This window comes from Sphingopyxis sp. NFH-91 (genome assembly GCF_021401285.1).
Taxonomy (GTDB): Bacteria; Pseudomonadota; Alphaproteobacteria; order Sphingomonadales; family Sphingomonadaceae; genus Sphingopyxis; species Sphingopyxis terrae_A.
Window position 1 is genome coordinate 55,679 of record NZ_JACBGA010000008.1, and the last position, 56,973, is coordinate 112,651.

A 56,973-nucleotide genomic window follows, 5' to 3' on the forward strand; every position below is an offset into this window, starting at 1 on the left:
CGCTCGCTGCCGCCGGTGCGGCGTTCCGCGCGTGGCGCGACGTGCCCGCCCCACGCCGCGGCGAACTGGTGCGGTTGTTCGGCGAAGAACTGCGCGCCGCCAAGGATGATCTTGCGACGCTTGTGACGATCGAAGCCGGCAAGATTCGGTCCGAAGGCGCGGGCGAGGTGCAGGAGATGATAGACATCTGCGACTTTGCTGTCGGCCTGTCGCGCCAGCTTCACGGCCTCACCATCGCGACCGAGCGACCCGGGCACAGGATGATGGAGATATGGCACCCGCTGGGCGTCGTGGGCGTCATCTCCGCCTTCAATTTTCCGGTCGCCGTCTGGGCATGGAATGCCGCGCTAGCGCTCGTCTGCGGCAACAGTGTGGTTTGGAAGCCTTCCGAAAAGACGCCGCTTACCGCCTTGGCGACGCAGGCGATTTTCGAGCGCGCCTTGCGGCGGTTCGGCGATGCGCCCGCAGGATTGTCGCAGGTTCTGATCGGCGGGCGCGAGACGGGCGAGGCGCTTGTCGACGATGCCCGCGTCGCGCTCGTCTCGGCGACGGGATCGACGCGCATGGGCCGCGCGGTGGCGCCGCGCCTCGCGCAGCGGTTCGCGCGCGCGATCCTCGAACTCGGCGGCAATAACGGCGTGATCGTCGCCCCCTCGGCCGACCTCGATCTCGCGCTGCGCGGGGTCGCGTTCGGCGCGATGGGCACCGCAGGGCAGCGCTGCACGACGACGCGGCGGCTGTTCGTCCAGGACAGCATCCATGACGGCTTCGTCGCCAGGTTGAAGGCGGCCTATGCCAGCGTCGGCGTCGGCAATCCGCTGGAGAGTACGGTGCTGGTTGGCCCGCTCATCGACCGCGCTGCCTATGAGGCGATGCAGGCAGCGCTGGCGGCGGCAAAGGCCGCGGGCGGCGTCGTGCATAGCGGCGAGCGGGTCGGCGAAGGCGCGAGCTATTATGTTCGCCCCGCACTCGTTGAAATGCCCGGGCAGGTCGGCCCGGTGCTGGAGGAGACGTTCGCGCCGATCCTCTACGTCATGCGCTACGACGATCTCGACACCGCGATCCGTCTGCACAATGATGTGGCGGCGGGACTGTCATCGGCGATCTTCACCACCGACCTGCGCGAAGCCGAGCGCTTCCTGGCCGCGAGCGATTGCGGCATCGCCAACGTCAATCTCGGCACATCGGGCGCCGAGATCGGCGGAGCGTTCGGCGGCGAGAAGGAAACCGGCGGCGGACGCGAGAGCGGGTCGGATGCGTGGCGCCAATATATGCGCCGCGCGACGAACACGGTAAACTATTCCGACGCGCTGCCGCTGGCGCAGGGGGTCAGTTTCGATCTGGGTTAGCAATCCTCGCCATTGCGAGCGAAGCGAAGCAATCTCCAGCTGTCGGCTAGCGCAAGGTCGATAGCTGGGGATTGCCGCGTCGCCTTCGGGTCCTCGCAACGACAAGTTTCGTCAGCCTGCCCGCCATCCGAAGCCTTCGTCGAGCGCCACTATCTGGCCCGCTGCACCGACCGGTTCGGCCTTGCCGTCGGTCAGAAATGCCAACATCGCCGCATCCTCCACATCGACATGTGCGAGCGTGCGCTCTCCTGCCGGAGTCCGTGCCACCACCACGCCCGCCCTTGGCGCACCGTCACGGCCATAAAAGATCGTGTAGCTCTCGATCGTCGCCGGCCCCGCATAATCTTCGACCAGATCGGGCACCGGTCCGCGCTTGGCCTCGGCTTCGGCCTGATAGTCGAAATCCTGCGGGAAGCTGGCGGCGGCGATCGGCTCCTTGCCCAGCACGATGCAATGATTGTCGGTGGCGAAGCCGCCATTGGCGAAGAGGAAGCCGTAGCGGCCTTCGCGGCGGAGTTTTTCAACCATCGAGACGATTGCGTGGCTCATATAATTGGCGATCGGGCCGCCGCCGAAGGTCAGCCCGCCGAACACCGTCGCGGGGCAGTCGACCGGCCAGTCGAGCGTGCGGCGTGCCATCTTCGGCACGCAGGGGAAGCAGCTGTAGAGCTCGACGAAATCGAAATCCTGCGCGGTCATGCCATTGAGCGCGAGCGTGCGGTTGATCGAGGTTTCCATGCTGACGCTGCCGTTATAGCGATCGCGGCGGAGGATGCTCGGCGGCTCCTTCGCCGCGGCGCCCATACCCACGTAAATCAGCCGATCTTCGGGTATGCCGCGCCGCCGCGCTTCGGCCAGGCTGGCGACGAGGAAGCCCGCACCCTGATTGACCGACGAATTGGCGACCATCAGCTTGGAGTAAGGAAAGGCGATCGGCCGGTTGCGCTCGTCGACGCGCAGGATGTCGGCAGGCGTTGCGGGCTTGCGGATCCAGGCGCCTTCGTTTTCCGCCGCAACCTCCGAAAAGCGCGACCAGATTTCGGCGCTTTCATCCTGTGCTTCGGCGAGGCTCTGGCCCCAGGCGGCGCGCGTCGCATTTTCATAGAGCGGATAGACGTCGACCGGCGCGGCGAGGCCGTGCTTCTGCGCATAATCAGGCTCGCGCCGCGTCGCGACCTTGCGGATCGCGTTATAGCTCTTGTCCTCGCCGCTCGCGGCCTTGGCGGCGCGGCCCGCGGCGGTGCGCAGCGCTTCGGCGCCGACGATGGCCGCGAGCTTCACCTCGCCTGCGCCGATGCGGTTCGCCGCTTCGTTGAGCAGGCGTACCGGCGTGTCGCCGTGCGGCGCCGCCGACTGGTAATTGATCGCCGGGCTGGCGCCGATGGCGGCGGCCAGCGGTTCGGGCAGCTTGCCAAGGCTGTGAAAGCTGATCTGGTCGACGATCGCGAGGCTGTCGATCTCTGCGAGCGGCACGCCGGCGTCTTCGGCGGCGACCCGCAGCGCCGCGACCATAAGCCCGAGCGAGTCGAGCCCTTCGTCGGGGTCGGCGGGGCGGTCGTTGACCTGGCCGACGCCGATGATGACGGGAATGCGCTCGGGATCGGTCATGGTCATGTCAGCGCGCTTTCCATTCGGGCTTGCGCTTTTCGGCAAAGGCGCGCGGGCCTTCGCGCGCGTCTTCGCTGCGCATCAAGGCGCTGCGTTCCAGGGTGTTGTGCTCCCAATAGGGCGCGTCGGCGGCGATGCGGCCGTCCTGGATGCCAAGTGCGACGCGCTTCGATGCCTGCACCGATAGCGGCGCGTTGGCGGCAATCTTGTCGGCGAGCGCAAGCGCGGTCGGCATCAGCTCGGCGAGCGGGACGACATGGTTGACGAGGCCGAATTGCGCCGCGCGCGCGGCGGGGATCGGGTCGCCGGTCAGCATATGCTCCATCGCCAGCTTGCGCGGCATCTGCTGCGCAAGGCGGAAGGCACCGCCCGCAGCGGCGAACAGCCCGACCTTGACTTCGGGCAGGCCGAATTGGGCGTGCTCGGCAGCGACGATGATGTCGCTCATCAGCGCGATCTCGCAGCCGCCGCCGAAAGCGAAGCCGTTGACCGCGGCAATGATCGGCTTCGAGATCGGGTGCGACACCATGCCCGCGAAGCCCCATGCAAGCTGATCGGGGTCCGACGGCGCGAGGCTCTCGCCGCGCGACAGGGCGACGAGGTCGGCGCCGGCGCAAAAGCTCTTGTCGCCCGCGCCGGTGATGACGACGGCGCGGATTTCGGGGTCGTTCTCGGCGGTTTCGAGCGCGGTGCCGATGCCGACGTGGACCGCGGCGTTGACCGCGTTGCGCACCTCGGGGCGGTTGATCGTGACGATCAGCACATGGCCGCGGCGTTCGGTAAGAATGGTGGTGTCGGTCATCGCGAATCTCTCCCTTTCGGACGAGTATCGCGGGAGGTTGACGTTTACGTCAACTGGAAAGCTGAGCCAAATAACGGTGTGCTCCCGCGAAGGCGGGAGCCCATCTCCGGAAGGTGCCATTTTGAGCCGGCGGGAGATGGATCCCCGCCTTCGCGGGGACACACGACTGTTTTGGGTTTTGTAGGGGTCAGATCGACTGCCCGGTCTTGGCCCAGTCGGCCAGGAAGCCTTCGATGCCCTTTTCGGTCAGGACATGCTTGAACAATCCCCTGATGACCGACGGCGGCGCGGTCATCACATCGGCGCCGATCTTGGCGGCTTCGAGGACATGGATGCCGTGGCGCACGCTCGCGACCAGGATTTCGGTCTCGAACGCATAATTGTCGTAGATCAGCCGGATGTCGGCGATCAACTGCATGCCGTCGAAACCATTGTCGTCGTGGCGACCGACGAAGGGCGAAACGAAGGTCGCGCCCGCCTTTGCCGCGAGCAGCGCCTGCGTCGCCGAGAAGCAGAGCGTGACATTGACCATCGTGCCGTCGCCGGTCAGCGCCTTGCAGGTCTTGAGCCCGTCGATCGTCAGCGGCACCTTGATGCAGACATTGTCGGCGATCTTGCGGAGGATCTCGGCCTCCTTCATCATCGTTTCATGGTCGAGCGCGACGACTTCCGCCGAGACCGGGCCATCGACGAGTGCGCAGATTTCCTTCGTCACTTCCTTGAAGTCTCGGCCCGACTTGGCGATCAGCGACGGGTTGGTGGTGACGCCATCGAGCAATCCCGTTGCGGCCAGTTCCTTGATGTCGGCGATTTCGGCAGTGTCGGCGAAGAATTTCATGGCGCGGAGCTTTCCTGTGCGAAGGTGATTCGGGTTTGAAGCTGCCGTAAAGGGGTTTGATCGTCATTGCGAGCGAAGCGAAGCAATCTCCAGCCATCGCCTTGCGCAAAGTCGAGAGCGGGAGATTGCCGCGTCGCTACGCTCCTCGCAATGACCGAGAGGAAAGCGCTGGCGTTCCATCTTTGTTCCGATTATGCGAGCCGCATGGCCAAAGCTAAGCGTCAATATGTCTGCCAGAATTGCGGGTCGGTCTCGTACCGGTGGCAGGGGCAATGCGCCGATTGCGGCGAGTGGAATACCCTGGTCGAAGAGGCGAGCGAAACCGTCTTTTCAGCCAAGCACGACCTGTCGAAAGGCGGCCGTTCGCTGGCGCTCGAGACGCTGGGCGAGCATAGCCCGATGCCGGAGCGGATGCTGTGCGGCATCGCCGAATTCGACCGGGCGCTCGGCGGCGGCTTCGTCGCCGGATCGGCTACGCTGATCGGCGGCGATCCGGGGATCGGCAAGTCGACCTTGTTGTTGCAAGCGGCCGGGCGGCTCGCGAAGGCGGGCAAGTCGGTCGTCTATATCAGCGGCGAGGAAGCGGCGGGTCAGGTGCGGCTGCGCGCGCAGCGGCTGGGGCTCGGCGATGCGCCGGTCGCGCTGGCGAGCGCGACGTCGGTGCGCGACATATTGGCGACGCTCGACAGCCGCGACGCCGATTTCGTCGTCATCGATTCGATCCAGACGATGCACAGCGACCTCATCGACAGCGCGCCGGGAACGGTGAGTCAGGTCCGCGCGAGCGCGCAGGAACTGATCCGCTATGCCAAGGACGGCGGCGCGGCGATCGTCCTCGTCGGGCATGTCACCAAGGATGGCACGATCGCAGGTCCGCGCGTGCTGGAACATATGGTCGATACGGTGCTGGCGTTCGAGGGCGAGCGCAGCCACCAATATCGCATCCTGCGCGCGGTGAAGAACCGCTTTGGCGGCACCGACGAAATCGGCGTCTTCGCGATGGGCGAGGAGGGGCTGGGCGAGGTCAGCAACCCGTCGAGCCTGTTCCTGACCGACCGCAGCCGCGACGTGCCGGGATCGGTCGTCTTCCCCGCGCTGGAGGGGACGCGCCCGGTGCTGGTGGAGGTGCAGGCGCTGACCGTGCGGCTGGCGAGCGGCGCGACGCCGCGGCGCGCCGTCGTCGGCTGGGACAGCGGGCGCCTGGCTATGGTGCTGGCGGTGCTCGAGGCGCGCTGCGGGCTTCAGATGGGCGGCGCCGAGGTCTATCTCAACATCGCGGGCGGCTATCGTCTGACCGATCCCGCCGCCGATCTGGCGGTCGCTGCAGCGCTGATTTCGGCGTTCAGCGAGCGGCCGGTTCCCGCCGATGCAATCGTCTTCGGCGAATTGTCGCTGTCGGGCGAAATTCGCCCTGTCGCGCATGACGCGCTGCGCCTGCGCGAAGCCGCGAAACTCGGTTTTTCAACGGGCTGGGGGCCGAAGGGGATGAAAGCGGTGAACGGTATCGGCGTTACCGGCTTCACGCGGCTCGGCGAACTCGTTGACCTGATGCTCGGGCGCGACTAGCGACCGGCAGATGGGAAGTCTGACGGCTCTGGATATCATCGTGCTGACGCTGGTCGGTGGCGGCGCAGTGCTCGGTTTTTCGCGCGGGCTGGTGCAGGAGGTGACGACGCTGCTCGCCTGGGTGCTGGCGATCGCGGCGGTGCGCTTCTTTCATCCGGCAGTGACCGAGTTCGTGTCGCGTTGGGTTGGGACGGCGGGTGGTGCGGCGATGCTCGCCTTCGTTCTTCTCTTCGGTATCGTCTTCGGCCTCGCCAAATGGGGTTCGCGGGCGATGGGGCAGCGCAGCCGCGCCTCGATCGTCGGCGGTATCGACCGTGGGCTCGGCGCGGGTTTCGGGGCGGTGAAGGGCCTGTTGATCGCCGCGATCGGCTTCATGCTCGTCACGCTTCTCTATGACATCGGCTATGGCAATGCGCAGCGTCCCGAATGGATGGAACAGAGCCGCACCTATCCCGCACTCAACGCGACGAGCGCCGCGCTGAGCAAGGTGATCGCCGAGCGGCGGGCCGAAGCGCGCGCCGCCGAAAGCACGACCGCGAAGCAGGATGCGCCCGACGCGGCTGCGAAATGAGCGCGCCGCTGTATAACCGCGACATATTGGCGCTGGCAGTCGCCAATGCCGATTACCCGCCGCTGCCCGAGGCGCGCCATCATATCTCGGCGCGCGCGCCGCTATGCGGCAGCGCGATCATTCTCGACCTCGACGCTGACGAGAGCGGACGGGTGACGAAGGTCGGCCTGCACGTCGAAGCCTGCGCGCTGGGGCAGGCGTCGGCGGCGCTGGTCGCACGCCACGCGCCCGGCCGCGCGCTCGGGGATATTCGCGCCGCGCGCGACGCTATCGCCGCCTGGTTCGCGGGCGAGGGCGCGATGCCCGACTGGCCCGGCTTCGATCTGCTCGCGCCGGCGCGCGACTATCCGGCGCGGCAGGGCGCTATACTGCTGCCTTTCGATGCCGCCATCGCCGCGCTTGAGGACGATGAGGTGATGGCATGACTTTTCTCGTCGCGGCAACGGCGCCCGCCGTCACCGAGGTGGCGGCGCGCACCCCGACCGATACGCTGTTGTTCGAAGGCGCGGTGCTGCTGGGCGTTGCTACGTTGTTCGTGTTGATCTTCCGCCGTTTGGGGCTCGGCGCGGTGCTCGGCTATCTGATCGCCGGCGCGCTCGTCGGGCCGCACGGTCTGGGCCTCGTTGGCGGTGGCGAATCGAAGCTGCAAATCGCCGAGATCGGCATCGCCTTCCTCTTGTTTCTCGTCGGCCTCGAACTGCATCCGCGTCGGCTTTGGCAGCTGCGCCGCGCCATTTTCGGGCTCGGGCTGGCGCAGGTTGTCGTCACCGGGCTGCTCCTGACCGGGCTGATCTTCGTGACGCTGGGCTTCAGCCCTGCAGCGGCGCTCGCGCTTGGCCTGCCGCTCGCGCTGTCGTCGACGGCGCAGGTGCTGCCGAGCCTCAAAAGCTCAGGCCGGATCAACTCGCCCTTCGGCGAGAAGGCCTTTTCGATCCTCCTGTTTCAGGATCTGGCGATCGTGCCGATGATCACGATCATCGCCGCGCTGTCGCGGGCGCCCGCCGACCCTTCGGCGCCGCCGGGCACGCTGTTGACGCTCTATACGCTGCTCGCCATCGCGGGGCTGGTCCTCGCCGGCCGGTTCGTCGTCAATCCGCTGCTGCGCCTCGTCGCGCGCTATGGCGAGCGCGAGCTGTTCGTCGTCGTCGGCCTGCTCGTCGTGCTGGCGAGTTCGGCGCTGATGCACAGCCTGCATGTTTCGACCGCGCTGGGGGCTTTCGTCGCGGGCGTGATGCTCGCCGATTCGCCGTATCGCCACGAGATAGAGGCCGATGTCGAACCCTTCCGCCTGATCCTGCTCGGCCTGTTCTTCCTGGCCGTCGGCATGGTGCTCGACGTCAACGTGATCCTCGCCGATCCGCTGCGCGTCCTGCTGCTCGCGGCGGGTCTGGTCGCGGTCAAGGTGGTGGTGCTGACGCTGCTCGTGCGCGCGTTCGGCAAATCGTGGAAAACCGCGCTCGGCCTCGCGCTTTTGCTCAGCCAGGGCGGTGAATTCGGCTTCCTGCTCTTTACCCAGGCCGCCGACGCGCTGCTTATCGCGCCCGAGGCGGCGAGCCTGTTCAGCGCGGTGGTAACACTGTCGATGGTATCGACGCCTTTCCTGATGCTGTTCGCCCGCAACCTCGAATTCTCGCCCGATCGCGATGGCGACGAACTCGAAGGACCCGACGATGCGCCGCGCGGCTCGGCGCTCGTCATCGGCTATGGCCGCTTCGGCCAGATCGTGGCGCAGATGCTCCACGCGGTCGATTGTTCAGTCACGCTGATCGACAAGAAGCCGAGCCAGATCGAATTGTCCGGCCGGTTCGACACCAAGGTCTATTTCGGTGACGGGCTGCGGCTCGACTTGCTCCGCCGCGCGGGCGCGGAGGAGGCGCGGGTCATCATCTATTGCATCGACGACGCCACGGTTGATGCCGAAGTATTGCGTCCGATCGTGGAAGCCTTCCCGCAGGCCAAGATACTGACGCGCGTTTTCGACCGGCGCCAGTTGATGGCGATCGAGGGTGCGGGAACCGCAGGCGCGGTGCGCGAGGTGTTCGAAAGCTCGATCGCGCTGGGGCTGATGGCGCTCGAAAAGCTCGACGTCGACCCGCGCCAGATGGAAGATGTCGAGGCGGCGCTGCGCCAGCTCGACGCGACGCGCCTCGCCGCGCAGATGGACGAAGGCGACCTCGCGGCGGGCAAGGATCACCGTTTCAAGCCCGGCGGTGGCCGCGAGTCGGCAAGCGTGCTGGAAAAATTGCGTCAGCGGCGTCAGGAGGCAAAGGCCGCCGCGCGCGACGAGGAAGCGATGCAGGCGGCCGACCCCGAGTCGGCGTGACGCGTCCGCGGGCCGGCGTATGGCGCCTAAGCCGCCTGCGCGTCGAGAAATTCCGCTACGCTGTCGAGCCCATATTCGTCGGTGACGAAACTCTGCCCGATGCCGCGCGTCAGGATCAGCGGCAGCTTGCCGCCGCGTACCTTCTTGTCGTGCGCCATATGCGCGGCAAGCACCGCGCCGCCGGTATTGATGCCCGCGCTGGCGAGACTGTGCGGCAGGTCGACGCTCGCCAGATGCGCGCGCACCCGTTCGGCATCGGCGGCGGAGCACAGGCCCTTCGCCGCCGAAAACCGATGCGCGAGTACCATGCCCGCCGCAACCGCTTCGCCGTGAAGTAGCCGCTCTGAATAGCCCGTTTCGGCCTCAAGCGCGTGGCCGAAGCTGTGGCCCAGATTCAGCAGCGCGCGGATATCTTGCATCTCGCGTTCGTCAGCGGCGACGATCCGGGCCTTCGCCGCGACGCTGTGCGCGATGGCATAGGCGCGCGCGGCGGTATCGCCGGCCAGCAGCGCGGCGCCGTTCGCCTCGCACCACGCAAAGAAGTCCGCATCGTCGATCAGGCCATATTTGACGACTTCGGCATAGCCCGCACCGAGTTCGCGGCGGGGGAGGGTGGTCAGCGTCGCGGGGTCGATCACCACCAGCGCCGGCTGGTGAAAGGCGCCGATCAGATTCTTGCCCGCGGCGACGTTGATCGCGGTCTTGCCGCCGACGCTGCTGTCGACCTGCGCGAGTAGCGTCGTCGGCACCTGGATGAAGGCGCAGCCGCGCTTGACGATGCTGCACGCAAAGCCGACGAGATCGCCGATCACGCCGCCGCCGAGTGCGATCACATGGTCGCTGCGTTCGACGCCTTCGCCGATCAGCCATTCGGTCAGCCGCGCCAGACCCTCCCAGCTTTTCGTTGCTTCGCCTGCGGGCAGGACGAGCGAGGAAAAGGAAATGCCCTCTGCACCCAGCGCGGCACCGACCTTGGCCAGATAGGCATCGGCGACATGGGTATCGGTAACGATCATCGTGCGCGGACGCTTCAGTAGCGGGGCGACCTGCGCGCCCAATTCGTCGAGCAGTCCCTTGCCGATCAGGATCGGATAGCTGCGCGCGCCGAGTTCGACGGTCAGTCTGGTCATTGCGGCTTCCATTGCGACAGCGCCTCCAGGATCGCGCGCACCGTATGTTCGTGCGGATTGCTTGCCGAGCTGACGCGGATATGCGCCTCGGCATAGACGGGATTGCGGACCGCGGCGAGTTCGCGCAGCACCTCACCGGGGTCGCGGTTCTTGAGCAGCGGGCGATGGCTGCGGCGCCCGACGCGCTCGACCAGGGTCGCGACGTCGGCATCGAGCCAGATGCACAGGCTTTTGCCCAGGATCAGCGCGCGCGTCTCGTCGTTCATGAAGGCGCCGCCGCCCGTCGCGAGCACCAGCGGCCGACTGGCGAGCAGGCGCGCGATCACGCGGCGTTCGCCGTCGCGGAAATGCGCTTCGCCGAAGCGCGCGAAAATGTCGGATATCGTCATGCCGGCGGCGCGTTCGATCTCGTCGTCGGCGTCGGCGAAGCGCATGCCGAGGCGCTGCGCCAGGCGGCGGCCGATCGTCGATTTGCCCGATCCCATCAATCCGACGAGCACGATCGGCCGCGCGCGAATTGCGGGCGCGATGTCCGGGGCCGGGCTTTTCGGGTTTCGCGACATGGTGCGCGCGGCTATACCTCAGGAACCGCGCGGAACAATGATTTTGCTGCGCCGCGCAAATTTGGGTCGAGCCGGCACGGGTGGCACAGGATATTGCGCGTAACGCAAGGATCGGGAAAAGGGCGCTGGGTCGCCGGGATTTTCGCCCTGGCGCTGCTGCTGGCGTTCGGACTGTTCCTCTATTGGCTGGGACGACCGATCGAGGCGAAGATGATTGAGGTGGACGTGACCGACAAGATTGCCGAAAGCGCGGCACAATGACAAAGAAAATGCTCGCGCTGACCCTGGGATTGTCGGGAACCGCACTCGCGGCTGCGCTCGTGCTTCCGGCGGTCGCGCAGGAATCGCTATTGCCCGAAGGCTTTGGCAAGCCCGCCGACACGCCGGCACCGCGCCCGGCGCCGACGCCATCGCCGACCCCGGCGCCCTCTTCGACCGCAGCGCCGAAGGGCGGACCCGCTGGTGCGACGCCCCTTGCGCCGCCGGCCGTCGCGACGCTTGACGGCGGCGACACCGACGCGGGCGATGAGGCCAGCGATGGCGAGGAAGGCACGTCGGGCCAGCTCAAATACGACCTGCCGCCCGGCGCGCGCCGGCTGTTGACGCGGGTCGGCCCGCTGACGCCCCAAACCGGCGGGATGGCGCCCGATGCCTTCGGGGTGCGCGGCCAATATGCGGCGGCGATCATGCGCAGCATGCGCGGTCAGGTCGCATCGCGCTGGGGCCAGATATTGCTGCGCCGCGCGCTCGCGTCGGCGATCGACACGCCTGATACCATCAACGGCGCCGACCTTGCCGCCGACCGCGCGGGGCTGCTCTTGCGGCTCGGCGAATCGACCACCGCGCGGATGATCGTGCAGTCGGTCGATTATGACCGCGCGACCCCGCGGCTCGTCGCGACCGCCCAGCAGACCTATCTGGCGAATGCCGATCCGTCGGGGCTTTGTCCTTACGTCCCCGCGGGGCTTGCCCATGGCGACGAACAAAGCTGGCGGCTCGCCGCGGCGATGTGCGCCGGGATGTCGGGCGAGGCCGGACCCGCGGGCTGGGCGATCGGCCGGGTACGGTCGAGCGGCAAGATCAGCAATTTCGACATTCTGCTCGCCGAACGCGTACTCGGCGCAACGGGCGCCGGCCGCCGTTCGACAACGATCGAATGGGACAAGGTCGGGCGCCTGACGAGCTGGCGCTTTGGCCTGGCGACCGCGACGGGAATCGACATTCCGGCACCGCTGCGCGCCACAGAGGCCGGTTCGATCCGAAGCTGGACGGTACTCGCGCCGATGACGCCGATGGGCGACCGCATCGCTGCCGCTCCCTATGCCGCATCGCGCGGCGTGCTATCGAGCGAAGCCTATGTTTCGCTGCTGAGCGCCACGTCGAGCGAGGAGGAGCCCCCCGAAGCGCTCGCGGCGCAAACCGATCTGCTGCGCAGCGCGTTCAGCGGCGCCAATGCCGCCGATCGCTATACCGCGATGGCGGAATATTGGTCCGCGGGCACCGGCGCGACGGCGCGCTATGCCGCGCTTGTCGCCACCGCGCGAGCCGCCGCCGCGCTGCCCACCGGCGCCGATGTCGGCGCCGATCCGTGGCAGTTGCTGGGATCGATGCTGACCGCGGGATATGACAATCGCGCGGTGCAATGGGTGTCGAAACTGTCGGTCGGCGGCCACGGGTGGGGCATCATGGCGGTCGGGTCGCCGCGCCCGCTGACCGGTGTCGGCGCCGGGTCGATCGGCAGCTTCGCCAGCGACGACGACAGTGCCGAAACCTTGCGGTCGAAATTCCTGCTCGCGGGTCTCGCGGGCCTCGGCCGCATCGACGCCGGGCAGGCGTCATCGGCGGCCAGCGATCTGGGGGTCGATCTGGGCAAGCAGACGCGATGGACGCGTGCGATTTCCGAAGCCGCCCAGCGGCGCGAACCCGGCATGGTTGCGCTGCTTGCCGCGGCCGGGATGCAGGGCGAATGGGACAAGATACCGCCCTATCACCTCTATCATATCGTCCGGGCGCTCCACGACGTCGGGCTCGACGCCGAAGCCCGGATGATCGCGGCCGAAGCGCTGGTGCGTGTCTGACGCGCGCCTGATCGACCGCTTTCTGGAGATGATGTCCGCCGAACGGGGGGCATCGCGAAACACCATCCTCGCTTATCGCCGCGACCTTGAACAGGCGGCAGAACTGGTGCGCGGTTCGCTCGGCGATGCCGACGCCGCCGTGCTGCGCGCATTGATGGCCGCATATCGGACGCTGGCGGCGAGCAGCGCTGCACGCAAATTGTCGGCGCTGCGGCAGTTCTTCGCGTTTCTGGAGGATGAGGGCGAGCGCACCGACAATCCGGCGCTCGACATCGCGCGTCCCGCCACGCGCCGTCCGCTGCCGCGCATTTTGTCGCACGATGATGTCGACCGGCTGTTCGCGCAGGCTAGCGAGGAGGCAGCGGGGGAGGCAGCGCCCGCGAACGCCATGCGCATGCTGCTGCTGCTCGAACTGCTCTACGGCTCCGGACTGCGCGCGAGCGAGCTGGTGTCGCTGCCGCGCCGTGCGGTTGCGGGCGAGCGGCAATTTCTGATCGTGCGCGGCAAGGGCGACAAGGAACGGCTGGTGCCGCTGTCCGACCGGGCGCGCGAAGCGCTCGATCGCTGGCTGCCGCTGCTCGCCGATGGAACACCTTGGCTGTTCCCGTCGGGCAAGGCGCATGTGTCGCGCATACGGCTGTTCCAGATGCTGCGCGAACTGGCGGCGCGCGCCGGGGTCGATCCCGCGGGGGTCAGTCCGCACGTCCTGCGCCACGCCTTCGCCACCCATCTGCTGGAGGGCGGGGCCGACCTGCGCGCGTTGCAGATGATGCTGGGCCATGCCGACATCGCGACGACCGAAATTTACACCCATGTCGATAGCCGGCGGCTGGTCGAGCTGGTCAACCGGCGCCATCCGCTGGCGCAGATGCGGGCCGTTGACGTTGCGGCGCCTTCGGCCTAGCGCTCCCCTATGACAGCCTTTCTCGATTTCGAAAAACAGGTCGCCGCGCTCGATCGCCAGATTGCCGAATTGCGTGAAATGGGGGACGATCCGTCGCTCAATATCGACGGCGATATTGCCCGGCTGGAGGACAAGTCCTCGAAGATGCTGCGCGATATCTATGCCAAGCTGACGCCCTGGCAAAAGACGCAGGTCGCGCGTCACCCCGACCGGCCGCATTTCAAACATTATGTCGCGGGTCTGTTCGACGACTGGATGCCGCTCGCGGGCGATCGCAACTTCGGCGACGATCAGGCGATTCTGGGCGGCCTCGCTCGCTTTCGCGGTCGGCGCGTGATGGTGATCGGGCATGAGAAGGGCGACGATATTCCGTCGCGCATGAAGCATAATTTCGGCATGGCGAAGCCCGAGGGCTATCGCAAGGCGATCCGCCTGATGCAGCTTGCCGATCGTTTCGGTTTGCCGGTGGTGACGCTGGTCGACACGTCGGGGGCCTTTCCCGGCATCCAGGCCGAAGAGCGCGGCCAGGCGGAAGCGATCGCGCGGTCGACCGAACAATGCCTTGCGCTCGGCGTGCCGATGGTCGCGGCGATCGTCGGCGAAGGCGGTTCGGGCGGCGCCATCGCGCTTGCCGCCGCTAACCGCGTGTTGATGTTCGAACATGCCGTCTATTCGGTGATCTCGCCCGAAGGCTGCGCGTCGATCCTGTGGCGCACCGCCGACAAGGCGCCCGATGCGGCAACCGCGATGAAGATGTCGGCGCAGGATCTGCTGGGGCTGAAGGTCATCGATCGTATCGTGACAGAGCCCGTTGGCGGCGCGCACCGGGCGCCCGAAGTGGCGATCCAGTCGCTCGGCGATGCGCTCGCGCAGGAACTCGACGGCTTGCAGGGCCAGTCGCGTGAGCGGCTGCGCACCGACCGCGAAGATAAGTTCCTTGCGATGGGGCGCGCCTGAACGGAACCGCCCGCGCCTGCTTCGCGTTCGACTCCCGACCGGCGGGCGTCCCATGACCGCTTGCCTTGATCCCGCGACGGGATAAGCCGGCGAGAACGGACCAAAGGGAGGCAAATCGATGACGAAACGGATCACGGCGCGGCTGGCGATGCTGCTGGCGGCAACGGCGCTGGTCGGTGGCGGGGTGGCCGAAGCACAGCTCAAGGCAATCCGCACTGCGACCAGCATTTCGCCCGCCGAGCGCAAGCAGGGCGATGAGGCGCATCCGCAGCTGCTCGCCGAATTCGGCGGTGCCTATGCCGGGCCGCAGGCCGCCTATGTGAACCGCATCGGTCAGAATATCGCCGTGCAGTCGGGCCTGTCGCGCAGCCCGAGCGACTTCACCGTGACGCTGCTCAATTCGCCGGTGAACAACGCCTTCGCGATCCCCGGTGGCTATGTTTACGTCACGCGCCAGTTGATGGCGCTGATGAACGACGAGGCCGAACTCGCCGGCGTGCTCGGCCACGAAGTCGGCCATGTCGCTGCGCAGCATAGCAAGAAGCGCCAGTCGGCGGCGACGCGCAACACCATCCTCGGCGTCCTCGCGTCGGTGCTCGGCGGCGCGATCGGCGACAATGGCGGGCTGCTCGGCGGGCTCGGCGGCCTGTTGCAGAATAATGCGATGCAGGTGGCGCAGCTTGCGACGCTGGGCTTTTCGCGCTCACAGGAACTCGAGGCCGATCAACTCGGCGTCCAATATCTGAGGCGCGCGGGCTATGATCCGATGGCGCTGTCGACGATGTTGGCGAGCCTTGCGAACCAGACCAACCTCGAGGCGCGACTGTCGGGGGGCGACGCGCGGTCGTTGCCCGAATGGGCGAGCACCCATCCCGATCCGGCGTCGCGCGTGCGCAATGCGCAAACGCTCGCCTCGCGGGTCGGCACCGGCGGCGTGCGCAACGCCGACGCTTTCCTCGCGTCGGTTGATGGCGTGCTCTATGGCGATGACCCGGCGCAGGGCGTGGTCGAGGGCAGGGACTTTCTGCATCCCGACCTGCGTCTGCGCTTCACGGTCCCGAACGGCTTTGCAATGCAGAACGGCACCAGCGCGGTGTCGATCAGCGGCAACGGTGGGCAGGCGCAATTTTCGACCGCGGCGTATAGCGGTGACATGACCGCCTATATTGCCAATGTGTTCAAGGCGGTTGCGGGCGACGCCAAGATCACGCCCGGCAATGTTCAGCGCACGACGGTGAACGGCATCCCCGCCTATTTTTCGTCGGCGCGCGCCAATAGCCAGTCGGGACAGGTCGATGTGACCGTCTTTGCCTATGAATTTGCACCCAACAGCGCCTTTCACTTCGTGACCTTGGCCAAGGCCGGCGGGTCGGGCGTCTTCAACCCGATGTTCGGAAGCGTCCGGCGGTTGAGCGCAAGCGAGGCTGCTGCGATCCGGCCGCGACGCGTCGATGTGGTGACGGTGAAAAGCGGCGACAGCGTCGCGGCGCTGGCGAAGCGCATGGCCTACAGCAATTATCAATCGGAGCGGTTCCAGGTGCTCAACCGCCTGCCGGCCACGAGCCGGCTCGCTCCGGGGCAAAAGGTAAAGCTGGTCGTCTACGCCAATCGCTGACGATCCGACGCAAAAAAGGGCGGTGGCTTGGCCACCGCCCTTTCCTGTTTGATCTCCATCGCCGAAGCGGTGGATGTCGGCTCGATTAGGTGCCGGCGTTCTTCAGACCGCTGTCGACCTTTTCGAACGTGCCCTTGACGCTCGTGCCGACGTTGCCCATCACGGTGATGCCCGCGACGGCGATGAGAGCGGCGATCAGGCCGTATTCGATGGCGGTCGCAGCCTGATTGTTGCGAACGAGCTTCTTGAAGAATTTCATGTCTGGTCTCCTGACAAGTCACTTACCCTGTTGACGGTCTGGTCGTGGTCAACGGAGCAAGATTAGGATCAATTGGTTTTGAATTTCTTAATGCCGACGCGCCGAAATGCTGTTTCGGGAGTCCCGTTTCAGCACATCAGGCTCCATCCATCGCTGCGACGGATTTTTCCGACACGTTGGTCCACATCGCGTTGGTCGATTTGCCGACGGCGGTGATGGTGACGATCGCGGCCAGAAAGATCAGCGCAAGGATAAGGCCATATTCTACGGCTGTGGCGGCCCTGGTCGACCGCAGCAGCCCATGAAACTTGTTCATTGTTCCGCCCCTGACTGAAGTTATAGTTCCCGAGGATCGGGAAAGTGTCACAGGAAGGTTAACAATTTGGCCGCATCGCAGGGCGGAAATACCGCGTCCGACAGCCTTGTGGTGGTCGCCGCGGCGCTGGTGGATCGCGACGGACGCTTGCTGGTTCAGCAGCGCCCCGAAGGCACGTCGATGGCGGGGCTGTGGGAGTTTCCAGGCGGCAAGCGCGAGGTCGGCGAAACCCCCGAGCAGGCGCTTGTACGCGAACTTGCGGAGGAACTGGCGATCGACGTCGATCATAGCTGCCTCGCGCCCGCTTGCTTTGCGAGCGACATGCTCGGCGATCGGCATCTCCTGCTTCTGCTCTATGTCTGCCGCAAATGGCGCGGTACCCCGGTGGCGCAGCATGCGACCGCGCTGCGCTGGGTGCGGCCGGTCGAGCTTTACGCGCTCGATATGCCGCCCGCCGACAAGCCGCTTATCGGCCTCCTCGAAGCGCTGATCTAGCGGCTGTAGGAGCGGCCGGGCGCCGGTGGTTCGCCGTTCGCCGGTTCGTCCCATGCGACGAAGGCGATATCGTCGATCCGCACCGGCTTTCCGTCGATTTGCAGCAGCGGACGCAGGGGCAGTTCCTCGTCGCCCGGCGCAAGGTCGACGTCGAAGCGGAAATCGGTCCAAGCGCCGCCGGTCAGCGCGGCCGTGCCGATCGGCTGCCGCGGTGCGCTTTCGATCGCCTTGGTCATGCCGCTGCCCTTCGGTTGCAACTGGACGAACGCCGCGAGCGTCGCGGCGCTAGCGCTGCGCGCGCGGCCGACCAGCGTGTAGCGGCGCGCATTCCCGTTGCGGAAGAATGTCGTCGGCGCAACCGTGGCCGATGACGCCGCCGCGTCGGGACGCAGCGCGAGCGCATGCCCGCCGCCAAAGCCGCCGGCGACGAAATCGATGCTGCCATTCTCGCTTGTCCAGCTCCGGTCGGTGGCGTCGTCGTACCGCGCTGCCTCGAAATCGCCGCGCAGGATCAGGTCGCGGCCGGTCATCGCGCCGGTGGCGGCGGCGCATGGGGCGGCCGGGTCGAGCGCATAGCGGTAGGCGATGACCCCGGAAATCGACGTCGCGGCGCATTCGCGCGGCGGCGCGGGCTGCCGCTGCGGGTTGATTACGCCATGTCCGCCGGACAGGGCGATCCGCGTACCGCGCTCCGCCGACAGGTCGATAATGCGGTGAAGCGCCGCCTGGCGGATCGCGCCCGTCGCCGGAACGGGACGATAGTCGAGGAGCTGGATCGGCAGAATTTCGGCGCGAAACAAGGTGCCGCCGTCCATCCAGACTTTCAGCGCATAGGTCGCCTGCGTTTCGGGGAAATATTGGTCGAAGACGAAATTGCCGAGCGAATAGGCGATCAGCCGCCCCTTATAGAGTTCGAGCCCGTGCGACACATGCGGGTGATGCGACACGACCAGCACCGCGCCCTTGTCGATCGCCAGCTTCATCCGCCGCTCGCTGATATCGGTGGGGCGGTCGCTATATTCGCTGCTGCCGTGGTACTGGACGATGGGCATGCGCCCGGCTGCGACTTCGCGGGTGACGGCGGTCTCGATATTCTCGTCGCTGCCGAAGGCGGCCCCGCCCTTGGCGCTTTCGGCGACCTGATTGGGTTCGACGCGTCCCTTCCAGCCGACGAAACCGAGCATCGCATAGGGTTGTCCGCCAACCTCGATGCGGGCAGCCTTCAGTGCTTCCGCTTCGTTCCGGCCGGCACCCGACCAGGGGAGTTTCGCCTTGTCGAGCGCCGCCAGTGTCGAGGCAAGGCCCGGTTCGACATAGTCATAGACATGATTGTTGCCGAGCGTGACATAATCGATCCCGGCATCGGCGAGCACCTGCGCTGCGTCACGGTGGGTATAGAAGACCACCGTCTTATCGGGTGCGTCGCCCAGATCCTCGGCCGCGAGCACCGTTTCAAGATTGACCGAGGCGAGGTCGGCACCCGCGAAATAACGACGCATCGGTGCGAGCAGCCGCGCCATGTCGGCGGCGCGGGTCGCCGGATGGATCAATGTTCGTTCGCCCCAGATCGGCTTTTCATAGCGGCGCGCCATCATGACATCGCCGCCGAAGAAGAATTCGACGCGGCCCGGCGCGCGCGCCACGACTTCGAGCTGCGGCAGCACGCGCTTGCCGTCCTTCGTGCCCAGTTCGGCGGCGGCGAAGGCGAAATCGGCGTCGAAGATCGCCGGACCGCGCAGGCTGATCCGGTAATCGGCGGCGTCGGGCAGCGATGCCGTAAGGCTGCCATCGCGCGCAATCGGCACCGGCTGGCCATTGATGCGCGCTTCTATCGCCTGGACATCGACCGTGCCTCCGACGACCGCGACCGTTCCGTCGATGCCGCGGATCGACGCGGGCGCTTCGGCGGCTGCGGCGAGAGGTGCGGTGAGCGGCACGCCCGCGGCGAGCGTGGCGGCGGCGCCCAAATGTCCCCAGAAACGCATCGGTCGCGCCATCACTAATCCTTATTTGGCGAAGAGTTGGTCGAGATCGGCAAAGGCCTTGAACTCGAGGGCATTGCCCGCCGGATCATGGAAGAACATCGTCGACTGTTCGCCCGGCTGGCCGGGAAAGCGCGTGTGCGGTTCGATGACGAAGCGGACGCCCTGATCCTGGAGCCGCGCCGCGAGCGCGCGCCATTCGTCGGGCGGCAGGACGACGCCGAAATGCGGGACCGGCACATCATGGCCGTCGACCGGATTATGGCCCGCCACCGCATCGCGCTGCGCGACCCGGTGCGCGACGATCTGGTGTCCATAGAGGTTGAAGTCGATCCAGTCGCTGTCGCTGCGCCCCTCGGGGCAACCGAGGACGGTGCCATAGAAATGCCGCGCCGCGTCGAGATCATCGACGGGAAAGGCAAAATGAAAGGGCGTAAGCTGAGCCATATCACTCATCCTTCAAATTTTTCGCCAGAAAGGCGAGGACGTCACTTTCCGTCGCCGACTTGGCTGCGGCATTGGCGGCAACCGACTGACGCGATTCGGTGGGGGTGTCATAGCCGTGCATCGCGCCCTTGAAACTGGTCAGCGTGATGTCGCCGCCCTTGTCGCGGCTGCGCGCGACCAGCTTTTCGCAGGAAGCGGGCGACACCTCCTCGTCGGCGGTGCCGATGAAGACGCGCACCGGCGCGTAGGGGCGATAGCCCTGCTTGTCGAAACGGCGCTTGAGCCCGCAGCCGGGGTAAAGCGCGATGCCGACGCGAAAGCCGATCCTGCGCATGTCGCCCGGCTTGTCGTCGGCCATGGCGGCGAGCGTCGCGCTCGCGCCGTTCGACCAGCCGAGGAGCGCGACGCGCGTACCCGCCACATCGGCGCGCTGCTGAAGATAGCGCAGGGCGCCATAGGCGTGGAGGGGGCGGTAGGTTACCTCGTTCACTTCGGCGGGGCGATCCTTGTAGGTACCGGCCCGGAAGCCCGTCGGATAACCGAGCGGGCCGAAGTCATCGACCATCAGCGCCACATAGCCGCTACGCGCGAGCAGGCGCCCCCATGCCCGATGCCGCGATGCGAGGGTCGCCGCATCATATTTCCCCTTGGCAAGCGACGAATAGGCGCCGGCGCGTCCGTGCATCATCACGACGGCGGGCGATTGCGCGGGGGCATTGTCCGCCTTGAAGACATAACCCTTGATCATCGTCTTGCCGTCGCGGCTGGGGAATTCGACCGCCTCGACCGACACGCGCTGCGCAGCCGCGGGAACGGCGAGGGTCATGCTGGCGGCAAGCGCCGCGAGCGGGATGAAACGCATCATCGTCATTTCCTTTCGAGCGTGATCGTTCGCGCGACGCCGTCGCGGCGCGGGTCGGCGGCGCCATCGAAGCGGCCATCCCGGATCATGACGCCGTGGAGTCCCGAATCCTCACCCGATCCGGCACGGACTTCGACGCCGCGCCGCGCCATTTCGGCGCGCATTGCGGGCGGAAAGCGGCTTTCCTCACCCGCGAAGGTTGCGCCGCGCGCGACCAGATTGGGGAGCGCGACCGCCTTTTGCAGCGGTAGTCCCCAATCGATTACGCCGACCAGCGCCTTCGATACATAGGCGAGGATCGCGTTGCCGCCCGGCGACCCGATCACGCCGGCAAGGCTACGGTCACGGTGCAATATCACGAGCGGGGTCATCGAAGACCGCGGCCGCTTGCCCGGCGCGATGGCGTTGGGACCGGTGGGGACGAACGAAAAGTCGGTCATCTGGTTGTTCAGGAAAAAGCCGTCGACCATGCGCCCCGACCCGAAATAGCTTTCGACCGTGGTAGTCATCGACACCGCATTGCCGTCGCCGTCGATGATCACGAAGTGTGAGGTGCCCGGAACTTCATCGGTGGCGTCCGCCGCCGCGACGACCGCACCGGGCGGGGTTCCGGCAGACGGCGGCGGCCCGGCCCGGTCCTTGATGAGCGCGGCGCGGGCAGCGACATAGGCGGGATCGAGCAGCCCCTTGACCGGGACGTTCGGCACATCGCCGACATAGGCGTCGCGGTCGGCATACATCAGCCGGCTCGCTTCGGCATATTCGACCCAGGCGACCGGATCGTCGGGGCCGCGCGCCGCGATATCGCTATGTTCGATCATCGCCATAAGCTGCAGCAAGCCCACCCCGCTCGACGGCGGCGGCGGCGCGCAGAGCAGATAGACGCGATAGCCATTGCACAGCGCCTGCCGGACCACGGGGCGATAGCCGGCAAGATCGGCTGCGGTCATGCTGCCCGGCAAGGCGCCTTCGTGCAGACGCGCGACAATGCGCGCGGCAGTGGCGCCGCGATAGAGGGCGTCGGCGCCCTCGGCGGCAAGGCGCTGGACGAAGGCGGCATAGGCGGGATTGCGCAGCGTGTCGCCGGCGCGAACCTTGCCGCCATGTCCGTCGCTGAAATACCGCACCACATCGGGCGCGCTCGCCTGCGGATAGGGGCCATGAACGAAGCGTTCGAGGCGAGCGGTGACGGTGAAGCCTTCGCGTGCCGTCCGCTCGGCACTGCCGAAGAGGTCGCGCCAAGCCAGTTTTCCGCGGTCGTGCTGCGCCATTGCCAGCATCGCCACCGCGCCCGGCACCCCCGTCGCGCGGCCGCTGAGCACCGCGGTCCGGAAGGGCAGCGATTTGCCGTCCGCATCGAGGAACATGTCCGGGGTCGCACCGGCGGGCGCGGTTTCGCGTCCGTCATAAACGGTGACGCCGCGCGTGGCGGCGTCATAATAGACCATGAAGGCCCCGCCGCCGAGCCCCGAGCTTTGCGGTTCGACAAGCCCGAGCATCGCCTGGACTGCGACGGCTGCGTCGACGGCGTTGCCGCCGCGACGCAGCACGTCGAGCCCCGCTTCGACCGCGAGTGGATGCGCGGCCGCGACGAACGCCTGTTCGTCGGCGGAAGAGGGAGCGGGCGGTGGAGCGACCGTTTGCGGCGGCGCGACCGGCGCGCAGGCCGCGAGCAGGCCGGCGGTGAGCAGGATCAGGCGGCGGCGCATCATGGTTCCACCGCCAGCGCGCCGGGGCGCCGCGGATCGGCGGCGCCGAGGAATAGGCCCTTGTCGATCATGATCGATTGTTCGCTGCCCATCGTTTCATCGCTGGTGATCGGATGGCCCATCGCCTTCAGCGCGGCGACGGTGTCCGGGTTGAAATTGGGTTCGACGCGCAGCGTGTCGCTCGCACCCTGATAGATGCGCGGTTGGTGCGTCGCTTCGGCGATGTTCATGCCATGATCGATGACGTTGACGAGAACCTGCACGACCGAGGTGATGATCGTGCTGCCGCCGGGGGTTCCGGTGACGATCCACGGCTTGCCGTCCTTCATCACGATCGTCGGCATCTGCGTCGACAGCATCCGCTTGCCCGGCTCCATCGCGTTGAGCGGTGGCGGTGTCCCGGTTCGCTGGGCCTCCCATGCCTGTTCGTGGCTGAAATTGTTCATCTCGTTGTTGAGGAGGATGCCCGTTCCCGCGATCATCACCCCCGATCCGAAGTCCGAACCGAGCGTGAAGGTCGTCGAGACGACATTGCCGTCCTTGTCGGCGACCGAGAAATGCGTCGTCGAGGGGCTTTCGTAGCGGAGCGGATCGCCGAAAGGCATGGCGTCGATCGGCTTGGCGCGCGCAGGGTCGATCAGTTTCGCGCGCTCGGCGGCATAGGCTTTCGAAATGAAACCGCCGACCGGCGCGGTGACGAAGGCGGGATCGCCCAGCGCGCGGTAGCGGTCAACATAGCCGAGCTTCATCGCCTCGGCCATCACATGCAGCGACGCCGCCGAATTGGCGCCCATCGCCTTGATGTCGAAATGTTCGAGCTGGTTGAGGATATTGAGCAGCGTTGCCCCGCCCGCGCTCGACGGCGGCGCGGTGTAGATGGTGTAACCGCGGTAGCTGCCGACCAGCGGGGCGCGCTCCTGCGGGCGATAGGCGGCGAGGTCGTCGAGCGTGATAAGCCCGCCATGCGCCTTCATGTCGGCGGCGATCCGGCGCGCGACTTCGCCCTTGTAAAAGCCGTCGGCGCCATGCTGCGCGATCTCGCCCAGCGTCCAGGCGAGGTCGGGGCGCTTCATAACCTCGTCCTTTTGATACAGACTGCCGTCGGGCTTGTAGAAGGCGGCCTTGCCCGCCGCGCTCTTCGACAGCCGCTCCTTGCCCCAGCTGAAAACGAAAGCCTCGTCGGCGCTCAGCCGCACGCCGTCGGCGGCCAGCGCGATGGCGGGAGCGACAATCTTGTCCCACGACAGCTTGCCCCATTTGCGATGGGCATAGTCGAAACCCGCGACCGTTCCCGGCACCGCGGGCGCCAGATAGCCGTAGCTCGCGACCGCGCGCTCCTTGCCGCGATTGTCGACGAACATGGCGGGGGTCGCGGCGCGTGGGGCGACCGAGCGGAAATCGATCACGCGCACCTCGCCCGAGGCGGCGTCGTAGACGCTCATATAGCCGTCGCCGCCGATATTGCCCGCGCGCGGCAGCGTAACCGACAGGGCGAAGCCGACCGCGATCGCGGCATCGACGGCATTGCCGCCTTCGCGCAGGATCTTCGCGCCGACCTCGCTGGCGATGGCGTTCTGGCTGACGACCATGCCGCGCGTCCCCACCGTCGGCGAATGGATCGACGGATATTCGAGGAGGTGGCGGCTCTGCGCGACGAGCGGCGCCGGAAGCGTCAGCGTCAGCGCGAGCGAAGCGGCGATCAGGCGGCGGAAGATCATCGGCGGACCCTTTTCTTATTCTCTGACGGCCGGTCGGGAAGACGGCGCGGGAGGGGGAGCCCCCACGCCGCCTGTCCCGGCGACCCGGCGGCGGTCAGAAACGCTTGCTGATCGAAGCGTAGAACTGACGGCCGCGGTTGCTGTACAAATCGCCGATATAGCCGAAGCTCTGATCGGCGAGCGGCGCGAGCTCGTTGAACAGGTTGCGCACCCCGATGCGGAAGCGCGTATCCTTGAGCGGGCCCTTCTCGGCCTCATATTGCACATAAACGCTGTGCGACATGTAATCCTTGACGCGGAACAGCGTCCCGTCGGCCAGCGCCGCCGAGGTGTCGTTCACCGGGCCGACATAGCTGCCGTACCAGCCCGCGCCCCAGCCCTTGTAGCGCCAGGTCAGGCTGGCCGATCCGCGCCACTTCGGACGGCCGTTCTGTTCCACCAGGCTTTCGGCGCCCGAGATGATGATCGTCGGATCGATGTCGCCCGACGTCTGGGCATCGAGCAGCATCTGCTGCATGTCGCCCGGCACCTGATAGAATTCGAGCAGGCGCGCCGCGTTGACGCGCAGGCTGATGTCGCCGATGCCCGTGTTGCGCACCTGATAATAGAGGCCGAAGTCGATACCGCGGACGCGGCGCGGGCTGAGGTTGGTATAATTGTCGATCACCTGGATCACGTCGCCGACGGGCGCGATACCCGTGCCGTCGAAGTCGTCGATATCGGCGGGGGTCGGATCGGCCCGCTCAACATTGGGGTTCGACGAACCCTGCAGACGGAGCAAATAGTCGAGGATGAGTGCATTGGAGTCGCCGAACAGGCCGATCACCTGCTTTTGCCGGATTTCCCAATAGTCGGTGGTCAGCGTCAAACGACCCGCGGCGCCGAAATTCATCTGGAAAGTTCCGCCGACCGACAGGTTTTGAGCCGTTTCGGGTTTCAGCTCCTTGCTGCCCGACCGGTTGCTGACGATGCCCTGTGCCTGACCGCACTCGTCGAAATTGGCGATGCGCGCCGCGCGCAGGTCTGCCTCGCAGCGGATCCAGTCGGTGCGCGTGTTTGACCGCTGGATACCATTTTCGAACAATTGCGGCAGGTTCGGCGCGCGGAAGCTTTCGGACCAGCTGCCGCGCAGCTGGAAGTTGCGCACCGGATACCAGGACAAGGCGATCTTCGGCTTCGCGACCGATCCGAAGCCCTGATAGGATTCGGCGCGGCCCGCAAGTTGCAGGTCGAGTGCATGGACCAGCGGCACATTCATCTCGGGCGAGACCAGCGGCACCGCAAGTTCGAGGAAGGCCGACAGCACATCGCGCGACCCGCTGCTGTCGGGGGTCGGGCTCGCGCCCATCGCGTCGCTGCCGTTCGACGAGTCGTCGGGCGCGACGTAGAAGATCGTGCCGTCGAGCCGGTCGTCGCGATCGTCCGCAAAGGTTTCGTGACGGAATTCGACGCCGGTCGCCATCCCGACCCGGCCGCCCGGCAGTTCGAACAGGTCGTTCTTGCTGAGCTTGAAATCGGCGAGGTAAAGCTCGGTCGTGCTGATGCGGCCGATATCGACCATGAAGCTGTCGATCACCTCCTGCGGATTGGGCGAGGAATCGAGCGTGCCGGGATTGAGCGGATCGCCGCCGTTGAACGGGTTATAGGCGGTCGCATCGGTACGGCTCAGCGCTTCTTCGAACAGCGTCATCGAAATCGTGTGCATGCTGTCCTTGGTCCGGGCGCGCGAGTAAAGCGCCGCGGTATCGAAATCGAAGCCGAGCAGCTTGCCGCGCAGCCCGCCGAGGAAGCGGGTGGTGTCGTTCTTGACGTTGACGATCGTCGGGCCAGCATCGACGGGGCGATAGTCGATCAGTTCGATCGACACCCCGGCATCGGACACGCCGGTCAGACCCGGAATCCGGTTCGGGCTGCCGACCGGACCGAAGGGGTTCCAATAGCCGTTGGCGGGGATGATGAGCCGCTGGCTCGACAGGTTGGTTTCGGTATCGCGGTAGGCGCGATAATCCGAATGATACCAGCCTGCCTCGGCATAGAATTCCAGCCCCGAATCAAATTCATGATTCAGGAAGCCGAACAGGTTGAAGCGATTGTTGCGTCCCAGGATCGTGCGCAGATAGTTGGTGTCGTACCGCAGATTTTCGTCGCTCGAGACGGTCGAGAGCGAGCTGTTGTCCCAGCAGGTGCCGGCATATTGGGTCGGCGCGATACAGCCGTCGTTGGTGTCGGGCTGGACATGGAAGATACCGCTGGTCGTCAGCGCGACGCCGTCGATGCGCGCCGTTGTGGTCGAGGGGGCGTAGCTGTTCGTCAGACGCTGGAATTCGCCCCAGATCGTATCGACCGATGTATTGCGGAAATCGGTGTCGCCTTCGAACGCCGTCCCGACGAGCAGCGGGCGCAGATCCGACGAGCGCGAGTTGTAACGTTCGCGCGCATAAAGCGGATCGCGGTGGTTGAACGATCCGAACAGTGAAATGTTGGTGCGGCCGTCATTGAACGTGTGGCCCGCTTCGAACGACAGTTCATATTCGCGCTGATCGCTGTCGTCGGTCAGGCTATATTCGCCGGTAACGCGCAGCCCCTTGAAATTGTCCTTGAGCACGGTGTTGATAACGCCGGCGACCGCATCCGATCCATAGATGGCGGCGGCGCCGTCGAGCAGAACCTCGACGCGGCGGACCCCCGTCACCGGGATGGTGTTGGTGTTGACGCTTTGCACCGGAACCAGATTTTCGGACTGGGTGCCGGGGTGCAGCACCATGCGGCGCCCGTTGAGGAGGACGAGCGTGTTGCCCGTGCCCAGCGCGCGCAGGTTGATCGACGCGACGTCGCCGCGCGCGTCGTTGATGCCGCCGGCGTCGCGGCTTTCGTTGAAGGCGACATCGCCCGCCTGCGGAATGGCGCGGAACAGATCGTCACCGCTCGTCGCGGCAATGGCGTCGATATCCTGTTCGTTGAGCAACGTCAGCGGCAGCGCCCCGGCGACGTCGGCGCCCTTGATTTGTGATCCGGTGACGACGATCGCTTCGCCCGAATCCTGTTCGATATCCTCGGCGATTTGCGGTTCAGGTTCGGCGCGGTCCTGCGCCATGGCGGCGGTTGCACTGGCGAGCAGCGAAATGCCGCCCATCAGGCTGATGAATTTTTGACCCCTGTTCATGCTATTGGCCCTTCCCTGAGATTTGGCAGATAAGCTATTGTATTTTTGTATTAATCCTCTCGATCGATAAGCGCGGCGACGCGCGCGGCCGACCCGGCGGCATAGGTCCAGCCCAAGGCCCCATGTCCCGTGTTTGCGATCACCCCCGGCGCGATCGGCCGCGTGATCGGCAGCGAATCGGGGGTCATCGGCCGCAGCCCCGCCCAGCTCGATTCGATCGCGTCATAGGTCGCCGCTTCTGGCAGCGCGGCGCGGGCGCTGGCGATCAATGTGGCGAGCCGCCGCGGATCGACCGCGGCGTCGCGCTGCGCCAGGTCGGCGAGGCCGGCAATCCGCATGCGATTGCCCAGCCGGGCGAAAACGACCCGGTTCGCAGCGTCGGTGATGCTGACCGTCGGCGCCGCGTCGCCCGGCGCGGCGGTGATCGAATAGCCCTTCATCGGCACGATCGGCAGGCGGACGCCGAAACTCCGCGCCAGCGCGAGCGATCCCGTGCCCGAACATAATAGGATCCGGTCGGCGGCGAACCGCCGACCGTCCCGCGCGACGATCGCGGGGCGCCGCGCGTCGGGCTCGATCGCGGCAATGTCGGTGCGGAACCAACTCGCGCTTTGTCCGTGCGCCGCCAAGGCCGCCCGAGCGCCGTTGCAGAAGCGATAGGGGTCGCCCACTTCCTCGCCGCCGTCGAACACGGCGCCGGCGATTTCCGGCCGGATCGCGCCGAGCGCGGGTTCGATCGCCACGACTTGGCCGGCGTCGATCAGGATTTGATTCGCGCCATGTTCGGCCTTCATCGCGGCGACACGCTCGGCCGCCGCAAAGCTTTTGGCGCTGCGATAGAGGATGAGCTTGCCGGGGGCGCTGCGCGCGAATTCGATGCCGTGCCGCTGCGTCAGCTGATCGAGCGCCGCGCGCGATTCGATCGCTAGCATCATGCCGGCCAGCGTGTTGCGGCGGAACCGCCCCGCCGAGGCGTTGCGCAGAAAGGCGATGCCCCAGCGGAGGAAATCGGGATCGAGCGAGGGCGTGAGGCGAAAGGCCGGATCGAGTCCCATCAGCAGCCGCGGCAATTGCGCGACGGTCGACGGGCTCGCGAACGCGTCGGTATAGGCATAGCTCAACTGCGCGCCATTGGCGAAGGAGGTGCCAAGGCCCGGGCCCTCGGCCGCGTCGACGAGCGTGACGCGGTGCCCGCGGTCGGAAAGGGTCAGCGCGGTCGCCATGCCGACGACGCCGGCGCCGATCACGATCAGCTCCTGCGGCCGCCTTGTCTGCGGCGGTTCGTCCTGTCCGAACGTGGCCCGCATCGATCAACCCGATCCCCCTGTGGCAGGGCGAAAGGGAAAATGCCGCCGCCTGCTCGCGGGGCAGAATATCGAAGGGTCACGCAGCGCAAATATGCAACATTTGTGACATCCATAGCCCAAAGCTATGGGCGGTCGGCGCGAATCCCCTCGAGCGTATCTTCGAGCGTGCGCAGGAACTGGCGCGCGATCTTCGACGGCGGCCGGTCCTCCAGCGTGACGTAGGACACGGTGAACCCCAGCGGCGGGTCGGTCGGCAGCCAGCGATAGCCGGGCGACTGCCAGGCGCGCGCGGTGAATTCGTCGATCACCGTGACGCCGCCCTCGAGCTGGGCCAGACGCGCCGCGATGAAGAAGGTCTGGACCGACACCGATTCGCGATAGGTAATGCCGCGATCGCGCGCCGCGCGGGTGAGGACGTCGCCGATCGGCCCCGTTGCCGCCACGCCAATGACGTCGCGATCGGCCAGCTGGTCGAGTGCAAGGCGCGGGCCGGCATCGGCGAAGGCGCCGTCGGGGAAGAAGACGACCAGCTCGCCTTCCGCCAGCAGCGAGCGCGTCAGGCGCGGATGGCGCGGCGGCGTATAGGCGATCGCGATATCGGTTTCGCGCTCGATCAGCGATTGCACCAGATCGTCATGATGATGCGTATGCACCTCGAAGGTCACGCGCGGCCATTCGCGGCGGAACTGGGCCATCGCCTGCGGTACGACGTCGAGCGCCAGGCTGGGCACGATGCCGAGCCGGATATGCCCGCCGCCCGCTTGCGACAGATTGCGCGCGGTATGCTGGAGCGAGGTGATGCGGTCGAAAATATCGCCCGCCTCGTGCATGAGCGCATGCGCCTCGTCGGTCGGGACGAGGCGGCCGCGGGCGAGCTGGAACAGCGCAAAGCCCAGGCCGTCCTCGGCGTGACGCAGCGTCTTCGATACCGAAGGCTGCGACACGCCAAGCGCGCGCGCGGCGGCGCTGATCGACCCGTGCGTATAGACGGCGTGAAAGACTTCGATCTGGCGAAAGCGCATGCCGCGACTGTACTCCCGCAAAAGCTGGGGTCCAGTGCCCTTTACGCTCATGCGCGCTGCGCGATCGCCTCGACCTCGATGAGGGCACCGTCGGCGAGCAGTGCCGAGACCACCGTGGAGCGCGCGGGGAAGGGCGCGCCGAAATGGCGGCGATAGGCCGCGTTGAACGCGGCGCCGAACCGCGCGTCGGTCAGCCAAGCCGTCACCTTGACGACATCGGCGGCGGTGCAGCCTTCGGCGGCGAGCACGGCGATCAGATTGGCGAGCGCCTGCTCGGCCTGCGCTTCGATTCCTCCGGCGACGATCTTGCCGTCGTCGCCGCGCGCGAGCTGTCCGGATGTGAAAACGAGCGACCCAGCGCAGCGGGCAGGGGAAAGCGGCGGTCCCGACATGATGATCCTCTCCTGTTTGGTTGCGACAGGTTCCTAGGCGCAGACCATTGAGCAAAATATCGCCGATCGGCGGGTGATCCATAGCTATGGGTTATGGCGTGCAACTTTCGGCGGGAGCGCGGCGCCGATGGCGCAACCGGAAGATTTTGCTGGCGGCTTGTCCGGTCTCGCGAGCGCCCAAACGGTCGCCGTAGCGTAAACTGTTGCTTTTTGGTCACGAATTTCGGGAAAATCCGCCATTGTCACCGCGATGGCGTTGACGCGGCCCGCCGCCGTATTACAGCGACCAGTCACCGCCAGTGCATCCCCTCCTTAGGCCCGATGGGTCACCTCTGGCGGTATGGAGAGAGAGACTATCATGACTTTGCGCAACATTTTGTTGGGCGCCACGATGCTGTGCGCCGCGACCACCCCCGCCATCGCTTTCGCTCAGGACACCGCTGAGGCGCCCGCAAGCGACACCGACTATGGCAATGACATCATCGTCACCGCGACCAAGCGCTCGCAGACGCTTCAGGATACGCCGATCGCCGTTTCGGTGACCTCGGCCGCCGATATCCAGAACGCGCAGATCCGCGACCTTATCGACCTGCAGTCGGCGGTCCCCAGCCTTCGCGTGTCGCAGCTCCAGTCGAGCGCGAACACCAACTTCATCATCCGCGGCTTCGGCAACGGCGCGAACAATCCGGGCATCGAGCCCTCGGTCGGCGTCTTCATCGATGGCGTCTATCGTTCGCGTTCGGCCGCCCAGATCGGCGACCTTCCGAATGTCGAGCGCATTGAAGTGCTGCGCGGTCCGCAGTCGACTTTGTTCGGCAAGAATGCGTCGGCGGGCGTAATCAGCATCGTCACGCAGAAGCCGCAGTATGAATTCGGCGGTTCGGTCGAGGCGAGCTACGGCAATTACGACGCCTTCGTCATCAAGAGCGACATCACCGGCCCGATTAGCGACAAGATCGCCTTCTCGCTCGGGGGCAACTACAACCGCCGCGACGGCTATGCCCGTGACGTCAACCTCGACACCGACGTCAACGATCGCAACCGCTGGGGCGTGCGCGGCCAGCTGCTGTTCGAACCGACCGAGGCGCTGACGATCCGCCTGATCGGCGATTATGACAAGATCGACGAGAATTGCTGCATCGCCGGCAACGTCATCGCCGGCCCGACGGTCGCGATCACCAATGCCCTCGCGGGCGGCCCCAGCGTCGATGCGAACAATCCCTTCTCGTATCGCGTCTACAACAACTTCCTGTCGTCGAACCTGATCAAGAATTACGGTGGTTCGGGCCAGATCGACTATGATCTCGGCAACATGTCGCTGACCTCGATCAGCGCCTATCGCGAGGTTCGCTCCAACACCAACCAGGATTCGGACTTCACCAGCGCCGACCTGATCGGTCAGAAGTCGGACGATACCGCGATCAACACCTTCACGCAGGAACTGCGTCTGGCCTCGGATTTCGACGGTCCGATCAACTTCCTGATCGGCGGCTATTATTTCAACGAGAAGATCAAGCAGCACAGCCAGATCTATTTCGGCGACGATTTCCGCGCCTATGGCAACGCGCTGATCCAGGCGGCAAGCGGCGGGGCGCTGAGCGTTCCGGTGCTTGAAGGTACGCTTGGCACGCTCGAAGGCGACCCGGCCAAATATGTGGGCACCTTCTTCCGCGCCGGTGACGGCATGGACGAATATTACGGCATGAAAAACACGGCTTGGTCGATCTTCGGCACGGTGGATTTCGACGTGACCGATCGCCTGACGCTGACCCTCGGTGGCAACTACACCAAGGACAAGAAGCGCTTCACGACCGACGTGACGAGCACTGACGTCTTTTCGGGCATCAACCTCGATGCGCCGGCCTATGCGCCGTTCCGCAACCAGCTGATCCTCGGCGGCGCGCTGCAACAGGCGGGCGTCAATCCGAACGATCCGGCGGCGGTCCTCGCATTTGCGACCAACCCCGCGACTGCGGCGACCTTCCAGCAGTTCCAGGCCTTCGCGACCGCGAACCAGAACAACCCGGCGGCGAACCCGCTGAACCCGCTGAAGGCGTTCCAGTTCCTGCCGCCCTTCCTGAATGTTCCGAACAGCGTCGAACCTGGCAAGACCAACGACGGCGACTTCAGCTACAGCGCGCGTCTGGCCTATAAGCTGACCGACACGGTCAACGTCTATGCGACCTATGCGACGGGCTTCAAGGCAAGCTCGGTCAACCTGTCGCGCGACAGCCGTCCGCTGGCCAGCGACCTGCCCGCGATCATCGCAGGCGGTCTCGGCACTCCGAACCTCGTGTCGGGCTCGCGTTTCGCGGCGCCGGAAGAGTCGTCGGTCTATGAAGCCGGGTTGAAGGCGCAGTGGTCGGTCGCGGCGTTGAACCTTGCGGTATTCAAGCAGTCGATCAAGGGCTTCCAGTCGAACGTCTTCTCCGGCACCGGCTTCGCGCTCGCCAACGCGGGCAAGCAGTCGACCTGGGGCGTCGAATTCGACGGTTCGGTCCGTCCGGTGCAGGGGCTGAATCTGTCGCTGGCGGTGACCTGGCTCGATCCGAAGTACGATAGCTTCATCGGCTCGGCGGTCGGAGATCTGTCGGGCAAGAAGCCCGCGGGCATCCCCGACCTGTCGGTTTCGATGGGCGGCACCTATACCTATGAATTCGCGGGCGGGACGAAGGCGATCGCGCACGTCGACTATCAGTATGAAAGCCCGACGCAGATTGTCGACGGCCTGACCGGGTTTGCTACCGATGCCGAAGGAATCCGGATTGCTCAGGGTCTGAAGCGTGAAGTGAACCAGCTCAACGCCTCATTCACGATCGCGCTGACCAACGGCTTCGAACTGGGCGTGTGGGGCCGCAATCTGACCAATGCGCAATATCTGACGACGGTGTTCGACGCCGTCGCGCAGGCGGGCAGCGTGTCGGGCTATCCCAGCCAGCCGCGCACCTATGGCGTCACCGGCCGCTTCAAATTCTGATCGGCCCCGGCGGCGCCATACGCCGCCGGATCGGCCATTCGGGCAAAAGAAAACCCCGGCCTCTCATGCGAGAGGCCGGGGTCTTTTTTTCGGGCGTTGCCGCCCGCCGGGTTTAGAATTTCACGCCGGCCGCGATGCCATAGCGGCGCGGTTCGACAGTGAAGATATTCGTGAACATGCCCGATGATTGATCGGTAACATACATGCCCGTGGTCGCGTTGGTATTCCCCAGATTCTGGACAAATCCGCGGATATAGAAGCGATCATCGGGGCCGTTCAATTGAATTTGCGCATTGATGACGGCGTATCCCTTGATCTTGTCGATCGGATTTTTGTTGAAGATGGTCCCCCAACTGCCACCGGTATAATTCAGATCGGCACGCGGCACGATCGTCCAGTCTCCGGCGTCGATGGTATATTGTGCGCCAACCGCCCATTTATAGGTCGGGGCGTTGGGAAGGCGATTGCCTTTCACATTGACGGTCACGCCGCTGGGATCGACGACGAACGGCAACGAGCCGGCGGCCCCGCCGTTAAACGCGGCTTGCAGACCCGGCTGCAACGCTGCGAGGGCAGGGTTGAAGCTGCCAACCGAGCCCGCTGCCGCTGCTGCCAGAATGGAGCATACCGAGAAGGCGCCGGTCGTGTTGGTTCCCGGCACCGAGGTCGTGCCCTGCAGACCCAGCGCGCCGTTGACGGCGTTGACAAACGCATTGACCTGGGCACCCGTGGCGCCCGAACCGCTAGCGGGCCGGATGGCGCAATTGGATGCGTTGAACAAATCCTTGATGATCACAGCGTCCGAGCGCCCACCTGACGGATCGCGTGGGTTGGCGAGGAAGCGATCATCCGACACTTTCGATTTCAGATAGCTGAAATTGGCATTGATAACGAAAGCAGGGGTCGGGCTGATAACGGCTTCGGCTTCGATGCCGTAAATATCGGCGTTGATGTTGTCATTTACCGAAGTTCGCGCGACGATGCGGCTGAGTTGTAGACCCTTATACTTATAATAGAAGCCCGTCAGATTCAGTCTGAACTGACCGTTGCCGAAAGTGTTTTTTGATCCGATTTCAAAGGCATCAACCTTTTCCGGTGCAAAGCTGATCGGCACGGCAAAAATGGGCGAGAGCGGCGGATTGATCCCGCCCGATTTGTAACCGCGCGAATAGGACGCATAGAGCAGATTGTCGTCGGTGATCTTGTAATCGAGCACCGCGCGGCCGGTGAGTTTGCCGAAGCTCACGGAATTGATGGCAAATGGTTGATTTCCGGGCGCCGTCGAGTCGAAATCGAAAGCAGGATCGTTCAGGTAGCTTGTCGCATCCGTCGCGCCGAACGGCACGAAGATATTCTGACTGGCACCTGACGTCGTCACGATCTGATTGCCTTCGCGATCGAGGAGAGGTTGACCGCCAGCATCGAGCAGGATTCGGCTTTTGGTATCCTGAAGATAGGTCGTTCGCGCCCTGACGGTCTTTTTATCATGGTTATACCGCAACCCGAGCGTCAATTTCAGCCTGTCGTTGAACTCGAAATAAGTTTCGCCAAACAATCCATATGATTTCAGGCGGAATTCCGGGGTGTCGTTTCGATAGAAAGGCGTCGCGGCGAAAGCTGCGCCACCGCTCTGTGCGCTGCCCAGCAAGCCTGCTGCATAGTCGAGGCCGAAGCTGTTGACGAAATAGTCATTGTCGGTCGTCTTGCTGTCGAAATAAATCCCGCCGAGCAGGAAGTTGAACATGCCGTCGAACGAGCTGTCGATGTGAGCCTCGGCGGAATATTGCCGCACATCGGCTCTCGACCGATCATAGTCGAAGCTGGTCGGTCCGCAAATGCCATTGCCGCCGAAAACGCCGACGCCGTTCGGATCCGCTTGCGACTGGCAGACTGTCGCCGGTCCATTGGGGATCAGAGCCTGGCGCATGTTGTTCAACACCGCCAACGGGCCGCCCGGAACCGCCGCCGCATTGAGCGTATTCAGACCCGCGTTGGTCGCATAGGAGTTTCCGACCGCAAGATTATAGTCCGACGTCGAATCGACACTGTTCTTCATATACCCGCCGGTGAGGTTCAGGCTCACGGGTCCGAAGTTATGAAACAGCTTCAACGTATATTGCTGTTCCTTGGCATAATAGGTCGGGGTGTAATCGACGCGAACAGTGCGAACATCGGGTGGGTTGACAACACCGGAGAAGGCATCGTTCGCCTGATACACGCTATTGAGCGCGACCGGTGCCAAAGCGCCCAGTCCGGCGATCGTCAAAAACTCCCGGCTGGTCAGAATGGTCGCCAGCGTGGCGTTGCCGTTCAGTGTTTCATAGGCGAGCTTGTCGGGTTGGCACCCGAGAATACCGGTCGGGTCGCGGTGGCAGAGTTGTTTCTGGATTCTGCTGCGATTGTCCTTTTCTCGGAAATAATAGCCGACGAGATCGACGCGCGTGTCATCATTGGGCTCCCAACTCAAGGAGCCGCGGATCGCATAGAGGTCGCGATCGTCGATGCGGCTCCCATTGTATAGATTTTTCGTATAGCCATCGCGATTGAGCCATGTGCCGGCTACGCGCACACCCAGCGTGTCGCCAAGTGGAATGTTGACCATCCCCTTTATGCGTTTTGAATCATAGTTGCCATATTCGGCCTCGCCTGCGGCGTGGAAAGCCGACAGGTCCGGTTTCGCGGTGATGAAGTTGACCACGCCCGATGTCGCGTTGCGACCGAACAACGTGCCTTGCGGGCCGCGCAAGACTTCGATGCGTTCAAGGTCGAAAAATTCGCTTTCGAAAAGCCGCGTGCTGAGCAGCGGCATATCATTGACGTGGATCGCGGTCGCGCTGTCGCAGGTCGTGCCGACGCAAAGGTCGCCGATGCCGCGGATCGTGAAGCTGGACGAGGTGAAGTTTGTTTTCGTGAAGGTGACGTTCGGCAGCGTCTGCTGCAAGGCCGAGGGGTTGACGATCTGTTGCTTTTCCAAGGCCTCGGCGGAAAAAGCGCTGACGGCGATCGGAACATCCTGGAGGCGTTCGGACTGGCGCTGCGCCGTAACGACGATCTCGCCATAGGGGGCGGAACTGTCGCTATCCTGCGCATAGGCGGGGCTCGCCACCGCCATGGCCAGGACCGACGTTCCGATCAGTGTCTTGAACTTCATCTATTCCTCCCTTTTTCGATCCCGCGGGTCCACGGGGTCGCCCAAATTCAATTGTGGTCAGGGGAGGGGATTCGACCGGGCATGCCAGAAGGCGCCGGGCCGCGGGGGCCAAGCGCCAGTGAGTATCCCACCTGCCAGCGGTGCTGGTCATCGTCCTCTCCCACCGGCGTCGGGGAAAACGCCGGCCTCTCCGGATTACGGTCCGCTCAAGCGAACTCTGTAATGTTTGAAAACTGCGCTGACTTTACCAAAGCGTCAAGTGGCTTGTTGGCGGGAAAATTCGAAAGGAAATTGCGGCTCTGCACAATCGGAAAAGGGTTGGATTCCGCAACGTAAAGCATCGGCGGCCGAACAAAAACTTGCGTGCACGCTCTTGCTTATCGGGGCAATCGTCCCGAAATGTGCGGCAAGAAAGCAACAGTGAAAGCGGGGATATGACGAGCAGCACGACCGAAATCGGACCCGACGGCAAAGTGGTGGTTCCCGATCATGTCGCCGCCGCGGTGCGGACGCTGATCGAATGGGCGGGTGACGATCCGGCGCGCGAGGGTCTGCTCGACACGCCCAAGCGGGTTGCGCGCGCGTGGAAGGAATATTGCAGCGGCTATGGTGAGGACCCCGCGGTCCATCTGTCGCGCACCTTCGAGGAGGTCGGCGGCTATGACGAAATCGTGCTGCTGCGCGACATCCCCTTTCAGTCGCACTGCGAGCATCATATGGCGCCGATCACCGGCAAGGCGTCGATCGCCTATCTGCCGCGCGAGCGCGTGGTCGGCATTTCGAAGCTTGCGCGCGTGCTCAATGGCTATGCCCGCCGCCTGCAGGTGCAGGAGCGGCTGACTGCCGAAGTCGCCAAATGCATCTGGGACAATCTGCACCCGCATGGCGTTGCGGTGGTGATCGACGCGCAGCACGGCTGCATGACCGGCCGCGGCGTGCGTACCCCCGGCGTCGGCATGGTCACCAGCCGCGTCCTCGGCTGCTTCCTCGAAGATCAGCGCAGCCGCAAGGAAGTGCTCAGCCTGATGGGCTATTGATGCGCGTCGCGATCGTCAGCGTGATTGGGAAGGCGGCCGATTAGGACCGATTGCGGACGTTGTTGCACTTTTTCACATCGTCATTCCCGCGAAAGCGGGAACCCAGTGTGGAGTTAGCTGACGCGAGCTTTGGGTTCCCGCTTTCGCGGGAATGACGAAAGAAGGTGAGGACCGCTCCCGACCCCAAAACCGTCGTCCCGTCAGCGGAGCAGCGCTTCCTCGACTTGTCCGAGCCGGTCCTTGCCGAAGAATATCTCGTCGCCGACGAAGAAGGTCGGGATACCAAAGGCGCCGCGCGCGACCGCGGCTTCGGTGTTGGCGGCGAGCTTGGCCTTGATCGCATCCTCCTGCGTGCGCGCCAGCAGCGCGGGGCCGTCGAAGCCGTTTGCTGTCAGGAAGGCAGCGGCGACCGCGGGATCATCCATCTTCAGCCCGTCTTCCCACATCGCGCGGTTCACCGCATCGATATAGTCGTCGAGCACGCCTTCGTCCTCGGCGACGACCGCGCCGCGCATGATGAGCAGCGTGTTCACCGGAAAATGCGGGTTGAGCCGGAATTTGGTGAGCCCGTGGCGCGCGATGAAGCGCCGCATCTCGAGATTTTCATACGCCATCTTCGCCGGCGCGTCGGCATATTGGATCATCGGCGCCTTGTTGCCGGTGGCCTTGAAAATGCCGCCGAGCAGGCAGGGGGTGATGATCAGATCGGCGCCTGTGCGGTCGAGCAGGTCGGGTAGTATCTTCATCGCCAGATAGGCGTTCGGACTGCCGAAATCGAAGATGAATTCGAGGGACTTTCCTGCGCTCTTGCTCACCATTTTTCTCCCCAGGGGCGAAGGTCGAGTTCGTGCGTCCACGCGCTTTTCGGCTGGCGGTGGAGCATCACATAATTGGCGGCGATGGCCTGCGGGTTGAGGATCAGATCCTGCGCCTTCGCATTGTCGAAATCGGGATGACGTCCCTTGATGAAATCGGTGTCGATCGCGCCGTCGATCACGACATGCGCAACATGGACGCCCTGCGGCCCCAGTTCGCGCGCCATCGATTGCGCCAGCATTCGCAGCGCCGCCTTGGCGCCCGAGAAGGCGGCATAGCCCGATCCGCCGCGCAGGGATGCGGTGGCGCCGGTGAAGATGATCGTGCCGCGGCCGCGCGGCGCCATGCGCTTTGCCGCCTCGCGCCCCATCAGGAAGCCGCCCAGGCACGCCATTTCCCAGACCTTGGTGTAAACGCGCAGCGTCGTCTCGGCGATCGGGAAGTTGACGTTCGCGCCGATATTGAAGACCGCGACCTCGATCGGTCCGACCTCGGCCTCGACTCGGTCGAACAGGGCGATCATCGCCTCTTCGCTACGCGCGTCGCCGGGAAAGGCGCGGGCATCATGGCCGTCTTCGCGGATCGACTGCGCCAGCGCCTCGAGCGCATCGGCGTTGCGCTCCCGGCGGTTGACGCAGGCGGTGAGGCCTTCGGCGGCAAAGGCGCGGGCAATCGCGCCGCCGGTGGCGTCGCCGGCTCCGATGATGACGGCTGCGGGGTTGGGCATGCGCGACTCTCCTCTTGCAGCAGATTGTAGCTATGATAAACATAGTGACAAGAGGTTTTTGTCGGTGGGATGAGAATGCCGATGAAGAGAATGACAAGGGTATAGGGACATCATGCCCAAACGCGCTGATCTTTCGGATACATTTTGCCCGGTCGGCCGCTCGGCCGAAATCCTGGGCGACCGCGCCGTGCTGCTGATCCTGCGCGACCTGTTCTTCGGGCGCCGGCGGTTCGAGGCGATCGCCGCGAACACCGGCCTCGGGCCGCAGCTCGTGTCGGCGCGGCTCAAGCTGCTGGTGCACGAGGGTGTGGTCGAGCGTCATGCCTATCAGGATCGGCCCGTTCGCCACGAATATCGGCTGACCGCGAAGGGCAAGGATCTGTTCGACGTGCTGTACGCGATGCGCAATTGGGCCGAGCGCTGGGCTTATGCGCCGGGAGAGACGGGAGGCGGACCGGCGATGCGCTATATTCACCGCGCCTGCGGCGCCGATGTCGGCACCGCGGTCGTCTGTCCGGGGTGCGGCGAAGCGCTCCATTATGGCGATTTGAAGGGCGAGCCTTCGGCGCCGCTTCAGGCCGAGCAGGCGGCGCGGAGCGGCGGTTGAAACCCCTCCCGCATGCGGGAGGGGCAGCGAGAGTTGCGAACTTGTTCGCTACTCGCAGCGGGGTGGGCGGGGTGATGCGGCGACAATGCCCACCCCATTGCGACTAGGCCCGGCTTCGCCGAACCAAGTCTCATTGCCCCTCCCGCATACGGGAGGGGCTGAACAATTTATGCCTTTTCCAGCGTGCATTGCAGCGGGTGCTGGTTCTGCCGCGCGGCGTCCATCACCTGATTGACCTTGGTTTCGGCGACTTCATAACTGAACACGCCGCACACTCCGACGCCCTGTTGGTGCACATGTAGCATCACCTGCGTCGCGCGTTCGATGTCCATGTTGAAAAAGCGCTGCAGCACCATCACGACGAATTCCATCGGCGTATAGTCGTCGTTGAGCAGTAGCACCTTGTACATCGAGGGCTTTTTGGGTTTCGCGCGCGTGCGCGTCGCAATGCCGACGCCGGGAGCGCCGGGCGTATCGTCATCCTTGCCCGCCATGGCGCGGACGATGTGAGGAATGGAGGCGGGAAGCATCATCATCGGGAATATCGCAAGCCGGGGCGGAATCGCAAGAGGGCGGGGATGCATTAACCCCCTTTTCGTCGCCCCCGCGAAGTCGGGAGCCTCTGGCAAGAGTGCACCAAGTCGATTGCGGCCCCCGCCTTCGCGGGGGCGACGATCAGGATAAAAACAAGAGCCGCCCGTTTCGCGAAGGAAACGAGCGGCCCTGTATGTGTCGGCGCGGGGTCGGGAGGAGGGGAGAGAGAGCCCGCGCCAACGAGGGAAGAAAAAGGCCCTTAGGCTGCCTTCATCTTCGAGCTGATGACCGACACGCGGTTCGAGATCGGCGCGAAGCTGTCGTTGGCGAGCTTCACGACCATTTCGCTGGTCTTCGAGGTCTGCGCAACGGCGGCGTCGAACGCCTTCTTGCTGTTTTCGGCATAGAGCTTGAAGAACTCGGCCGGCGACTTGACGGCGGTGTAGCCCTTCAGTGCGGCGGTGGTGTCTTCGAAGCTCTTGCGAGCGAAGGCGACGCCTTCCTGGCCGAGCGTTTCGAAGCCCTTGGCCGCGATCTTGCCCGATTCAACCATGGCTTCGATGTTCGCCTTGTTGAATTCGACAGCTTCCTCGGCGAGCTTGCTGCTCTTGCTCATGGCTTCCTTCGCCTTTTCGTTGAATTCGGCGGTCATCGCTTCGGCGCGGGTCTTGGCGTCTTCGGCGAACTTCTTGACGGTGTCGTTCATGGTCTTGAATCCTTTGGAGGCGGCGGCAACCGGCTTCGGCGCGGCCTTTGCTTTGGGGGTGATGGTCTTGGCGGCCGCCTTCTTGGGGGCGACCTTCTTGGCGGCCGGCTTTGCGGCCTTCTTTTGGACCGGCTTGGCCTTGGCCTTTACGGTCTTGGTCTTTTCGGGCGCCGGAGCGGCAACCGCAGGCGCCACGGGAGTCGCAACCGGCTTGGCGGCGGTTTCCAGCGTCGCGGCTTCGAAAGCCTTTTCGGCACTATCCATCTTGGTAGCCATCGGAACAACTCCTTTATGTTGCACTGCACAATATAGGAGTGGATCGGCGATTTCAAGGGCATTTTTGTGCAGCGCACAAAAATTGTCGATGAGCCGCCGCAGCTAATTGATAATCCCGCGATGTTACCGCTGTTTGACGTAGCGTCCGGGCGCGTCCTCGATCGCCTTTTTCTTGCCCTTTCCGGGCACGCGCGCGCCTTTGGCGGGCGTCTTGCCGCCGTCCTGATCGGCGATCCAGCCGATCCAGTGCGGCCACCAGCTTCCCTTGGTTTCGGTCGCGCCCGCCTCGAATTCCGCGAGCGAGGCGGCGTCATTGTCGCCGGTCCAATATTGATATTTGCCCGCCGCGGGCGGGTTGACGACGCCGGCGATGTGACCCGAACCCGCAAGCAGGAAGGTTTTTGGCCCCGACAGATGGTCCATCAGCCGCCAGACGCTGGCCAGCGGGGCGATATGATCTTCGCGTCCGGCCTGGATATAGGCGGGGGTGGTGATCTTCTTGAGGTCGATCGGGGTACCCATCACCGTCAGACTGTTCGGGATGACCATCCGGTTGTCGCGGTAGAGGTCGACAAGATATTGCCGGTGCCATTTCGCCGGCAGGTTGGTCGTGTCGCCGTTCCAGTAGAGCAGATCGAAAGGCGGATAGTCGTTGCCGAGCAGGTAATTGCTCACGACATAATTCCAGATGAGATCTCGGCCGCGCAGGCTGTTGAAGGTTGCGGCCATATAGCGGCCGTCGAGAAAGCCGCCGGCCGACAATTGCTGGAGCAGCGCCAGATAGCCGTCGTCAACGAACAGCTTGAGTTCGCCCGCCAGTTCGAAATCGACCTGCGCGGTGAAGAAGGTGACCGACCTGACCTTGTCGGCATCGCCCTGCGCAGCGAGCATCGCGAGCGTGGCGGCGAGCGTCGTCCCGGCGACGCAGTAGCCGATCGCGTGGACATGCGGCACGTCGAGCAGGTCGCGCACCGTGTCGATCGCATCGACCTGCGCCGCGATATAATCGTCCCACACGATATCCTTCATCGACGCGTCGGCCGATTTCCACGACACCATGAACACGGTCAGCCCCTGTTCGACCGCCCAGCGGACAAAGCTTTTCGCGGGATTGAGGTCGAGGATGTAGAAGCGATTGATCCACGGCGGGAAGATGACGAGCGGGACGGTGAAGACGTCTTTCGTCGTCGGCTCATATTGGATGAGCTGATAGAGATCGGTTTCGTGGATCACCTTGCCCGGGGTCGTCGCGATATTCACGCCGACCTCGAACGCATTCTTGTCGACATGGCTCAACTGCCCGCGCGCGAGGTCGGCGAGCATGTGGCGCAGCCCCTTGAGCAGGCTTTCGCCGCGCGTTTCGACCGCGCGCTTGATGACTTCGGGGTTGGTGACGGCAAGGTTCGTCGGCGACAGCGCGTCGGCCATCGACTTTGCGGCAAATTCCATCTTGGCCCGCGCATCGGCGTCGAGCCCCTGAAGCTGGCGCGTGGTTTCGAGCAACTGGTCCGACAACAGGCCATAGGTCTGCCGGATTAGCGCAAAGGCGGGGTTTGCGGTCCAGTCGGGGTCGGCGAAACGGCGATCCTTGGGCGCATCGGCCGCCGCGGAGGGCATGAAGGACGGCTGCATCGCGGCGAGCGACGACCAGAAATGCACACCCTGTTCCCACAACTTCGCGCCCTGTTCGGCCCAAAGCTGGGTCGCCGGATTGTCGATCCATCTGGCGGGATCGAACAGCGGCCGCGCATCCTTTTCCTCGTCGGCCTGACCGAGCGCGAATTCGAGCATCATCTGCTGCGCGCGCGCCATCACGCTGGCCCAATGCTGCATATCGTCGGGGGACGGGAGAAAGGGATTCGGCGCCTCGGCCGCGGTGCCGTCATTCTTGTCTTTTTCGCCCGCGTCGCTCATGCCGGTTCCCGCTGGTCAGCCTCTCGTCCGATGCGTATAACAGCCGCCGACGCGGCTGGCGAGGTGCCGATCGCGTTTCGACCGACTAAACGCTTACGAAAAGGAGTTGTTCTAGTTCCCCATGTCCGACGATGAATTCTACCGCATCAAGCGCCTGCCGCCCTATGTCATCGCCGAAGTGAATGCGATGCGAGCGGCCGCGCGTGCCGCGGGCGAGGACATTATCGACCTGGGAATGGGCAACCCCGACCTGCCGCCGCCGCAGCATGTGATCGACAAGCTGTGCGAGGTTGCGCAAAAACCCGACGCGCACGGCTATTCGCAGTCGAAGGGCATTCCGGGGCTGCGCCGGGCGCAGGCCAATTATTATGCCCGCCGCTTCAACGTCGAACTCGATCCCGAAAGCGAAGTCGTCGTGACGATGGGGTCGAAGGAAGGGCTCGCCAGCCTCGCGACCGCGATCACCGGCCCGGGCGACGTCGTGCTGGCACCGAATCCCAGCTATCCCATACACACCTTCGGCTTCATCATCGCCGGTGCGACGATCCGCAGCGTGCCGACGACGCCGGACGAAAATTACTGGCGCGCGCTCGACCGCGCGATGGCGTTCACCGTGCCGCGTCCGTCGATCCTGGTCGTCAACTACCCGTCGAACCCGACCGCTGAAGCCGTCGACCTCGCTTTCTACGAGCGGCTCGTCGCCTGGGCGAAGGAAAACAAGGTCTGGGTCCTCAGCGACCTTGCCTATTCGGAGCTTTATTACGACGGCAATCCAACGCCCTCGATCCTGCAGGTGCCGGGCGCGAAGGATGTGGCGATCGAATTCACCTCCATGTCGAAAACCTATTCGATGGCCGGGTGGCGCATGGGTTTCGCGGTCGGCAACAAGCGGCTGATCGCGGCGATGACGCGCGTCAAATCCTATCTCGACTACGGCGCCTTCACCCCGATCCAGGCGGCGGCCTGCGCCGCGCTCAACGGACCGCAGGATATCGTCGCGAAGAACCGCGAGCTTTACCAGAAGCGCCGTGACGTGATGGTCGAAAGCTTTGCGCGCGCCGGCTGGGATATTCCGAGCCCACCCGCGTCGATGTTCGCCTGGGCGCCGCTGCCGCCCGCGCTCAAGGAGATGGGCAGCCTCGAATTCTCCAAGCAGCTTCTGACCCATGCCAAGGTCGCGGTTGCCCCCGGCGTCGGCTATGGGGAGGACGGCGAGGGCTATGTCCGCATCGCGATGGTCGAAAACGAACAGCGCATCCGTCAGGCGGCGCGCAACGTCCGCAAATTCCTCCAGATGCATGGTGTGAACACGCCGTCGGTCGCGGCAGGATAGACGCGATGTTCGAAGGGGCGCCGACAATCGCCCAGACGATCCAATTGTCCGTCGCGCCGGTGTTCCTGCTGGTCGCGATGGGCAATTTGCTCAACGTCTTCACTGGCCGCCTCGCGCGCGTCATCGACCGGTCGCGCAAGCTGACCGAACGTCACGCGACGACGACGGGCGTCGAACATAGCCGGTTGGTCGAAGAATTGCGCGTGATCGCGCGACGGATGCGCGTCATCAACACCGCCATCCTGTTCGCCGTCTGCGGCGGGCTGGTGGTGTGCATCCTCGTGTCGCTGCTGTTCCTGCAATATGCGGCGGGCTTCCATCTCGGCGTCGCGGTATCGCTGGTCTTTGTGCTGGCGATGCTGTTCCTGCTGCTCTCGCTCGGCATGTTCCTCTATGAAGTGCGCCTCGCGACACACGCCATATTGATCCCGACCGAGTATCTCGAGCGCAACTAGGGTCAGGACCCTAGCGTCAGGGCATAACGCTGGCGCGATAGGTTGGCGCTACGCGTTTGCGGCTTGCCTGTTCATAGGCATATCCGGCCGCCAGAATATCGCCGTCGCTCCATTTGGTGCCGATGAAGGAGAGGCCGATGGGCAGCCCTTCGACCGCGCCCATCGGGACGGTGAGGTGCGGATAGCCGGCGACGGCGGGAAGCTGGCTGACGCCGGGACCGGTATAATGGTCGCCGTTGACGAGATCGGTGGTCCAGGCGGGCCCATTGGTCACGCCAACCAGCAGGTCGGCGCCGCTTTCGCGCAGCAGCCGGTCGATGCCCTCCGGTCCCGCTAGCCGCGCCGCCTTGGCCTTGGCGTCACGATAGGGCTGGCTGTCGAGGCCGCCCTTGCTTTCGGCAAGTTCGAACAGCGACTGGTCGAACCAGCGCATCTCGGCGGGCGTCGCCTTGTTGAAGGCGATCAGATCGGCGAGCGAGCGCGGCGCGCCCTTCCCGGGTAGCCCGGCCAGATAGGCGGCCATGTCGAGCTTGAGTTCGGTCATCAATATCTCGAATTCGGCATCGCCCAGGCCGTCGAGACCGCTACGGCTATCCTTGATCTCGACGATCGTCGCACCGGCGGCGCGCATCGTGTCGAGCGCGGCATCGAACAGCGCGCCGATGTCGGCGCGGCCGCCGATGCGATCGCGCAGCACGCCAATCGTCTTGCCGCGCAGCGCGTCCGGCGACAGCGCGGCGGCAAAGTCACGGCGGTGCGCGTCGGCCTCTGCCGTCGCCGGGTCGGCGGGATCGCTGCCCGCCAGCACCGACAACAGCGTGGCCGCGTCGCGCACCGTCAACGTCATCGGTCCCGCCGTATCCTGACTGTGGCTGATCGGGACGACAAGACTGCGGCTCACCAGGCCGACGGTCGGTTTGAAGCCGACCACGCCGTTCATGCCCGCAGGGCAGGTGATCGATCCGTCGGTCTCGGTCCCGATCGTCAGCGGCGCAAGGCTGGCCGCCGTCGCGGCACCGCTGCCCGCCGACGAGCCGCATGTGTTGCGGTCGAGCGCGTGCGGATTGCGCGTCAGCCCGCCGACGGCGCTCCAGCCGCTGGTCGCGTCGTTCGACCGGATATTGGCCCATTCGCTGAGGTTGGTCTTGCCCAGGATCACCGCGCCGCCTTCGCGCAGCCGCGCGACCAGCGGCGCATCGCGGCCGGTGATATTGTCTTTCAGGGCCAGCGAACCGGCGGTCGTCGCAACCGGCCCCGCCGCCTCGATATTGTCCTTCAGCAGCACCGGAATCCCGTGCAGCGGGCCGCGCACATGCCCCGCCTTGCGCTCCTGATCGAGCCGATAGGCCTCGCTCATCGCGCCGGGAAACACCGCGATCACCGCGTTGAGTGTCGGGCCCGCCTTATCGATATTCCGGATGCGCTCGAGATAGGCGGCGGTGATGACCTCGCTGCTCGTTTCGCCCGCGGTCATCTCCGCCTGCAGAGTCGCGGCATCCTTGCCGGCGACATCGGGAAGCGGCGGCGGCATGGCGGCGGCGGGGACGGAGGCGAGCAGAGCGGCTGTCAGCAGCGAAATTTTTTGCATGGCGCGAATGCTGGCAGCCGTAACGGCAATTGCAAGTGCCATTTTACGCTGTGCCGCCCCGGCGTTGACAGGGTGCGGCCGGGTCTGCACCTTCGCCCCCATCGGGAGAGAAAAATGTCGGAAAAGCCAGCTCTTGCCCTTGGTGCAGGGTCGCAAGCATCAACCAGCGTCGCCGCGAAAACGCGCACGATGCTGTGGGTGCTCTTGATCGTCTATATCCTCAATTTCCTCGATCGGCAGATCGTCAACATATTGGCCGAGCCGATCGCACGCGATCTCAAGCTGTCCGATTCCGACATCGGCCTGATGACGGGATTGGCCTTCGCGCTCTTTTACACCTTCCTGGGTTTGCCGATCGCGCGTTATGCGGACCGTCCCTCAACCAATCGCGTCGGGCTGATTTCGGTGTCGCTGGCGATCTGGTCGGGGATGACCGTGCTGTGCGGCATGGCGCAGAATTTCGTCCAATTGCTGCTTGCCCGCATCGGCGTCGGCGTGGGCGAGGCCGGGTGCACACCCGCGGCACACTCGCTCATCACCGATGCCGTCGAACCCGCCAAACGATCGTCCGCCATTGCCTTTTACGGGCTCGGGATTCCGATCGGCAGCCTCCTCGGTCTGATCGTCGGCGGCATCGTCAACGATCTCTGGGGCTGGCGCATCGCGTTCATGGTCGTCGGTGTGCCTGGCCTGTTGCTCGCCTTCATGGTCCCGATGTTCATCAAGGAGGTTCGCGCACGCGGCGCCGATACTGCTGCAACGACGGGCGCGAGCGGCGCCCTGTCGATCGGGCAGGCGCTACGTGAAGTGTTCAGCACCCGGGCCTTCGTCTACATCGCGATCGCGGCGTCCTTCACCGCCTTCCTGGGTTATGGCAAAGGCGTCTGGGCGCTGATCCTGTTTCAACGATCGCACGGGCTGAGCGCGGGCGAAACCGGACTTTTGCTGGGCGTCGCGCTGGGCATCGCGGGCATTTTGGGAACCTGGCTCGGCGGCTATTTCGCCGACCGGTTCGGCAAGACCGACCGCCGCCATATGCTCACCACGCCGGCGATCGGCATGGCGGTCGCGGCGCCGATCCTGTTTCTGGGCTACGCCGTGACCGAATGGCACGTCGCGATCGCGCTGCTGTTCGTGCCGACCGTGCTCAATGCCGCTTATTACGGGCCGACCTTCGCCTGCGTCCACGGGCTGGTGCAACCCGAGGCGCGCGCAATGGCCAGCGCGGTGATGCTGTTCCTGCAGAATCTGATCGGCCTCGGACTTGGCCCGCTCCTCTTCGGCATGGCGTCGGAGGAACTCAAGCCGACCCTCGGCACCGAAAGCGTCCGCTATGTCCTTTATGGGGCGGCGTGGCTCGGGCTGATCCCGGCCTTCTTCTTCTGGCGCGCCAGCCTGCGGCTCGGGAAGGAGCTCAAATCGGGTTAGAAGGGCGGCGGCGCTTGTTCGCGCTGCGCCTTCGCGGCGTCGGTCCACCAGGCAAGGTCGTCGGCGAAGCGCGGAAAGGCCCGTGCCAGTCGCTCGCCGTCCTCGCCCGCAGGCCCGCCGTCGGCATCGAAAGCACCGCCGATGCGCGCGAGGCTGAGCGGGGTCGCGGTGACCACCATGCCCATCGCGCCAAGCGTCGTGCGCCACGCGGTCGCGGCGCGGATGCCGGCGAAGGGGCCAGCCGAATAAGAGGCGATGGCGGCGGGGCGCCACGCGAATTGGGGAAGATAATGGTCGACCAGATTCTTGAGGCCCGGTTGCAGCCCGCCATTATATTCGCCGGTCACGAAGACGAAGCCGTCCGCCGCGGCGATCCGGTCGGCGAGCGCATCCATCGCGGCGGGGGCCTCGCCCGCTGTAAAATCGCTGTGCCGTCGGTCGAGCATCGGCAGATCCACCGCCATCGCATCGACCAGTTCGGCGCGGTCGCCGCGCGTAGCAAGGGAATCGACGATCCAGCGGGCAAGCTTGATGCCCTGCCGGTCGCGGCGATAGCTTCCGTAGAAGACCAGGATGGTGCGGCTCATCGGCCGACCGTGCCACGCCGCGCCGCCGAACGAAAGCGCGTCTTGCGCCGCGCCGCGCGTCAATTCTAGAGTGGTCGGGACCAAGGGGGGGGATTATGCGGGTTTATCGTACACCGGACGAATGTTTTGCGGGCCTGACCGACTGGCCTTTCGCACCGCGATATGCCGAGATCGCGGGCGGCCTGCGCGTCCATTATGTCGACGAGGGCGCCGCCGATGCACAGCCGGTGCTCATGCTGCACGGCGAGCCGACGTGGAGCTATCTCTACCGCCACATGATCGGTCCCGCGGTGCGCGCGGGCTTCCGGGTTGTTGCGCCCGACCTCATCGGCTTCGGTCGCTCCGACAAGCCGCTCGACCGGTCGGCCTACAGCTATGCGCAGCAGGTCGCGTGGATGCGCGCCTGGATCGAGGCGCTCGACCTTCGGAACATGATCCTCGTCTGCCAGGATTGGGGTTCGCTGATCGGGCTGCGTCTGGTCGCCGAAATGCCCGAACGGTTCGCGGGTGTCGCACTGTCGAACGGCGGACTGCCCGAGGGACAGGCGGCGCCCCGCGCTTTTGCGATCTGGCGCGCCTTTTCGCGCTACAGCCCGCTGTTCCCGATCGGCCGGATCGTCAAGGCGGGAACGAAGCGCCCGCTCAGCGCCGAAGAAATCGCCGCTTATGACGCGCCCTTTCCGACGCGCGCGTCGAAGGTCGCGGCGCGCATCTATCCGTCGTTCGTGCCGCTGGGCGACAATGTCGCGGTGCCCGATCAGAAGCGCGCATGGGCCGCGCTCGAACGCTTCGACAAGCCCTTCCTCTGCTGCTTTTCGGACGGCGACCCGATCACGCGCGGCGGCGATGCCCTGTTCCTCGGCCGCGTGCCTGGAACCGCCGGCATGCCGCACCGCACGTTGAAAGGCGGGCATTTCATCCAGGAGGATGACCCGGCGGGCTTCGTTTCTGCAATCGAAGCCGTCGCCGCGGCGGGGCGCGGGGCGTCAGCCGGGTAGCGGCAACACGCGGCTCTGCTTGACGACGCCGTAGGCCAGGCTGGTGTCGATCGACGCGATGCCGTCGATCGCGTGCAGCCGTTCGCGCACGAAGCGTTCGTAGCCGTCGAGGTCGGGTGCGACGACCCGCAACAGATAGTCGATATCGCCCGTCATCAGGAAGCAATCGAGAATATCGTCGATGGCGCCGATCGCCCGCTCGAATGTCTGCACGGTCGCCTGATCATGCTTGCTCAGCCGGATGCCGACGAACACGGTGATCGGATAGCCCATCGCCTTTTGATCGACGAGCGCGGCATAGCCGGTGATGACGCCGCGCTCTTCGAGCAGACGAACCCGGCGCAGACAGGGCGACGGCGACAGGTTCACCGCCGCGGCCAGATCCTGATTGCTCAGCCGGCCGTCGTGCATCAAGGCGCGGACGATCTGGTGATCCTTGCGATCCATGGGGCAGTCCTTGGCAGAATATTCCAATATTCGTTCTGCTAATGGCATATATTGGAAGCACCTGCCACCGGCCATTTGATACAAGCGGCGCTCGTTCACCGCAGGAGTCGCGCCCGTCATGTCGTCCTTTCCGCTTTCGGGTTTTGCGACCCGCGCCATTCATGCCGGCTATGACGCAAAGGCCAATGACGGCGCGCTGGTGCCGCCGCTGCATCTGTCGTCGACCTTCGTGTTCGAAACCGCCGAGGCGGGCGCCGAGATTTTCGCGGGCGAGCGCGAAGGATATTTCTACAGCCGCATCGCCAATCCGACGGTCGACCTGCTCGAACGTCGCATGGCCGCGCTCGAAGGCGCGGAAGCCGCCGTCGCGACGGCGTCGGGGATGGGCGCGATAACGGCGGTTTTCTGGTCCTTTCTGAAGCGCGGCGACGAAATCATCGTCGACCAGACGCTGTACGGCTGCACCTTCGCCTTCATGCGCCACGGCCTTGCGCGCTTTGGCGTCCGCGTCACCCATGTCGATCTGACCGATCCGGCCAATCTCGAAGCCTGCATCTCCGACGCGACGAAGATCGTCTATTTCGAGACCCCCGCCAACCCGAACATGCGGCTGGTCGATATCGCAGCGGTGTCGGCGATCGCGCGCGACCATGGCGCGCGCACCGTCGTCGACAACACCTATGCGACCCCGGTGCTGACGCAGCCGATCACGCTCGGCGCGGATATCGTGGTGCATTCGGCGACCAAATATCTGGGCGGGCATGGCGATCTGGTCGGCGGCATCGCGCTCGGCACTGGCGCCGATATGCAGCAGGTGCGTCTGGTCGGGGTCAAGGACATGACCGGCGCGGTGATGGCGCCGTTCAGTGCCATGCTGGTGCTGCGCGGGCTCAAGACGTTGAAGCTGCGCATGGCGGAACATTGCCGGTCGGCCGCGGCGATTGCGGCGACGCTGAACGATCACCCGGCGGTCGCTGCGGTGCATTATCCGGGGCTGGCATGTTTCGCCCAGCATGATCTGGCGCGGCGGCAGATGCCGGGTTTCGGGGGCATGATCGCCTTTGAACTGAAGGGCGGCTACGCCGCGGGCGTGGCGATGATGAACCGGCTGGCGCTTGTCCAGCGCGCGGTGTCGCTCGGCGATGCCGAAAGCCTGATCCAGCATCCGGCGAGCATGACCCATTCGACCTACACTGCAGAAGAACGGCGCGCGCACGGGATCGCCGACGGGCTCGTGCGGCTGTCGGTGGGACTCGAGGAGGCCGACGAAATCGCCGCCGATCTGACGCAGGCGCTCGATGCAGAGGTCAGGGCGTCCGTCGACGCCTGATCGCTTCGCGGGGTCAGTCGCTGAACGGATCGCGGATCAGGATCGTGTCCTCGCGCTCGGGGCTCGTCGACACGAGCGCGATGGGGGTTTCGATCAGTTCCTGCACGCGCTGGATATATTTGATTGCCTGCGCCGGCAGGTCGGCATAGCTGCGCGCCCCTGCGGTCGATTCGCTCCAGCCGTCCATCTCTTCGTAGATCGGTTCGACCTCGGCCTGATCGGCGGCGTGCGCCGGGAAATAGTCGAGGATCTTGCCGCGCAAACGATAACCGGTGCAGATGCGCACCTTGTCGAAGCCGTCGAGCACGTCGAGCTTGGTCAGCGCGATGCCGGTGACGCCCGATACCGCGCAGCTCTGACGCACCAATACCGCGTCGAACCAGCCGCAGCGGCGCTTGCGTCCGGTGACGGTGCCGAATTCATGCCCGCGTTCGCCGAGCCGCTGGCCGGTTTCGTCCTCGAGTTCGGTGGGGAAGGGGCCGCTGCCCACGCGCGTCGTATAGGCCTTGGCGATACCGAGCACGAAGCCGACCGCCGACGGGCCGAGGCCCGAGCCGCTGGCGGCGGTGCCGCTGACGGTGTTCGAACTGGTGACGAAGGGATAGGTGCCGTGATCGACGTCGAGCAGGACGCCCTGCGCGCCTTCGAACAGGATGCGTGCGCCCGCCTTGCGGACCTTCTTCAGCCGCTTCCACACCGGCTGCGCATATTCGAGCACGAAATCGGCAATCTCGGCGAGGTCGGCCTTCAATCGCTCGCGATCGATCGGCGGCTCGCCGAAACCGGCGCGCAGCGCGTCGTGATGCGCGGTCAGGCGGTCGATCTGCGGATCGAGCTTGTCGAGATGCGCAAGGTCGCACACGCGCAGCGCGCGGCGGCCGACCTTGTCCTCATAAGCCGGACCGATGCCGCGACCCGTCGTGCCGATCTTGCCCGCGCCCGCCGCGGTTTCGCGCAAGCCGTCGAGGTCGCGGTGAAAGGGCAGGATCAGCGCGCAATTGTCGGCGATCGCGAAATTCTCTGCGTTGATCTCGACGCCCTGGCCGCGCAGCTTGGCAATTTCGTCTTTCAGCGCCCAGGGATCGAGCACGACGCCGTTGCCGATGATCGACAGCGTGCCGGTGACGATGCCCGACGGAAGCAGCGACAGCTTGTAGACCTGTTCGCCGACGACCAGCGTGTGACCGGCGTTATGGCCGCCCTGAAAGCGGACGACCGCGTCGGCGCGGCTGGCGAGCCAGTCGACGATCTTGCCCTTGCCCTCGTCGCCCCACTGCGACCCGATGACGGTAACATTTGCCATGACGCTGTCCTGCTGAACGGGGCCCTTTCGACCCGGCGCGGCCTTAGCGGATTTGGCTGTCGAGGCAAGGGCGAAGGCCGTAAAATAGTGCCGCGCCGCGCAGATCGCGGCTGTTACATCTTGTCATAACATCGCGGTGCGCGGTCACATCCTCGCGACAATTGCAGGCTAGTGACCCGACGGACAGCATGATGACGGAGGCGATGATGACGCGGCGATTTTCGACCGGATGGGCCGCCATGGCGGCGTTTGTCGCGGCGAGCCTGATGGTGCCGGGCCCCCTCGCCGAGGCGCGGGAACGGCTGCGCGAGCGGATTGCCGAACGCATGGCGGAGCGCATGGGCGCCGATGCCGGGGCAAAGGTCGCGGGCAGCGAAACGATCGCCTATGGCCGCGATCCGCTCCAGACGCTTGACATATGGCGCGCAAAGGGCGCGGCCGGTCCGGCGCCGCTGATCGTCTTCGTGCATGGCGGCGGCTGGAAGCGCGGCGACAAGGACAATGCGACCGGGCATTTCAAACCCGAACATTATCCTGCCGAGGGCTATGCCTTTGCGTCGATCAACTACCGCCTCGTCCCCGCCGCGACGGTCGAGGAGCAGGCGGCCGATGTTGCGGCAGCGGTGCGGGCGATCGTCGAGCGTGCCGACGCACTGGGCGTCGACCGGCATCGCATCGTGCTGATGGGGCACAGCGCGGGCGCGCATCTGGTCGCGCTGGTCGGCACCGACCCGCGCTATCTGAAAGGCGCCGGCCTGTCCTTTGCCGATATTGCGGGTGTCATACCGATCGACGGGGCGGCCTATGACGTGGCGGCGCAGATGAAGGACGGGCCGCAAATCATGCAGTCGACCTATACGCAGGCCTTCGGCACCGATCCGGCGCGCCAGCGCGCGCTGGCGCCAACGGCGCAGGCGGCGGCACCCAACGCCCCCGCCTTTTTGCTGCTGCACGTCCAGCGGCCCGACGGCGTGCGCCAGGCCAAAGCGCTCGGCGCCGCGCTCGAGGCCGGCGGCAGCCGCGTCGCGTTCGGCAGCTTTCCGGGTGAAGGATTGAAGGGCCATGCCGAGATCAACCGCCGCCTCGGCGATCCGTCCTACGCGGCGACCGCGACGGTCGACGCGTGGCTGAAGCGGGTATTCGGGCGATAGCTTCTGGGAGGCGACCAACGGCTCCACGCCTTCCAACATTTCGTCATCCCGGATCAAGTCCGGGATGACGAGGGGAGAAGGGGCCGCTACGGTCGGGATCGCCTCTGCGCGGAGCCGTTTCTCGCAAGGCCGGTGAACTGCGGGCTTGCCGATGCCCGCCAAAGAGGCGCCAATGACCGATCCCGACGCACCCTATCACGCGCATATCTATTATGACCCTGCCGAGCGGCCGGCAGCCGCGGCCTTGCGCGACGCCTTCGGTGCCGATTCCGCAATCCTGTTTGTCGGGGCCATGACCGATGGCGCGGCCGGGCCGCATCCGATCGCGCAATATGAGGTGCATTTCCTCGCGCGCCATCGCGCCGCCGTCGTGGACGCGATCGAGGCGACGGGGCTGCGCGCGCTCGTTCACCCGCTCACTGACGACGATCTCGCCGATCACACCCGCCTTGCGCACTGGATCGGCGAGCCGATCGAGCTCGACGTGACCGTGCTCGACCCGCCCGGCGTCAACCAGGGGATTCCGCGTTTCGGCGTTTCGGATTTTTAAGCGGCAACCGGCCCTTCGGGGCCGAGCGTGAAGCCGCAGCCGAGCCGCGCCGCTTCGTCGGCATCGGTGAGCGCCGCGACCGTTTGCCATCCATCCGCGCGCAGGCTGGCGGCGAGCGCCGGATCGTGGCCGAGCGGCAGGAATATCCGCCGATCGCTGTCGCGCTCGACGCCCAATCCTTCGTCGATCAACGGGTCGGGGTAGAGCGAAAAGCCCACCGCTGGTTCTTCCTGATCGTCGCCGACCGGGATCGCATAACCGCCGCCGCGGCCGATTGCGTCGCCCTGGCCGGGAACGAAGATCTGGAAGCCGAACCAGCTTTGATAGGCAAAGCCGTGACGTTCGGTCGGATCGAGGGTCAGATCGGCGCGGCCGCGGATCGGCGCCGCGATTTCTTCCAGCGCGTTGATACGACTGGTGAGTACGCCCGCGGTGTCGAATGTGCGCAGATCGGCGATCGCGCGGTCGAAAGGCCCCGTCGCGCGCAGCAACGGCAGATAGGCTTCGGCTCCGATGCGCGCGAGCGCGCCGGCATCCTTGGCGTCGAGTTCGTCACGCAGCATCTGCAGATCGGCCGTAATGGGCAGCGGACCCGCGGCGAGCAGGTCGACGACATCGGGCAGGGTGAAGTCGATCGTAACCCGGCCGATACCCGCCGCATCGAGCGCGTCGATCGCGACCGAGACAATCTCGCGCGCGGCTGCGACGCTGTCGCTGCCGATCAGTTCGGCGCCCACCTGCAGCATTTCGCGCGCCGGGCGGAGCTGGCTCGCGCGCAGCTTGACCACCTGGCCAGCATAGCACAGGCGCAGCGGGCGCGGCGCATGCGCGAGCAGCGAGGTTGCGATGCGACCGACCTGCCGCGTGATGTCGGGGCGCAGCGCGAGCGTGCGCTGCGACACCGGGTCGGTGAAGCGGAGCAGATCGCGCGCGGCGCGTTCGTCATTGCCGCCCAGCGTTTCGCGAAATTCGGCGAGCGGCGGCGAAACGCGGCCATAACCATGCGCGCGCATCGCATCGACGAGCGCGCGGGTAACGCGCGACGCGGCCTCGGCCTGCGCGGGCAGGCGGTCGCGGAGCCCTTCGGGCAGCAGGGCAGGGGCCTTGGTCATGGGGGTGGCCTTAGAGCGGGAAAAGCGAGGTTTCAATCAACGCCGTATCCCCGAGCGGAGACGAGGGGCTTTGCCGAGCGAAGTCGAGGCAGCTACCTCGCTGGTTCTCGCGACGCTCGAACGGGTCCCTCGTCTTCGCTCGGGAACACGGATTTCCTTGGAGCGATCAGAACTTCAGTCCCTTCACCATCTTGACGCCGGGCAGCTGGCAGACCTGCCACAACAAAGGTTCGGGCATGGCCGAGTCGAGGCTGAGCAGCAGCACCGCCTCGCCCCCGGCGGCGCGGCGGCCGAGGTGGAAGGTGCCGATGTTCAGCCCCGCATCGCCCAGCGTGCTGCCGATACGACCGATGAAGCCGGGCGCGTCCTCGTTGACGATATAGAGCATGTCGCCGTCGAGATCGGCCTCGACCTTGATGCCGAACATTTCGACGAGGCGCGGTTCGTTGTTACCGAACAGCGTCCCCGCGACCGAACGGTCGCCGGCTTCGGTGGCGACGGTGACGCGGACGAGGGTGTGATAATCGCCCTCGCGATCATGGCGCACCTCGCGCACGTCGAGGCCGCGTTCGCGGGCAAGATGCGGCGCGTTGACCATGTTCACGCTGTCCGAATAACGGCGCATCAGCCCGGTCAGGACCGCGGCGGTGATCGGCTTCAGGTTAAGTTCGGCCGCCGCCCCCTCGACCTCGATCGAGATGGTGGTGAGGTTGTCGTGGGCGAGCTGACCCACCAGACTGCCCAGCTTTTCGGCGAGGCTCATATAGGGGCGCAGCTTCGGCGCCTCCTCGGCCGACAGGCTGGGCACATTGAGCGCGTTGGTAATGCCGCCGGTGAGCAGATAATCGGAAAGCTGTTCCGCTACCTGGATGGCGACATTGACCTGCGCTTCGTCGGTCGATGCGCCGAGGTGCGGCGTGCAGATGAAGTTCGGCGTGCCGAACAGCGGATGATCGGCGGCCGGCGGTTCGGTCTGGAACACGTCGAGCGCCGCGCCCGCGACATGGCCGCTGTCGAGCGCCTCCTTCAGCGCCGCCTCGTCGATCAGGCCGCCGCGCGCGCAGTTGATGATGCGCACGCCCTTCTTGGTCTTCGCAAGATTTTCCTTCGACAGGATACCCCGCGTCTGGTCGGTCAGCGGCGTGTGCAGCGTGATGAAATCCGCCTTGGCGAGCAATGTGTCGAGATCGGCCTTTTCGACGCCGAGCTCTATTGCGCGCTCGGGGGTCAGGAACGGATCGAAGGCGACGACCTTCATGCGCAGCCCCAGCGCGCGCTCGGCGACGATGCTGCCGATATTGCCGCAGCCGATCAGGCCCAGCGTCTTCGACGTCAGTTCGACCCCCATGAAGTCGTTCTTCGGCCATTTGCCTGCCTGCGTCAGCGCATTGGCTTCGGGGATCTGGCGCGCGAGCGCGAACATCATCGCGATCGCATGTTCGGCCGTGGTGATGCTGTTGCCAAAGGGCGTGTTCATCACGACGACGCCCTTCTTCGACGCCTCGGGAATGTCGACATTGTCGACGCCGATCCCGGCGCGGCCGACGACCTTCAGGTTTGTCGCGGCGGCGAGGACGTCGGCGGTGACCTTGGTGGCCGAGCGGATCGCGAGGCCGTCATAGGCGCCGATCATCGCGATCAGCTCGTCCTTCGTCTTGCCGGTGATGACATCGACGTCGATGCCGCGTTCCTTGAAGATCGCGGCGGCTTTGGGATCCATCTTGTCGGAAATCAGAACTTTGGGTGCGGTCATGGAATGAAACCTTCCGTGTGCTCCCGCGAAGGCGGGAGCCCAGCTCCCGATGCTTGCGGAATGAAATGGCAGGAGATGGGTCCCCGCCTTCGCGGGGACACACCGAATTCAGGTAAGCGAGGCGTAAGCCCAGTCGAGCCAGGGCCCGAGCGATTCGATATCGGCGGTGTCGACCGTCGCGCCGCACCAGATGCGCAGCCCCGGTGGAGCATCGCGA

At 65.3% G+C, this 56,973-nt stretch carries 50 protein-coding genes (2 of these 50 only partly in view); 21 read left to right on the forward strand and 29 right to left on the reverse strand.

Annotated features, from left to right (window positions below; all coding sequences use genetic code 11):
- Positions 1–1,349, forward strand: the 3' portion of a protein-coding gene (gene amaB / locus L0963_RS16450; protein WP_234180567.1) for an L-piperidine-6-carboxylate dehydrogenase. It extends 136 nt beyond the left edge of the window; 1,349 of the gene's 1,485 nt are visible here — the last part of the coding sequence; the start codon falls outside the window, past its left edge; it ends in the stop codon at positions 1,347–1,349.
- 111 nt (positions 1,350–1,460) lie between these two features.
- Here the strand turns inward: amaB and L0963_RS16455 are convergent, their stop codons facing one another.
- From L0963_RS16455 to fsa, 3 genes are all read right to left on the reverse strand, one after another.
- Positions 1,461–2,963, reverse strand: a complete 1,503-nt coding sequence (locus L0963_RS16455; protein ID WP_234180569.1) for an acetyl-CoA acetyltransferase — start codon at positions 2,961–2,963, stop codon at positions 1,461–1,463.
- Position 2,964: 1 nt separating this feature from the next.
- Positions 2,965–3,759, reverse strand: coding sequence for an enoyl-CoA hydratase-related protein (locus L0963_RS16460; RefSeq protein ID WP_234180571.1), 795 nt, complete (start codon positions 3,757–3,759; stop codon positions 2,965–2,967).
- 187 nt (positions 3,760–3,946) lie between these two features.
- Entirely contained in the window at positions 3,947–4,597 is a 651-nt protein-coding gene (gene fsa, locus L0963_RS16465) for a fructose-6-phosphate aldolase (protein ID WP_234180573.1), read from the reverse strand.
- A gap of 204 nt (positions 4,598–4,801) precedes the next feature.
- On the opposite strand from fsa, the gene radA reads away from it, so the two are divergent.
- Genes radA through L0963_RS16485 form a run of 4 tightly spaced genes read left to right on the forward strand, consistent with a single transcriptional unit; the run spans position 4,802 to position 9,057 of the window.
- Positions 4,802–6,163 carry a DNA repair protein RadA gene (gene radA, locus L0963_RS16470; protein WP_234180575.1) on the forward strand — a complete coding sequence of 454 codons (1,362 nt, stop codon included), beginning with the start codon at positions 4,802–4,804 and terminating at the stop codon, positions 6,161–6,163.
- A gap of 10 nt (positions 6,164–6,173) precedes the next feature.
- Positions 6,174–6,734 (forward strand): CvpA family protein, encoded by a 561-nt coding sequence (locus tag L0963_RS16475; RefSeq protein ID WP_234180577.1) that lies wholly within the window; start codon positions 6,174–6,176, stop codon positions 6,732–6,734.
- Positions 6,731–7,159, forward strand: coding sequence for an iron-sulfur cluster assembly scaffold protein (locus L0963_RS16480; protein ID WP_234180579.1), 429 nt, complete (start codon positions 6,731–6,733; stop codon positions 7,157–7,159). Before L0963_RS16475 ends, L0963_RS16480 begins: the two co-directional genes overlap by 4 nt.
- Positions 7,156–9,057 (forward strand): cation:proton antiporter domain-containing protein, encoded by a 1,902-nt coding sequence (locus tag L0963_RS16485; RefSeq protein WP_234180581.1) that lies wholly within the window; start codon positions 7,156–7,158, stop codon positions 9,055–9,057. Before L0963_RS16480 ends, L0963_RS16485 begins: the two co-directional genes overlap by 4 nt.
- Positions 9,058–9,083: 26 nt before the next feature.
- Here the strand turns inward: L0963_RS16485 and aroB are convergent, their stop codons facing one another.
- Positions 9,084–10,187: a 3-dehydroquinate synthase gene (gene aroB / locus L0963_RS16490; RefSeq protein WP_217373234.1), complete on the reverse strand. Its 1,104-nt coding sequence runs from the start codon at positions 10,185–10,187 to the stop codon at positions 9,084–9,086.
- A complete protein-coding gene (locus L0963_RS16495) occupies positions 10,184–10,750 on the reverse strand; it encodes a shikimate kinase (protein ID WP_217373235.1) in 567 nt (188 codons plus the stop codon). The genes aroB and L0963_RS16495 overlap by 4 nt, the downstream gene beginning before the upstream one ends.
- Positions 10,751–10,843: 93 nt before the next feature.
- Here L0963_RS16495 and L0963_RS16500 point away from each other — a divergent pair, with 93 nt between their 5' ends.
- The 5 genes from L0963_RS16500 (at position 10,844) to L0963_RS16520 (ending at position 16,304) form a co-directional block, all read left to right on the forward strand.
- A complete protein-coding gene (locus L0963_RS16500; protein WP_186403454.1) occupies positions 10,844–11,011 on the forward strand; it encodes a hypothetical protein in 168 nt (55 codons plus the stop codon).
- A complete protein-coding gene (locus L0963_RS16505) occupies positions 11,008–12,828 on the forward strand; it encodes a hypothetical protein (protein WP_217373236.1) in 1,821 nt (606 codons plus the stop codon). Before L0963_RS16500 ends, L0963_RS16505 begins: the two co-directional genes overlap by 4 nt.
- The gene (locus tag L0963_RS16510) at positions 12,821–13,732 is read left to right on the forward strand and encodes a tyrosine recombinase (RefSeq protein ID WP_217373237.1); all 912 of its coding nucleotides are present in this window, start codon (positions 12,821–12,823) and stop codon (positions 13,730–13,732) included. The genes L0963_RS16505 and L0963_RS16510 overlap by 8 nt, the downstream gene beginning before the upstream one ends.
- A 9-nt stretch (positions 13,733–13,741) precedes the next feature.
- Positions 13,742–14,689 carry an acetyl-CoA carboxylase carboxyltransferase subunit alpha gene (locus L0963_RS16515; protein WP_003052803.1) on the forward strand — a complete coding sequence of 316 codons (948 nt, stop codon included), beginning with the start codon at positions 13,742–13,744 and terminating at the stop codon, positions 14,687–14,689.
- Between the two features lie 118 nt (positions 14,690–14,807).
- Entirely contained in the window at positions 14,808–16,304 is a 1,497-nt protein-coding gene (locus L0963_RS16520; RefSeq protein ID WP_412072807.1) for a M48 family metalloprotease, read from the forward strand.
- 85 nt (positions 16,305–16,389) lie between these two features.
- Here L0963_RS16520 and L0963_RS16525 read toward each other — a convergent pair whose 3' ends face one another.
- Positions 16,390–16,563, reverse strand: a complete 174-nt coding sequence (locus L0963_RS16525; RefSeq protein WP_062901905.1) for a Flp family type IVb pilin — start codon at positions 16,561–16,563, stop codon at positions 16,390–16,392.
- 136 nt (positions 16,564–16,699) lie between these two features.
- A complete protein-coding gene (locus L0963_RS16530) occupies positions 16,700–16,879 on the reverse strand; it encodes a Flp family type IVb pilin (protein ID WP_062901906.1) in 180 nt (59 codons plus the stop codon).
- A gap of 66 nt (positions 16,880–16,945) precedes the next feature.
- Here L0963_RS16530 and L0963_RS16535 point away from each other — a divergent pair, with 66 nt between their 5' ends.
- Complete coding sequence (locus L0963_RS16535) at positions 16,946–17,374, forward strand: (deoxy)nucleoside triphosphate pyrophosphohydrolase (protein ID WP_062901907.1); 429 nt, start codon at positions 16,946–16,948, stop codon at positions 17,372–17,374.
- On the opposite strand, the gene L0963_RS16540 is transcribed toward L0963_RS16535, so the two are convergent.
- The 9 genes from L0963_RS16540 to L0963_RS16580 form a co-directional block, all read right to left on the reverse strand.
- On the reverse strand, positions 17,371–19,371 hold the full coding sequence (locus L0963_RS16540) for a CapA family protein (protein WP_234180583.1): 2,001 nt from the start codon (positions 19,369–19,371) through the stop codon (positions 17,371–17,373). The genes L0963_RS16535 and L0963_RS16540 overlap by 4 nt on opposite strands.
- Before the next feature lie 9 nt (positions 19,372–19,380).
- The gene (locus L0963_RS16545) at positions 19,381–19,803 is read right to left on the reverse strand and encodes a VOC family protein (protein WP_062901909.1); all 423 of its coding nucleotides are present in this window, start codon (positions 19,801–19,803) and stop codon (positions 19,381–19,383) included.
- A 1-nt stretch (position 19,804) separates the two neighbouring features.
- A complete protein-coding gene (locus L0963_RS16550) occupies positions 19,805–20,668 on the reverse strand; it encodes a dienelactone hydrolase family protein (protein ID WP_234180584.1) in 864 nt (287 codons plus the stop codon).
- Positions 20,669–20,670: 2 nt separating this feature from the next.
- Entirely contained in the window at positions 20,671–22,377 is a 1,707-nt protein-coding gene (locus L0963_RS16555) for a gamma-glutamyltransferase family protein (RefSeq protein WP_234180587.1), read from the reverse strand.
- Complete coding sequence (ggt, locus tag L0963_RS16560; protein WP_234180589.1) at positions 22,374–24,092, reverse strand: gamma-glutamyltransferase; 1,719 nt, start codon at positions 24,090–24,092, stop codon at positions 22,374–22,376. Before ggt ends, L0963_RS16555 begins: the two co-directional genes overlap by 4 nt.
- 94 nt (positions 24,093–24,186) lie before the next feature.
- The gene (locus L0963_RS16565; protein WP_234180591.1) at positions 24,187–27,255 is read right to left on the reverse strand and encodes a TonB-dependent receptor domain-containing protein; all 3,069 of its coding nucleotides are present in this window, start codon (positions 27,253–27,255) and stop codon (positions 24,187–24,189) included.
- Between the two features lie 50 nt (positions 27,256–27,305).
- Positions 27,306–28,562 carry an FAD-dependent oxidoreductase gene (locus L0963_RS16570; protein WP_234180593.1) on the reverse strand — a complete coding sequence of 419 codons (1,257 nt, stop codon included), beginning with the start codon at positions 28,560–28,562 and terminating at the stop codon, positions 27,306–27,308.
- Between the two features lie 122 nt (positions 28,563–28,684).
- Positions 28,685–29,584, reverse strand: a complete 900-nt coding sequence (locus L0963_RS16575) for a LysR family transcriptional regulator (protein ID WP_058813230.1) — start codon at positions 29,582–29,584, stop codon at positions 28,685–28,687.
- Between the two features lie 47 nt (positions 29,585–29,631).
- A complete protein-coding gene (locus tag L0963_RS16580) occupies positions 29,632–29,976 on the reverse strand; it encodes a RidA family protein (protein ID WP_003052835.1) in 345 nt (114 codons plus the stop codon).
- Positions 29,977–30,334: 358 nt separating this feature from the next.
- Between L0963_RS16580 and L0963_RS16585 the strand changes: the two genes are divergently transcribed.
- On the forward strand, positions 30,335–32,953 hold the full coding sequence (locus tag L0963_RS16585; protein WP_234180595.1) for a TonB-dependent receptor: 2,619 nt from the start codon (positions 30,335–30,337) through the stop codon (positions 32,951–32,953).
- A gap of 112 nt (positions 32,954–33,065) precedes the next feature.
- Here L0963_RS16585 and L0963_RS16590 read toward each other — a convergent pair whose 3' ends face one another.
- Positions 33,066–36,104, reverse strand: coding sequence for a TonB-dependent receptor (locus L0963_RS16590; protein ID WP_217373240.1), 3,039 nt, complete (start codon positions 36,102–36,104; stop codon positions 33,066–33,068).
- 434 nt (positions 36,105–36,538) lie between these two features.
- Here L0963_RS16590 and folE point away from each other — a divergent pair, with 434 nt between their 5' ends.
- The gene (gene folE / locus L0963_RS16595) at positions 36,539–37,141 is read left to right on the forward strand and encodes a GTP cyclohydrolase I FolE (protein WP_062768919.1); all 603 of its coding nucleotides are present in this window, start codon (positions 36,539–36,541) and stop codon (positions 37,139–37,141) included.
- Positions 37,142–37,341: 200 nt separating this feature from the next.
- Here folE and L0963_RS16600 read toward each other — a convergent pair whose 3' ends face one another.
- Positions 37,342–37,959 carry a 2-hydroxychromene-2-carboxylate isomerase gene (locus tag L0963_RS16600; protein ID WP_058812793.1) on the reverse strand — a complete coding sequence of 206 codons (618 nt, stop codon included), beginning with the start codon at positions 37,957–37,959 and terminating at the stop codon, positions 37,342–37,344.
- Positions 37,953–38,684, reverse strand: a complete 732-nt coding sequence (locus L0963_RS16605; RefSeq protein ID WP_086456104.1) for an SDR family oxidoreductase — start codon at positions 38,682–38,684, stop codon at positions 37,953–37,955. Before L0963_RS16605 ends, L0963_RS16600 begins: the two co-directional genes overlap by 7 nt.
- A 112-nt stretch (positions 38,685–38,796) precedes the next feature.
- Between L0963_RS16605 and L0963_RS16610 the strand changes: the two genes are divergently transcribed.
- Positions 38,797–39,291 (forward strand): winged helix-turn-helix transcriptional regulator, encoded by a 495-nt coding sequence (locus tag L0963_RS16610; RefSeq protein ID WP_217373241.1) that lies wholly within the window; start codon positions 38,797–38,799, stop codon positions 39,289–39,291.
- 167 nt (positions 39,292–39,458) lie between these two features.
- Here the strand turns inward: L0963_RS16610 and clpS are convergent, their stop codons facing one another.
- From clpS to L0963_RS16625, 3 genes are all read right to left on the reverse strand, one after another.
- Complete coding sequence (clpS, locus tag L0963_RS16615; RefSeq protein WP_051066442.1) at positions 39,459–39,824, reverse strand: ATP-dependent Clp protease adapter ClpS; 366 nt, start codon at positions 39,822–39,824, stop codon at positions 39,459–39,461.
- A gap of 260 nt (positions 39,825–40,084) precedes the next feature.
- A complete protein-coding gene (locus L0963_RS16620; RefSeq protein ID WP_003048931.1) occupies positions 40,085–40,807 on the reverse strand; it encodes a phasin family protein in 723 nt (240 codons plus the stop codon).
- A gap of 123 nt (positions 40,808–40,930) precedes the next feature.
- Positions 40,931–42,721, reverse strand: a complete 1,791-nt coding sequence (locus tag L0963_RS16625) for a PHA/PHB synthase family protein (protein WP_217373242.1) — start codon at positions 42,719–42,721, stop codon at positions 40,931–40,933.
- Positions 42,722–42,842: 121 nt separating this feature from the next.
- Between L0963_RS16625 and L0963_RS16630 the strand changes: the two genes are divergently transcribed.
- Positions 42,843–44,054: an LL-diaminopimelate aminotransferase gene (locus tag L0963_RS16630; RefSeq protein ID WP_058812797.1), complete on the forward strand. Its 1,212-nt coding sequence runs from the start codon at positions 42,843–42,845 to the stop codon at positions 44,052–44,054.
- Between the two features lie 5 nt (positions 44,055–44,059).
- The gene (locus tag L0963_RS16635; RefSeq protein ID WP_003048937.1) at positions 44,060–44,509 is read left to right on the forward strand and encodes a DUF2721 domain-containing protein; all 450 of its coding nucleotides are present in this window, start codon (positions 44,060–44,062) and stop codon (positions 44,507–44,509) included.
- Positions 44,510–44,525: 16 nt separating this feature from the next.
- Here the strand turns inward: L0963_RS16635 and L0963_RS16640 are convergent, their stop codons facing one another.
- Positions 44,526–46,097 (reverse strand): amidase, encoded by a 1,572-nt coding sequence (locus L0963_RS16640; protein WP_234180598.1) that lies wholly within the window; start codon positions 46,095–46,097, stop codon positions 44,526–44,528.
- A 114-nt stretch (positions 46,098–46,211) separates the two neighbouring features.
- Here L0963_RS16640 and L0963_RS16645 point away from each other — a divergent pair, with 114 nt between their 5' ends.
- Positions 46,212–47,525, forward strand: coding sequence for a spinster family MFS transporter (locus L0963_RS16645; RefSeq protein WP_058812798.1), 1,314 nt, complete (start codon positions 46,212–46,214; stop codon positions 47,523–47,525).
- Here the strand turns inward: L0963_RS16645 and L0963_RS16650 are convergent.
- A complete protein-coding gene (locus tag L0963_RS16650; RefSeq protein ID WP_234180600.1) occupies positions 47,522–48,112 on the reverse strand; it encodes an NADPH-dependent FMN reductase in 591 nt (196 codons plus the stop codon). The genes L0963_RS16645 and L0963_RS16650 overlap by 4 nt on opposite strands.
- 95 nt (positions 48,113–48,207) lie before the next feature.
- Here L0963_RS16650 and L0963_RS16655 point away from each other — a divergent pair, with 95 nt between their 5' ends.
- The gene (locus tag L0963_RS16655; protein ID WP_234180603.1) at positions 48,208–49,110 is read left to right on the forward strand and encodes a haloalkane dehalogenase; all 903 of its coding nucleotides are present in this window, start codon (positions 48,208–48,210) and stop codon (positions 49,108–49,110) included.
- Here L0963_RS16655 and L0963_RS16660 read toward each other — a convergent pair.
- Positions 49,099–49,557, reverse strand: a complete 459-nt coding sequence (locus L0963_RS16660) for an Lrp/AsnC family transcriptional regulator (protein ID WP_234180605.1) — start codon at positions 49,555–49,557, stop codon at positions 49,099–49,101. The genes L0963_RS16655 and L0963_RS16660 overlap by 12 nt on opposite strands.
- Positions 49,558–49,675: 118 nt before the next feature.
- Here L0963_RS16660 and L0963_RS16665 point away from each other — a divergent pair, with 118 nt between their 5' ends.
- Positions 49,676–50,887 (forward strand): methionine gamma-lyase, encoded by a 1,212-nt coding sequence (locus L0963_RS16665; protein ID WP_234180607.1) that lies wholly within the window; start codon positions 49,676–49,678, stop codon positions 50,885–50,887.
- Positions 50,888–50,900: 13 nt separating this feature from the next.
- On the opposite strand, the gene L0963_RS16670 is transcribed toward L0963_RS16665, so the two are convergent.
- A complete protein-coding gene (locus L0963_RS16670) occupies positions 50,901–52,190 on the reverse strand; it encodes an adenylosuccinate synthase (protein ID WP_003048950.1) in 1,290 nt (429 codons plus the stop codon).
- 203 nt (positions 52,191–52,393) lie between these two features.
- On the opposite strand from L0963_RS16670, the gene L0963_RS16675 reads away from it, so the two are divergent.
- Together L0963_RS16675 and L0963_RS16680 are read left to right on the forward strand one after the other, a co-directional pair.
- The gene (locus L0963_RS16675; protein ID WP_234180635.1) at positions 52,394–53,341 is read left to right on the forward strand and encodes an alpha/beta hydrolase; all 948 of its coding nucleotides are present in this window, start codon (positions 52,394–52,396) and stop codon (positions 53,339–53,341) included.
- A 172-nt stretch (positions 53,342–53,513) separates the two neighbouring features.
- Positions 53,514–53,891, forward strand: a complete 378-nt coding sequence (locus L0963_RS16680; protein ID WP_234180609.1) for a DOPA 4,5-dioxygenase family protein — start codon at positions 53,514–53,516, stop codon at positions 53,889–53,891.
- Here L0963_RS16680 and L0963_RS16685 read toward each other — a convergent pair.
- The 3 genes from L0963_RS16685 to L0963_RS16695 form a co-directional block, all read right to left on the reverse strand.
- Positions 53,888–55,003: an ATP phosphoribosyltransferase regulatory subunit gene (locus L0963_RS16685; RefSeq protein WP_234180612.1), complete on the reverse strand. Its 1,116-nt coding sequence runs from the start codon at positions 55,001–55,003 to the stop codon at positions 53,888–53,890. The two genes, L0963_RS16680 and L0963_RS16685, sit on opposite strands and share 4 nt — an antisense overlap.
- Positions 55,004–55,169: 166 nt before the next feature.
- Entirely contained in the window at positions 55,170–56,756 is a 1,587-nt protein-coding gene (gene serA, locus L0963_RS16690; protein ID WP_234180614.1) for a phosphoglycerate dehydrogenase, read from the reverse strand.
- 108 nt (positions 56,757–56,864) lie between these two features.
- Positions 56,865–56,973 carry the 3' portion of a phosphoserine transaminase gene (locus L0963_RS16695; RefSeq protein WP_234180617.1) on the reverse strand. The gene runs 1,016 nt beyond the window's last position, so only the last 109 of its 1,125 coding nucleotides appear in the window; its start codon lies beyond the right edge, outside the window — the gene reads right to left on this strand; the stop codon is at positions 56,865–56,867.

Bases quoted from the DNA above. Each gene is read 5' to 3' on its own strand.
- L0963_RS16455 (WP_234180569.1), bottom strand. From the start codon at position 2,963: ATGACCATGACCGATCCCGAGCGCATTCCCGTCATCATCGGCGTCGGC.
- L0963_RS16460 (WP_234180571.1), bottom strand. From the start codon at position 3,759: ATGACCGACACCACCATTCTTACCGAACGCCGCGGCCATGTGCTGATC.
- fsa (WP_234180573.1), bottom strand. From the start codon at position 4,597: ATGAAATTCTTCGCCGACACTGCCGAAATCGCCGACATCAAGGAACTG.
- radA (WP_234180575.1), top strand. From the start codon at position 4,802: ATGGCCAAAGCTAAGCGTCAATATGTCTGCCAGAATTGCGGGTCGGTC.
- L0963_RS16475 (WP_234180577.1), top strand. From the start codon at position 6,174: ATGGGAAGTCTGACGGCTCTGGATATCATCGTGCTGACGCTGGTCGGT.
- L0963_RS16480 (WP_234180579.1), top strand. From the start codon at position 6,731: ATGAGCGCGCCGCTGTATAACCGCGACATATTGGCGCTGGCAGTCGCC.
- L0963_RS16485 (WP_234180581.1), top strand. From the start codon at position 7,156: ATGACTTTTCTCGTCGCGGCAACGGCGCCCGCCGTCACCGAGGTGGCG.
- aroB (WP_217373234.1), bottom strand. From the start codon at position 10,187: ATGACCAGACTGACCGTCGAACTCGGCGCGCGCAGCTATCCGATCCTG.
- L0963_RS16495 (WP_217373235.1), bottom strand. From the start codon at position 10,750: ATGTCGCGAAACCCGAAAAGCCCGGCCCCGGACATCGCGCCCGCAATT.
- L0963_RS16505 (WP_217373236.1), top strand. From the start codon at position 11,008: ATGACAAAGAAAATGCTCGCGCTGACCCTGGGATTGTCGGGAACCGCA.
- L0963_RS16515 (WP_003052803.1), top strand. From the start codon at position 13,742: ATGACAGCCTTTCTCGATTTCGAAAAACAGGTCGCCGCGCTCGATCGC.
- L0963_RS16520 (WP_412072807.1), top strand. From the start codon at position 14,808: ATGACGAAACGGATCACGGCGCGGCTGGCGATGCTGCTGGCGGCAACG.
- L0963_RS16525 (WP_062901905.1), bottom strand. From the start codon at position 16,563: ATGAAATTCTTCAAGAAGCTCGTTCGCAACAATCAGGCTGCGACCGCC.
- L0963_RS16530 (WP_062901906.1), bottom strand. From the start codon at position 16,879: ATGAACAAGTTTCATGGGCTGCTGCGGTCGACCAGGGCCGCCACAGCC.
- L0963_RS16540 (WP_234180583.1), bottom strand. From the start codon at position 19,371: ATGGCGCGACCGATGCGTTTCTGGGGACATTTGGGCGCCGCCGCCACG.
- L0963_RS16545 (WP_062901909.1), bottom strand. From the start codon at position 19,803: ATGGCTCAGCTTACGCCCTTTCATTTTGCCTTTCCCGTCGATGATCTC.
- L0963_RS16550 (WP_234180584.1), bottom strand. From the start codon at position 20,668: ATGATGCGTTTCATCCCGCTCGCGGCGCTTGCCGCCAGCATGACCCTC.
- L0963_RS16555 (WP_234180587.1), bottom strand. From the start codon at position 22,377: ATGATGCGCCGCCGCCTGATCCTGCTCACCGCCGGCCTGCTCGCGGCC.
- ggt (WP_234180589.1), bottom strand. From the start codon at position 24,092: ATGATCTTCCGCCGCCTGATCGCCGCTTCGCTCGCGCTGACGCTGACG.
- L0963_RS16565 (WP_234180591.1), bottom strand. From the start codon at position 27,255: ATGAACAGGGGTCAAAAATTCATCAGCCTGATGGGCGGCATTTCGCTG.
- L0963_RS16570 (WP_234180593.1), bottom strand. From the start codon at position 28,562: ATGCGGGCCACGTTCGGACAGGACGAACCGCCGCAGACAAGGCGGCCG.
- L0963_RS16575 (WP_058813230.1), bottom strand. From the start codon at position 29,584: ATGCGCTTTCGCCAGATCGAAGTCTTTCACGCCGTCTATACGCACGGG.
- L0963_RS16580 (WP_003052835.1), bottom strand. From the start codon at position 29,976: ATGTCGGGACCGCCGCTTTCCCCTGCCCGCTGCGCTGGGTCGCTCGTT.
- L0963_RS16585 (WP_234180595.1), top strand. From the start codon at position 30,335: ATGACTTTGCGCAACATTTTGTTGGGCGCCACGATGCTGTGCGCCGCG.
- L0963_RS16590 (WP_217373240.1), bottom strand. From the start codon at position 36,104: ATGAAGTTCAAGACACTGATCGGAACGTCGGTCCTGGCCATGGCGGTG.
- folE (WP_062768919.1), top strand. From the start codon at position 36,539: ATGACGAGCAGCACGACCGAAATCGGACCCGACGGCAAAGTGGTGGTT.
- L0963_RS16600 (WP_058812793.1), bottom strand. From the start codon at position 37,959: ATGGTGAGCAAGAGCGCAGGAAAGTCCCTCGAATTCATCTTCGATTTC.
- L0963_RS16605 (WP_086456104.1), bottom strand. From the start codon at position 38,684: ATGCCCAACCCCGCAGCCGTCATCATCGGAGCCGGCGACGCCACCGGC.
- L0963_RS16610 (WP_217373241.1), top strand. From the start codon at position 38,797: ATGCCCAAACGCGCTGATCTTTCGGATACATTTTGCCCGGTCGGCCGC.
- clpS (WP_051066442.1), bottom strand. From the start codon at position 39,824: ATGATGCTTCCCGCCTCCATTCCTCACATCGTCCGCGCCATGGCGGGC.
- L0963_RS16620 (WP_003048931.1), bottom strand. From the start codon at position 40,807: ATGGCTACCAAGATGGATAGTGCCGAAAAGGCTTTCGAAGCCGCGACG.
- L0963_RS16625 (WP_217373242.1), bottom strand. From the start codon at position 42,721: ATGAGCGACGCGGGCGAAAAAGACAAGAATGACGGCACCGCGGCCGAG.
- L0963_RS16630 (WP_058812797.1), top strand. From the start codon at position 42,843: ATGTCCGACGATGAATTCTACCGCATCAAGCGCCTGCCGCCCTATGTC.
- L0963_RS16635 (WP_003048937.1), top strand. From the start codon at position 44,060: ATGTTCGAAGGGGCGCCGACAATCGCCCAGACGATCCAATTGTCCGTC.
- L0963_RS16640 (WP_234180598.1), bottom strand. From the start codon at position 46,097: ATGCAAAAAATTTCGCTGCTGACAGCCGCTCTGCTCGCCTCCGTCCCC.
- L0963_RS16645 (WP_058812798.1), top strand. From the start codon at position 46,212: ATGTCGGAAAAGCCAGCTCTTGCCCTTGGTGCAGGGTCGCAAGCATCA.
- L0963_RS16650 (WP_234180600.1), bottom strand. From the start codon at position 48,112: ATGAGCCGCACCATCCTGGTCTTCTACGGAAGCTATCGCCGCGACCGG.
- L0963_RS16655 (WP_234180603.1), top strand. From the start codon at position 48,208: ATGCGGGTTTATCGTACACCGGACGAATGTTTTGCGGGCCTGACCGAC.
- L0963_RS16660 (WP_234180605.1), bottom strand. From the start codon at position 49,557: ATGGATCGCAAGGATCACCAGATCGTCCGCGCCTTGATGCACGACGGC.
- L0963_RS16665 (WP_234180607.1), top strand. From the start codon at position 49,676: ATGTCGTCCTTTCCGCTTTCGGGTTTTGCGACCCGCGCCATTCATGCC.
- L0963_RS16670 (WP_003048950.1), bottom strand. From the start codon at position 52,190: ATGGCAAATGTTACCGTCATCGGGTCGCAGTGGGGCGACGAGGGCAAG.
- L0963_RS16675 (WP_234180635.1), top strand. From the start codon at position 52,394: ATGATGACGCGGCGATTTTCGACCGGATGGGCCGCCATGGCGGCGTTT.
- L0963_RS16680 (WP_234180609.1), top strand. From the start codon at position 53,514: ATGACCGATCCCGACGCACCCTATCACGCGCATATCTATTATGACCCT.
- L0963_RS16685 (WP_234180612.1), bottom strand. From the start codon at position 55,003: ATGACCAAGGCCCCTGCCCTGCTGCCCGAAGGGCTCCGCGACCGCCTG.
- serA (WP_234180614.1), bottom strand. From the start codon at position 56,756: ATGACCGCACCCAAAGTTCTGATTTCCGACAAGATGGATCCCAAAGCC.